The sequence below is a fragment of the Frankia casuarinae genome (assembly GCF_000013345.1).
Lineage (GTDB): Bacteria > Actinomycetota > Actinomycetes > Frankiales > Frankiaceae > Frankia > Frankia casuarinae.
On the sequence record NC_007777.1, the window covers coordinates 1,434,355 to 1,492,025 of the forward strand.

At 70.4% G+C, this 57,671-nt stretch carries 45 protein-coding genes, 3 tRNA genes and 2 pseudogenes (2 of these 50 only partly in view); 37 read left to right on the forward strand and 13 right to left on the reverse strand.

Annotation, left to right across the window (positions count from 1 at the left end; all coding sequences use genetic code 11):
* The 3 genes from FRANCCI3_RS06010 to FRANCCI3_RS06020 form a co-directional block, all read left to right on the forward strand.
* On the forward strand, nt 1–560 hold the 3' portion of the coding sequence (locus FRANCCI3_RS06010; RefSeq protein WP_011435645.1) for a bifunctional DNA primase/polymerase. It extends 328 nt beyond the left edge of the window; the window shows 560 of its 888 coding nt (coding positions 329–888); its start codon lies off the left edge, out of view; its stop codon occupies nt 558–560.
* 215 nt (nt 561–775) lie between these two features.
* Nucleotides 776–991, forward strand: coding sequence for an excisionase family DNA-binding protein (locus tag FRANCCI3_RS06015; protein WP_035959253.1), 216 nt, complete (start codon nt 776–778; stop codon nt 989–991).
* Complete coding sequence (locus FRANCCI3_RS06020; protein ID WP_011435647.1) at nt 991–2,175, forward strand: tyrosine-type recombinase/integrase; 1,185 nt, start codon at nt 991–993, stop codon at nt 2,173–2,175. The genes FRANCCI3_RS06015 and FRANCCI3_RS06020 overlap by 1 nt, the downstream gene beginning before the upstream one ends.
* Nucleotides 2,176–2,265: 90 nt before the next feature.
* On the opposite strand, the gene FRANCCI3_RS06025 is transcribed toward FRANCCI3_RS06020, so the two are convergent.
* Nucleotides 2,266–2,339 (reverse strand) — tRNA-Gly (locus FRANCCI3_RS06025).
* A 47-nt stretch (nt 2,340–2,386) separates the two neighbouring features.
* Here FRANCCI3_RS06025 and FRANCCI3_RS06030 point away from each other — a divergent pair.
* From FRANCCI3_RS06030 to clpX, 5 genes are all read left to right on the forward strand, one after another.
* A tRNA-Pro gene (locus FRANCCI3_RS06030) sits at nt 2,387–2,459 on the forward strand.
* A 57-nt stretch (nt 2,460–2,516) separates the two neighbouring features.
* The gene (gene tig, locus FRANCCI3_RS06035; protein WP_011435648.1) at nt 2,517–3,968 is read left to right on the forward strand and encodes a trigger factor; all 1,452 of its coding nucleotides are present in this window, start codon (nt 2,517–2,519) and stop codon (nt 3,966–3,968) included.
* 335 nt (nt 3,969–4,303) lie between these two features.
* Complete coding sequence (locus FRANCCI3_RS06040) at nt 4,304–4,945, forward strand: ATP-dependent Clp protease proteolytic subunit (RefSeq protein WP_011435649.1); 642 nt, start codon at nt 4,304–4,306, stop codon at nt 4,943–4,945.
* A gap of 83 nt (nt 4,946–5,028) precedes the next feature.
* Entirely contained in the window at nt 5,029–5,682 is a 654-nt protein-coding gene (locus FRANCCI3_RS06045; RefSeq protein ID WP_193359375.1) for an ATP-dependent Clp protease proteolytic subunit, read from the forward strand.
* Between the two features lie 362 nt (nt 5,683–6,044).
* A complete protein-coding gene (gene clpX, locus FRANCCI3_RS06050) occupies nt 6,045–7,331 on the forward strand; it encodes an ATP-dependent Clp protease ATP-binding subunit ClpX (protein ID WP_011435651.1) in 1,287 nt (428 codons plus the stop codon).
* A 66-nt stretch (nt 7,332–7,397) separates the two neighbouring features.
* On the opposite strand, the gene FRANCCI3_RS06055 is transcribed toward clpX, so the two are convergent.
* Nucleotides 7,398–8,717: a bifunctional folylpolyglutamate synthase/dihydrofolate synthase gene (locus FRANCCI3_RS06055; RefSeq protein WP_023840540.1), complete on the reverse strand. Its 1,320-nt coding sequence runs from the start codon at nt 8,715–8,717 to the stop codon at nt 7,398–7,400.
* Between the two features lie 177 nt (nt 8,718–8,894).
* On the opposite strand from FRANCCI3_RS06055, the gene FRANCCI3_RS06060 reads away from it, so the two are divergent.
* The 10 genes from FRANCCI3_RS06060 to FRANCCI3_RS06105 all read left to right on the forward strand — a co-directional run bounded on the left by FRANCCI3_RS06060 (nt 8,895) and on the right by FRANCCI3_RS06105 (nt 24,493).
* Nucleotides 8,895–10,325, forward strand: a complete 1,431-nt coding sequence (locus FRANCCI3_RS06060) for a dihydrofolate synthase (RefSeq protein WP_011435653.1) — start codon at nt 8,895–8,897, stop codon at nt 10,323–10,325.
* A 171-nt stretch (nt 10,326–10,496) separates the two neighbouring features.
* Nucleotides 10,497–10,910: a nucleoside-diphosphate kinase gene (ndk, locus tag FRANCCI3_RS06065; protein ID WP_011435654.1), complete on the forward strand. Its 414-nt coding sequence runs from the start codon at nt 10,497–10,499 to the stop codon at nt 10,908–10,910.
* A 436-nt stretch (nt 10,911–11,346) separates the two neighbouring features.
* Entirely contained in the window at nt 11,347–12,378 is a 1,032-nt protein-coding gene (locus FRANCCI3_RS06070) for a rod shape-determining protein (RefSeq protein ID WP_011435655.1), read from the forward strand.
* 138 nt (nt 12,379–12,516) lie between these two features.
* Entirely contained in the window at nt 12,517–13,500 is a 984-nt protein-coding gene (gene mreC / locus FRANCCI3_RS06075; protein WP_011435656.1) for a rod shape-determining protein MreC, read from the forward strand.
* Between the two features lie 5 nt (nt 13,501–13,505).
* Nucleotides 13,506–14,048 (forward strand): rod shape-determining protein MreD, encoded by a 543-nt coding sequence (gene mreD / locus FRANCCI3_RS06080; protein WP_011435657.1) that lies wholly within the window; start codon nt 13,506–13,508, stop codon nt 14,046–14,048.
* Nucleotides 14,045–16,234, forward strand: a complete 2,190-nt coding sequence (gene mrdA / locus FRANCCI3_RS06085; protein ID WP_011435658.1) for a penicillin-binding protein 2 — start codon at nt 14,045–14,047, stop codon at nt 16,232–16,234. The genes mreD and mrdA overlap by 4 nt, the downstream gene beginning before the upstream one ends.
* Before the next feature lie 116 nt (nt 16,235–16,350).
* Nucleotides 16,351–17,586, forward strand: a complete 1,236-nt coding sequence (rodA, locus tag FRANCCI3_RS06090; RefSeq protein ID WP_011435659.1) for a rod shape-determining protein RodA — start codon at nt 16,351–16,353, stop codon at nt 17,584–17,586.
* A gap of 108 nt (nt 17,587–17,694) precedes the next feature.
* Nucleotides 17,695–19,734 (forward strand): TIGR03960 family B12-binding radical SAM protein, encoded by a 2,040-nt coding sequence (locus FRANCCI3_RS06095; RefSeq protein WP_011435660.1) that lies wholly within the window; start codon nt 17,695–17,697, stop codon nt 19,732–19,734.
* Nucleotides 19,718–20,467 carry a TIGR03936 family radical SAM-associated protein gene (locus FRANCCI3_RS06100; protein WP_011435661.1) on the forward strand — a complete coding sequence of 250 codons (750 nt, stop codon included), beginning with the start codon at nt 19,718–19,720 and terminating at the stop codon, nt 20,465–20,467. Before FRANCCI3_RS06095 ends, FRANCCI3_RS06100 begins: the two co-directional genes overlap by 17 nt.
* Before the next feature lie 441 nt (nt 20,468–20,908).
* On the forward strand, nt 20,909–24,493 hold the full coding sequence (locus FRANCCI3_RS06105) for a ribonuclease E/G (RefSeq protein ID WP_011435662.1): 3,585 nt from the start codon (nt 20,909–20,911) through the stop codon (nt 24,491–24,493).
* A 133-nt stretch (nt 24,494–24,626) separates the two neighbouring features.
* Here the strand turns inward: FRANCCI3_RS06105 and FRANCCI3_RS06110 are convergent, their stop codons facing one another.
* Nucleotides 24,627–25,271 (reverse strand): hypothetical protein, encoded by a 645-nt coding sequence (locus FRANCCI3_RS06110; RefSeq protein WP_011435663.1) that lies wholly within the window; start codon nt 25,269–25,271, stop codon nt 24,627–24,629.
* A gap of 466 nt (nt 25,272–25,737) precedes the next feature.
* On the opposite strand from FRANCCI3_RS06110, the gene rplU reads away from it, so the two are divergent.
* The 5 genes from rplU (at nt 25,738) to FRANCCI3_RS06135 (ending at nt 29,923) form a co-directional block, all read left to right on the forward strand.
* Nucleotides 25,738–26,055 (forward strand): 50S ribosomal protein L21, encoded by a 318-nt coding sequence (rplU, locus tag FRANCCI3_RS06115; RefSeq protein WP_011435664.1) that lies wholly within the window; start codon nt 25,738–25,740, stop codon nt 26,053–26,055.
* 5 nt (nt 26,056–26,060) lie between these two features.
* Nucleotides 26,061–26,327 carry a 50S ribosomal protein L27 gene (rpmA, locus tag FRANCCI3_RS06120; RefSeq protein WP_011435665.1) on the forward strand — a complete coding sequence of 89 codons (267 nt, stop codon included), beginning with the start codon at nt 26,061–26,063 and terminating at the stop codon, nt 26,325–26,327.
* A gap of 173 nt (nt 26,328–26,500) precedes the next feature.
* The gene (gene obgE, locus FRANCCI3_RS06125; RefSeq protein ID WP_011435666.1) at nt 26,501–28,090 is read left to right on the forward strand and encodes a GTPase ObgE; all 1,590 of its coding nucleotides are present in this window, start codon (nt 26,501–26,503) and stop codon (nt 28,088–28,090) included.
* A 4-nt stretch (nt 28,091–28,094) separates the two neighbouring features.
* Nucleotides 28,095–29,210, forward strand: a complete 1,116-nt coding sequence (proB, locus tag FRANCCI3_RS06130) for a glutamate 5-kinase (RefSeq protein WP_011435667.1) — start codon at nt 28,095–28,097, stop codon at nt 29,208–29,210.
* A gap of 368 nt (nt 29,211–29,578) precedes the next feature.
* Nucleotides 29,579–29,923 (forward strand): hypothetical protein, encoded by a 345-nt coding sequence (locus FRANCCI3_RS06135; protein WP_235608845.1) that lies wholly within the window; start codon nt 29,579–29,581, stop codon nt 29,921–29,923.
* A 181-nt stretch (nt 29,924–30,104) separates the two neighbouring features.
* Here the strand turns inward: FRANCCI3_RS06135 and FRANCCI3_RS06140 are convergent, their stop codons facing one another.
* Nucleotides 30,105–33,281 (reverse strand): AAA family ATPase, encoded by a 3,177-nt coding sequence (locus FRANCCI3_RS06140; RefSeq protein WP_011435669.1) that lies wholly within the window; start codon nt 33,279–33,281, stop codon nt 30,105–30,107.
* On the reverse strand, nt 33,281–34,456 hold the full coding sequence (locus FRANCCI3_RS06145) for an exonuclease SbcCD subunit D (protein ID WP_035941345.1): 1,176 nt from the start codon (nt 34,454–34,456) through the stop codon (nt 33,281–33,283). Before FRANCCI3_RS06145 ends, FRANCCI3_RS06140 begins: the two co-directional genes overlap by 1 nt.
* Nucleotides 34,457–34,779: 323 nt before the next feature.
* On the opposite strand from FRANCCI3_RS06145, the gene FRANCCI3_RS06150 reads away from it, so the two are divergent.
* From FRANCCI3_RS06150 to FRANCCI3_RS06165, 4 genes are all read left to right on the forward strand, one after another.
* Nucleotides 34,780–36,039 carry a glutamate-5-semialdehyde dehydrogenase gene (locus tag FRANCCI3_RS06150; RefSeq protein ID WP_011435671.1) on the forward strand — a complete coding sequence of 420 codons (1,260 nt, stop codon included), beginning with the start codon at nt 34,780–34,782 and terminating at the stop codon, nt 36,037–36,039.
* A 99-nt stretch (nt 36,040–36,138) separates the two neighbouring features.
* Entirely contained in the window at nt 36,139–37,764 is a 1,626-nt protein-coding gene (gene aceB, locus FRANCCI3_RS06155) for a malate synthase A (RefSeq protein WP_011435672.1), read from the forward strand.
* Between the two features lie 188 nt (nt 37,765–37,952).
* Nucleotides 37,953–38,840 carry an AAA family ATPase gene (locus tag FRANCCI3_RS06160; protein ID WP_023840545.1) on the forward strand — a complete coding sequence of 296 codons (888 nt, stop codon included), beginning with the start codon at nt 37,953–37,955 and terminating at the stop codon, nt 38,838–38,840.
* A 98-nt stretch (nt 38,841–38,938) separates the two neighbouring features.
* Entirely contained in the window at nt 38,939–40,387 is a 1,449-nt protein-coding gene (locus FRANCCI3_RS06165) for a vWA domain-containing protein (protein ID WP_011435674.1), read from the forward strand.
* 14 nt (nt 40,388–40,401) lie between these two features.
* Here FRANCCI3_RS06165 and pgm read toward each other — a convergent pair whose 3' ends face one another.
* The gene (gene pgm, locus FRANCCI3_RS06170) at nt 40,402–42,102 is read right to left on the reverse strand and encodes a phosphoglucomutase (alpha-D-glucose-1,6-bisphosphate-dependent) (RefSeq protein ID WP_011435675.1); all 1,701 of its coding nucleotides are present in this window, start codon (nt 42,100–42,102) and stop codon (nt 40,402–40,404) included.
* 250 nt (nt 42,103–42,352) lie between these two features.
* Here pgm and nadD point away from each other — a divergent pair, with 250 nt between their 5' ends.
* From nadD to FRANCCI3_RS06190, 4 genes are all read left to right on the forward strand, one after another.
* Nucleotides 42,353–42,940, forward strand: a complete 588-nt coding sequence (nadD, locus tag FRANCCI3_RS06175; RefSeq protein WP_011435676.1) for a nicotinate-nucleotide adenylyltransferase — start codon at nt 42,353–42,355, stop codon at nt 42,938–42,940.
* A gap of 189 nt (nt 42,941–43,129) precedes the next feature.
* Nucleotides 43,130–43,591, forward strand: a complete 462-nt coding sequence (rsfS, locus tag FRANCCI3_RS06180; protein ID WP_035730177.1) for a ribosome silencing factor — start codon at nt 43,130–43,132, stop codon at nt 43,589–43,591.
* On the forward strand, nt 43,588–44,286 hold the full coding sequence (locus FRANCCI3_RS06185; RefSeq protein ID WP_011435678.1) for a histidine phosphatase family protein: 699 nt from the start codon (nt 43,588–43,590) through the stop codon (nt 44,284–44,286). The genes rsfS and FRANCCI3_RS06185 overlap by 4 nt, the downstream gene beginning before the upstream one ends.
* A gap of 78 nt (nt 44,287–44,364) precedes the next feature.
* A tRNA-Ala gene (locus FRANCCI3_RS06190) sits at nt 44,365–44,438 on the forward strand.
* A gap of 170 nt (nt 44,439–44,608) precedes the next feature.
* Here FRANCCI3_RS06190 and FRANCCI3_RS27850 read toward each other — a convergent pair.
* The 3 genes and pseudogenes from FRANCCI3_RS27850 to FRANCCI3_RS06200 form a co-directional block, all read right to left on the reverse strand.
* Nucleotides 44,609–45,016, reverse strand: coding sequence for a hypothetical protein (locus tag FRANCCI3_RS27850; protein WP_035730048.1), 408 nt, complete (start codon nt 45,014–45,016; stop codon nt 44,609–44,611).
* Between the two features lie 370 nt (nt 45,017–45,386).
* Nucleotides 45,387–45,674: pseudogene (locus FRANCCI3_RS28680) on the reverse strand (transposase family protein); the annotation flags it as partial.
* Nucleotides 45,675–46,404: 730 nt separating this feature from the next.
* The gene (locus tag FRANCCI3_RS06200; RefSeq protein ID WP_011435680.1) at nt 46,405–47,076 is read right to left on the reverse strand and encodes a GPR1/FUN34/YaaH family transporter; all 672 of its coding nucleotides are present in this window, start codon (nt 47,074–47,076) and stop codon (nt 46,405–46,407) included.
* A gap of 406 nt (nt 47,077–47,482) precedes the next feature.
* Between FRANCCI3_RS06200 and FRANCCI3_RS06205 the strand changes: the two are divergent.
* A pseudogene (locus FRANCCI3_RS06205) lies at nt 47,483–48,236 on the forward strand (helix-turn-helix domain-containing protein); the annotation flags it as partial.
* 537 nt (nt 48,237–48,773) lie between these two features.
* On the opposite strand, the gene FRANCCI3_RS27860 reads toward FRANCCI3_RS06205, so the two are convergent.
* Entirely contained in the window at nt 48,774–49,034 is a 261-nt protein-coding gene (locus tag FRANCCI3_RS27860; RefSeq protein WP_023840550.1) for a hypothetical protein, read from the reverse strand.
* 234 nt (nt 49,035–49,268) lie between these two features.
* Here FRANCCI3_RS27860 and FRANCCI3_RS06215 point away from each other — a divergent pair, with 234 nt between their 5' ends.
* The 4 genes from FRANCCI3_RS06215 to FRANCCI3_RS28975 all read left to right on the forward strand — a co-directional run bounded on the left by FRANCCI3_RS06215 (nt 49,269) and on the right by FRANCCI3_RS28975 (nt 53,333).
* Complete coding sequence (locus tag FRANCCI3_RS06215; protein ID WP_011435683.1) at nt 49,269–50,048, forward strand: SDR family oxidoreductase; 780 nt, start codon at nt 49,269–49,271, stop codon at nt 50,046–50,048.
* A gap of 215 nt (nt 50,049–50,263) precedes the next feature.
* Entirely contained in the window at nt 50,264–51,328 is a 1,065-nt protein-coding gene (locus FRANCCI3_RS06220) for an alpha/beta hydrolase family esterase (RefSeq protein WP_236701434.1), read from the forward strand.
* Entirely contained in the window at nt 51,325–52,038 is a 714-nt protein-coding gene (locus FRANCCI3_RS06225; RefSeq protein WP_011435685.1) for an MBL fold metallo-hydrolase, read from the forward strand. Before FRANCCI3_RS06220 ends, FRANCCI3_RS06225 begins: the two co-directional genes overlap by 4 nt.
* An 80-nt stretch (nt 52,039–52,118) precedes the next feature.
* The gene (locus FRANCCI3_RS28975) at nt 52,119–53,333 is read left to right on the forward strand and encodes a nitrilase-related carbon-nitrogen hydrolase (RefSeq protein WP_011435686.1); all 1,215 of its coding nucleotides are present in this window, start codon (nt 52,119–52,121) and stop codon (nt 53,331–53,333) included.
* A 3-nt stretch (nt 53,334–53,336) separates the two neighbouring features.
* Here the strand turns inward: FRANCCI3_RS28975 and FRANCCI3_RS06235 are convergent, their stop codons facing one another.
* The gene (locus tag FRANCCI3_RS06235) at nt 53,337–54,026 is read right to left on the reverse strand and encodes a TetR/AcrR family transcriptional regulator (protein ID WP_011435687.1); all 690 of its coding nucleotides are present in this window, start codon (nt 54,024–54,026) and stop codon (nt 53,337–53,339) included.
* A 473-nt stretch (nt 54,027–54,499) separates the two neighbouring features.
* On the opposite strand from FRANCCI3_RS06235, the gene FRANCCI3_RS06240 reads away from it, so the two are divergent.
* Nucleotides 54,500–56,179, forward strand: coding sequence for a DHA2 family efflux MFS transporter permease subunit (locus tag FRANCCI3_RS06240; RefSeq protein ID WP_011435688.1), 1,680 nt, complete (start codon nt 54,500–54,502; stop codon nt 56,177–56,179).
* Here FRANCCI3_RS06240 and FRANCCI3_RS27270 read toward each other — a convergent pair.
* Together FRANCCI3_RS27270 and FRANCCI3_RS06250 are read right to left on the reverse strand one after the other, a co-directional pair.
* The gene (locus FRANCCI3_RS27270) at nt 56,090–56,980 is read right to left on the reverse strand and encodes a hypothetical protein (protein WP_023840553.1); all 891 of its coding nucleotides are present in this window, start codon (nt 56,978–56,980) and stop codon (nt 56,090–56,092) included. The two genes, FRANCCI3_RS06240 and FRANCCI3_RS27270, sit on opposite strands and share 90 nt — an antisense overlap.
* Before the next feature lie 405 nt (nt 56,981–57,385).
* Nucleotides 57,386–57,671, reverse strand: partial view of a proteasome assembly chaperone family protein gene (locus tag FRANCCI3_RS06250; protein ID WP_011435691.1) — the 3' portion only. The gene runs 653 nt beyond the window's last position; 286 of the gene's 939 nt are visible here — the last part of the coding sequence; its start codon lies beyond the right edge, outside the window; it ends in the stop codon at nt 57,386–57,388.

The window sequence follows — 57,671 nt, forward strand, 5'->3', positions numbered from 1 at the left end:
CCACAGCCGCCGTGGCCACCGGCGGAGGCGGATGGCACCTGTACTACCGCCACCCCGGACATCCGGTGCTCTCCCGGCCCCTCACCGGCGCTCCCGGCATCGACATCAAGGCGGACGGCGGGTTGGTGGTCGCGCCGCCGTCACTGCACCCGACCACCGGCCGTCCCTACCAGTGGGCCGGCACCCGGCCGGTAGCCGAGATGCCCCCCGCCCTCATCGCCGCCGTGGCCGCCGATCCGCCCATGACGAAACCCGCCCCGCCACGCAGCTGCACACCGGCCCGCGTCTCGTCACGCGCCGGAGAGGCGGGGGGCATCTCAAACCCCGCCGCGTTGCTCGCCGCACACCTGGCCGCCGTCGCCCGAGCACCCGAAGGACGCCGCCGCACCACCCTCTACGGCGCCGCCCGCGGCATCGCCCGCATGGTCGCCGCCGGCCACCTCACCACCACCGAAGCCTGGGCCGCGCTCACCGACGCCGGACACACCGCCGACCAGACCGACCGCGACATCAACGCCGCCATCACCGGCGGATTCCACGCCGAAGGAGTCCCCACCTGAACCAGCCCACACCACACCTCAACGGCACCCCCGGCGAAGCCGACCAAGCACCCGCCGGGAGCACCCGCCCCCATCCGCTCGAAACGAAGGAAGGCACACCTATCGTGGCTCAATCCCTTACCAGCCCACAGGCGGGCGGTGTGGTCCTCGCGATACCCGCCCGCCACCGAGCGTCGACGCGACCGGCCGCCGGTACGACCTCCCCACCGGCGCCGTTGGGCGACATCCTGACCGTCGAGCAGGCCGCTGCCCGGATGAACATGAGTGTCCGGTACGTGCGCCGCCTGGTTGCGGAACGGCGTATCGCGTTCCACCGCATCGGCCGGTCGATCCGGCTGACCTCCGCCGACGTTGACGCCCATATCGCGGCCGGTCGTGTCGAGTCGCTCACGGTCTCCAAGGTTTGGCGCGACGTACGGAGCGTGATCTGATGGCCGCCCGTCGCCGCTTCGGCAGCATTCGCCGCCGCGAGTCCGGCCGATACCAGGTCCGCTATCCCGGGCCGGACGGACAGCAGCGCACCGCACCCGAGACATTCGCGCGGAAGAGTGAAGCGGAACGGTATTTGACCCTCATCGAGGGTCAAATACTGCGCGGAGAATGGATCGATCCGGAGCGCGGAAAGGTTACCCTGACCGACTACGCCGCCCGCTGGATTGTCGAGCGGCCCAATCTCAGGCCACGCACGATCGGCCTGTATTCGGGGCTCCTCACCCGGCATATCACGCCGTACATCGGGGGTATTCCGATCGGCAAGCTCACGACTCCGATCATCCGCGAGTGGCGGACAAAGCTACTCGAATCGGGCGTGTCGGTGGGTACGACGGCGAAGGCGTACCGGCTGCTGCGCGCCGTGCTCATGACTGCGGTCCGGGAAGACGAGCTGATCAGGACCAACCCGTGCCGTATCCCCGGGGCCGATCAGGAGAACGCTCCCGAGCGTCCGGTCCTGACCGTTTCTCAGGTGTTCGCTCTCGCGGAGAAGCTTGGTGGTCGGTACCGAGCGCTCGTGCTGGTGACCACCTTTGCCTCCCTGCGGTGGGGTGAAGTGGCCGCGCTTCAGCGACGCGACCTCGACACCGACGACGGCATCGTGCACATCAGGCAGTCCCTGGTGGAGATCGGTGGGCAAGGGGTCGTTCTCGGTCCGCCCAAGTCCCGGGCGGGTGTCCGTACCGTGTCTCTCCCAGCGGTGATTCTGCCGTGGCTTCGGATCCACCTTGCCGAATATGTGGCGGACGATCCGGCGGCATTCGTGTTCACAGGACCGAAGGGTGGATTTCTGCGCCGCGGGAACTTCCGGAAGCTCGTGGGATGGTCAGACGCGGTTGCTGCCATCGGCATGCCGAACCTGCACTTTCACGACCTGCGGCACACCGGCAACACGCTGGCGTCTAGGACCGGGGCGAGTCTGCGGGACCTGATGACGCGCATGGGGCACGACTCGCCCCGCGCCGCGCTCATCTACCAGCACGCATCCACCGAGGCTGACGCGGCCATCGCGGACGCCCTCAGCGCCGTCCTGGCCGCGCAGCAGGGGAGCGTGCCACCTCCCGCGCCACGCCCGGACGACACCCCCGAGGACGGGGCCGCGGGGGCTCTCGTGCCGGCCTAGTGGCCCGTGGATGGCCTATGACCCGATGCTGACTGTCTGAACGATCTTCACCCCCTGGCCGGAACATAGCCCTGACCAGGGGGTGAAGAGTGGAGCGGGTGACCGGGATCGAACCGGCATGGCCAGCTTGGAAGGCTGGGGCTCTGCCATTGAGCTACACCCGCGAGGTGATCGATGCGAGCTTACCCCGTAGAATGAGCAGGCGACGCCTCGGGGCGTAGCGTAGTGGCTAGCGCGCCTGCTTTGGGTGCAGGAGATCGGGAGTTCGAGTCTCCCCGCCCCGACCGATACCCTCGGCGTGTCACCCCCTGTCCAACGTCGTACCAGGAGACCGCCGCGCCGTGAAGGCCACCAAGGAGACCCTCAGCCCGACCCGGGTCAAGCTCACTGTCGAGGTGCCCTTCGACGAGCTCAAGCCCTCGCTCGAGGCCACATATCGCAAGCTTGCCCGCCAGGTCCGGGTCTCGGGCTTCCGGCCGGGCAAGGTCCCGCCGCGCATCCTGGACCAGCGGCTAGGCCGGGGTGTCATCCTGGACGAGGCCGTCCAGGAGGCGCTGCCGCAGCTCTACTCCGAGGCCGTGCAGGCCGAGGAGGTCGATGTGCTGTCCCGGCCCGAGGTGGACATCACCGAGTTCGCCGACGGCGGCCAGCTCGTCTTCACCGCCGAGGTGGATGTCCGGCCCGAGGTGACTCTGCCGGAGTTCTCGGAGCTTGAGATCACCGTTGACGCCGTCGAGGTCACCGACGAGCAGGTCGAGGAGCAGCTCGGCGCGCTGCGTGATCGTTTCGCGGTGCTCACGCCGGTGGAGCGGGCCGTGCAGGCGGGTGACTACGTCTCGCTCGACCTGTCCGCCGAGGCGGACGGCACGCCGATCGATGGTGCCGAGGCGACCGGGCTGTCCTACGAGGTCGGTAGCGGCAACCTGGTCGAGGGTCTCGACGACGCGATCATCGGCGCCACGGACGGCGAGACCCGCACCTTCACCACGGAGCTGCTCTCCGGTGAGCAAGCCGGTCAGCCCGCCCAGGTGACGGCGACGGTCCGCGGGGTCAAGGAGAAGGAGCTCCCGGCCCTGGACGACGACTTCGCGACCACCGCCAGCGAGTTCGACACCCTCGACGAGCTGCGCGCGGACATCCGGACGCGCCTGGAGCAGTCGCGCCGCACCGAACAGGTCGGCCAGGCCCGGGAGAAGTTGCTGGAAAGCCTCCTGGAGCGGGTGGAGGTGCCGGTGCCCGGCTCGCTGCTCGCCGGCGAGATCGAGGCCCGTGAGCACCGCCTCTCCCGCGAGCTGGAGTACATCGGCACGGACCGCCCGTCCTACCTGGAGACCCTCGGCCAGACCGAGGAGGAGTTCGACGCGGAGGTCCGCGAGTCCGCCGGCAAGGCGATCCGCTCCCAGTTCATCCTGGACGCGGTGATCGATGCCGAGTCGATCGGGATCGACCAGGGCGAGCTGATGGAGCAGCTCATCCTGCGCGCTCAGCGCTCCGGGGTGCAGCCGGACGTCTACGCTCAGCAGCTTGCGCAGGGCGAGGGTCTCACGGCCCTGATGGCCGACGTCCTGCGGACCAAGGCGCTCTTCCTGTTGCTGGAGAACGCCAAGGTCGTCGACGGTGCGGGGACCCCCGTCGAGCTCGCTTTGCCAGCCCGTTCGCAGCCGGACACCGATGCCGACGCCGATCATGACCGCGATGTCACCGTCGCGGCGGAGGCCGTCGCCCCCGGGGACGGGGACGCCACGGTCGAGCCGGTCGAGCCGGTCGAGGCGGAGACCGACGGCAACGGCTGATCAGCGCCTCGCCGCTGGCGCGGTCGCGTTCCTCCCGAAGCAACCATCGGGTCATAACAGGCGAACCGTGGGGGTTGGTCACCGTTCCCACCTGGAACCGTGGCCGGCCCCGCTGTTCGTCTCATCATCGCCGCCTTCCGTGACCGGACGGCGCCGCGCCGAACCAGCCCGCACCCGGCTGGCCATGAGCGCCCACCGGCCCCGGGCTGGCCGGGCTGGCCCGTCCTCACGCCCAGCGCGAACATCGGGCGGGAAGGGCGGGAACTGGGGCGTGTCACAGATAGTGTCGAGCCGGTCAATCAGCCGTCCCATGTGAGGAAGTCGAGGAGCTGACCGTGAGTAACATCGCAGCCCCGCGCCTGCCGGTTCCGGGTCCGGACCTTCGTGCACCCGGTCAGGGTGGACCCGCGTTCGACGACCAGGTGTTCAACCGTCTGTTGGCCAACCGCATCGTCTTCCTCGGCTCGGTCGTCGAGGACTCGATCGCCAACGCGATCTGCGCGCAACTCCTGCTGCTCAACGCGGAGGATCCGACCCGCGACATTTTCCTCTATATCAACTCGCCGGGTGGGTCGGTGAGCGCCGGTATGGCGATCTACGACACCATGCAGTTCGTCGAGAATGATGTCGCGACCGTCTCGCTCGGTCTCGCCGCGTCGATGGGGCAGTTCCTGCTCTGCGCCGGTGCGTCGGGCAAGCGCTACTCCCTGCCGCACGCGCGGATCATGATGCACCAGCCGTCCGGTGGTATCGGGGGCACCGCCTCCGACATCGCCATCCAGGCGGAGCAGATGCTGTACACCAAGCGGATGATGCAGGAGCGCATCGCCTTCCACACCGGTCAGCCGATCGAGCAGATCGAGCGCGACTCCGACCGGGACCGGTGGTTCACAGCCGAGGAGGCCAAGGACTACGGCTTCGTCGACCACGTCGTCCAGCAGGCCCGCCAGGTTCCCAGCGAAGGCCCGGTGAGCTGAGCGGAGCCCCCGCTCACCGGATCGAACCGTCGTCATCCGTCCCGGAGGCAGCCACCATGTTCCACGACACGCTGTACCAGCAGATGCGGCACGAGCAGGCCCGCCAGGCAGCCGCCCAGCCGCAGGGCCGCTACGTCCTGCCGAACATCATCGAGAAGACCTCCCGCGGCGAGTACGGCATGGATCCGTATTCGAAGCTGCTCAAGGAGCGGATCGTCTTTCTCGGTGTGCAGATCGATGATGTGTCGGCGAACGACGTGATGGCGCAGCTGCTGTTCCTGGAGTCCGAGGATCCCGACCGGGACATCTCGATCTACATCAACTCGCCGGGTGGGTCGTTCACGTCGTTGACGGCGATCTACGACACGATGCAGTTCGTGCGGCCGGACATCTCGACGATCTGCATGGGTCAGGCGGCGTCGGCGGCGGCGGTGCTGCTGGCGGCGGGCACGCCGGGGAAGCGGTTCGCGCTGGAGAACAGCCGGATCCTCATCCACCAGCCGTCGGCGCAGGGCGAGGGCCAGTCGAGCGACATCGAGATCCAGGCGCGGGAGATCCTGCGGATGCGGTCTCTGCTGGAGCGGATGCTCGCCGTCCACACCGGCAAGAAGGAAGAGGACATCCGCAAGGACATCGAGCGTGACAAGATCTTCAGTGCCGACGAGGCCAAGGAGTACGGCCTGATCGACGAGGTCATCAAGACCCGGAAGTCCTCCCGGCTCGCCACCGCTCGCTGAGGTGCCGGGCCGGCGGTCCGAGCCCGCGGTCGGAGCCTCGCGAGGCGTGACGTCTCGTGAGGCCGGCCCGCGGTCGTCGGCCGTCGGCCGCTACCACACCCGACGCGCCGATGCGGTGAAACCCGGTCAGCGGTTCTCGTCCGTGACGCGATGGCCTAATGGGACTGCGTGGACGGGCGAGGGCGGCCAAGGTGACCGTAGGCTGACCGGTATGAGCCGAGCGATTGGGCTCTCACCGGACGGCTCGGCGGGGTACCGTCCCCACGGGGATGGTTGCAGGCAGACACGCGACGACTGGGCGGTGTCAACCGCCCCTGACATGCAGGCGACACCATCGTCTGGACGAAGGGACTGAGTCCTCGGTGGCACGCATCGGTGATGGCGGTGACCTGCTCAAGTGCTCGTTCTGCGGTAAGTCGCAGAAGCAGGTGAAGAAGCTCATCGCCGGCCCTGGCGTCTATATCTGCGACGAGTGCATCGATCTCTGCAACGAGATCATCGAGGAGGAGCTGTCCGAATCCTCCGAGCTCAAATGGGACGAACTGCCCAAGCCGCGCGAGATCTACGAGTTCCTCGACAGTTACGTGGTGGGGCAGGAGACGGCGAAGAAGACCCTCTCCGTCGCGGTCTACAACCACTACAAGCGGGTCCAGGCGGGCGGATCCAGCGGTGACGGGAGCAAGGGCGAGGTCGAGCTCGCGAAGAGCAACATCCTGCTGCTCGGGCCGACGGGCTGCGGCAAGACGCTGCTCGCCCAGACTCTCGCGCGAATGCTCAACGTCCCGTTTGCCATCGCCGACGCCACCGCGCTGACCGAGGCGGGCTACGTCGGGGAAGACGTCGAGAACATTCTGCTCAAACTCATTCAGGCCGCCGACTATGACGTCAAAAAGGCCGAGACCGGGATTATCTACATCGACGAGGTCGACAAGATCGCCCGGAAGTCGGAGAACCCGAGCATCACGCGGGACGTGTCCGGTGAGGGCGTGCAACAGGCCCTGTTGAAGATCCTCGAAGGCACCACGGCCAGCGTGCCGCCACAGGGCGGGCGCAAGCACCCGCATCAGGAGTTCATCCAGATCGACACGACGAACGTGCTGTTCATCGTGGGCGGGGCGTTCGCCGGGCTCGACCGGATCATCGAGTCGAGGATCGGCAAGAAGTCGCTGGGGTTCCGCGCCGTACTGCACGGCAAGGACGACCCGGACGGATCCGATGTCTTCGGCGACATCATGCCCGAGGACCTGCTGAAGTACGGCATGATTCCGGAGTTCATCGGCCGGCTCCCGGTGATCACCAGCGTGTCCAACCTGGATCGTGAGGCGCTGATCCGCATCCTCACCGAGCCGAAGAACGCCCTCGTCCGCCAGTACAAGCGGCTGTTCGAGCTGGACAGCGTCGACCTCGACTTCACCTCGGACGCGCTCGAGGCCATCGCGGACCAGGCGATCCTGCGTGGGACCGGTGCTCGTGGGCTGCGGGCAATCATGGAAGAGGTCCTGCTCTCGGTGATGTACGACATCCCGAGCCGCAAGGATGTGGCCCGGGTCGTCGTCACCCGCGAGGTCGTGCTGGAGCACGTCAATCCGACGCTGGTCCCGCGCGACGTCGTGTCCAAGCGGGCTCCCCGCCAGGAGAAGTCGGCCTGACGGCGCCTACCCGGCGCCCACTCGGCGTGTCCCGTGCGACTCGGCGCGGCCCGCGCGTCGGGTCACTCAGTGCATTCCGTGCGTCGGGTCCAGCGCGGTCAGGGTCCGGCGGGCCTCAGCCAGATGGTAGAAGGACCCGGTCACCAGGATCGCCCCACCCGGCCCCGCCGCGTCCCGCAGGGCGTGGCGGACGGCGCAGCCGACGTCGGATGCGGCGTGGGCCGGCATCGCCCGCGCCCGCGCCGCGCAGACCAGGTGCTCGGCGCGGATGGCCCGCGGTGACGCCGGTTCGCAGGCGATCAGCGAGCTGATCGGTTGGTGGCGCAGTTCCGCGAGAGTCCCCTCGTAGTCGTGACCGCGCAGCGCCCCGTAGACGACGGTCCACTCTCGCCCGGGGAACTCCTCACGCAGGGACCGGGCGAGCGCCGCGCCCGCTGCCGGGTTGTGCGCCCCGTCAAGCACGCACAGCGGCTGTGCGCGCACGATTTCCAGGCGTCCCGGCGCCCGGACGCCCCCGAGACCGGTCCGGACCACGACGTCGGGGAGGGAATGACCGACGAAGGTCTCCACGGCGGCCAGGGCGCACGCCGCGTTGGCATCCTGATAGGAACCGTGCAGGGACAGTCGCACGTCGTCGTAGCGCGCCTGCGGGGTGCGGAAACCGCCCCGTCGACCCGCCGCGTCCGGGTGGCCGGCGACCGCGGCGAAGTCCCGACCCAGCCGCAGGACGTCCGTGGCCGGGGTCCGGGCGAAGATGTCGTCGAAGCGGGGGTCCACCTCGCCGAGCACCAGGTGACTGCCGGGCTTGACGATCCCGGCCTTCTCGCGGGCCACGCCCGCCATACTCCCGGCGTAGTCCAGATGATCAGCGCCGATGCTGGTGACGACCGCGACCCGCCCGTCGGCGATGTTCGTGGCGTCCCAGCGACCGAGCAGGCCCACTTCGACCACGGCGACGTCGACGGCCAGGTCGGCGAACCATCGGAAGGCGGTGGCCGTCAGCAGCTCGAAGAAGGTGGGCCGTCCACTCATCGGGGCGGCCGCGTCCAGGACGGTGCCCACGCAGCGTCCGAACTCCTCGTCGCCGATCGGTCGGCCGTCGACGACCAGACGCTCGTTCACCCGCTCCAGATGCGGACTGGTGTACAGCCCCACCCGCAGCCCCGCCGCGCCCAGCAGCGCCGAGATGATCCGCGCCGTCGAGGTCTTGCCGTTCGTGCCGGTCAGGTGGATCAGCGGAACCGCCCGGTGCGGATCCCCGAGCCGGCCCGCCAGCTCCCGCATCCGGTCAAGGCTCGGCACCGGCCGACCCGCCGGCATCGTCTGCTTTTCGAGATCCACCGTGTTGTTCAGGGCGGCCCACGCCGACTCGTACGTCCACTTCACAGGCTGGTTCCACTTCACCGGCTGGTTTCGCCCTCCTTCGACCTGGGGTCGACAGTAGTCCGCGGACAGGTGCGCCGGACGCGTCCTTTGCGGGGGAGCGCGGGTACCGGCGTGGGCACCTGCGTAGGCGGGAGTGAACCCGGTGGACCCGTCCCATCGGGCCGTACCATCGGGGATGTGACAGGCGCTGCCGGGACCGCCGGAACCACCCATGCTCCTGATCACGAGCGGGAGGGTCCACGCGCGTTCGCGGCCGAGTACTCCCAACGCCGCGACATCCGCGCCCGGCCGGGCTTCGACCGGCTGCGCCGTCTGCTGGATCTGCTCGGCCAGCCGCAGCGGGCCCTTCCGAGCATCGTGGTGACCGGTTCGGTGGGGAAGAGCTCCACGGTGTCCGCGATCACCGCACTGCTGCACTCGTTCGGCATCCGCGCGGGATCGTTGAGTTCGCCGGGCTGGCTCGGGGCCGAGCAGCGGGTGGGGTTGGCCGACGCCACGATCGATTCCGACGTCCTCGGCCGCGCCTACGCCGATATCGCGCCGTACCTGCCGCTGATCGAGGATGACGGCCGGCTGAGCGCCTTCGAGCTGCTTGCCGCCGTGGCCTTCGCCGCCTTCGCCGACGCCCCCGCCGACCTCGCCGTGATCGAGTCCGGCTGGGACGACGCCGGCGAGCTGAGCGCACTGCTCGACGCGCCGGTGTCGGTCGTCACCCCCGTGGCGGTGGGCGAGTGGGAGCCGGCGGCGGGCCTGGACCGGATCACCACGCGGACGGCGGGAGTCATCCGCGCCGACACCCTGGTCGTGCTGGCCCAGCAGGTCCTGCCCGCCGCGCAGGCGCTGCTGCGGCGCGCCGCCGAGACCGGGGCGATGGTCGCCCGGGAGGGGCTGGAGTTCGGTGTACTCGGCCGGCAGGTGGCCGTCGGGGGGCAGATGATCACGCTGAAGGGGCTGGGCGGCACCTACGAGGAGATCTTCCTGCCGCTGCACGGCGCGCATCAGGCCCATAACGCGGCGGTCGCGCTGGCCGCGGTCGAGGCGTTCCTCGGCGGCGGGCGCAACCAACTCGACGTCGATGCGGTCCGCGCCGGTTTTGCCGAGGTGGACTCCCGGGGCCGGCTGGAGGTCGTCCGCCGGTCCCCGACGATCATTCTTGACGTGGCCGGCTCGCCTGTGGCGGCGGGCGCGCTGGCCGCGGCGCTCGACGAGGCGTTCACCTTCGACGTCCTTGTCGGGGTCATCGCCATCGAGCGCGAGGTCGAGAGTGCCGCCGCTCGGGACGGTGGTGGCGAGCGGGACGGTGCCGCCGAGCGGGACGGTGCCGCCGAGCGGGAGGCAGCGGAGCTCCTGGCCGTCCTGGAGCCGGTCCTGAACACGGTGGTGGTCACCGCCGGTGCTGGGCCCGGATGGCTGCCGGTCGACGGTCTCGCCGCGGTCGCCGTGGGTGTCTTCGGCTCCGACCGGGTGGAGGTCGTACCCCGGTTGGACGACGCGCTCGACGCCGGGGTGCGCCTCGCCGAGGAGGACGCCGATCTGGGTGGCGCCGGCGTGGTGGTCACCGGTTCGGCCTCCGTCGTGGGTCGGGCCCGGGCGTTGCTGCGTCCGTGACGTCCTCCTGGGTTTTCCGACATGTTCCCGACGCGTTCCTGATGCGGTTGCGGGGCGTTCCCGGGACGCCGCGGTCCCGTCACGGTGCGGACGTGGGCACCCTGTAAGTTGGCGAGGGATCCTTGGGTCCCTCGTCGAGGACGACGAAGTCGATGATCGAGAAGGAGTACCGTGTCCGTCGAGCGCACCCTCATCCTGGTCAAGCCCGATGGCGTCAGCCGTGGCCTCGTCGGTGAGGTCGTCGGCCGGCTCGAGCGCAAGGGGCTCACTCTGGTGGCGCTCGAACTGCGCACGTTGGAGCGGTCCGTCGCCGAGACGCACTACGGAGAGCATGCCAGCAAGCCGTTCTTCGGTGAACTGGTCGACTTCATCACCTCCGGGCCGCTGGTGGCCCTCGTGGCCGAGGGGCCGCGTGCGGTGGAGGCGTCGCGTGGGCTGATCGGCGCAACCGATCCGGTCAAGGCCGCGCCCGGCTCGCTGCGTGGGGACTACGCGCTGGAGATCGGCCAGAACCTCGTGCACGGCTCGGACTCGCCGGAGTCTGCCAAGCGGGAGATCGACCTCTTCTTCCCGGGCCTGAGCTGACCGCGTAGCCGTTCACACCGACCGGGGCGTTCCCGAGACGCATCGAGACGCCTCCGGTCGGATTTCGGGTGGCCTGGCCTGGCCTGGCCGGGCCGGGACCGTGGGCGTGTCGCCCTCGTGACTCATGGGTGTGCGCAGGGCGGTTCCGGCCCAAGGGTGACACGAAACCGGCCCATCACCGACCGGGGCGGCGAGGGGCCCGGTGTCGGTCTACCCTTCAAGTACTTGCCCGGAGCGTGTCCGGTGGGTCGCGGTAACCGACAGGGTCGTGGTCGGTGGCCGTGGTCGAATTCCCGGTGGGCGCCCGGGTCGTCTTGTCCGATCTACGAACTCTGTACGTGTTCCACGCGCTTCTCCGGCTCCTCGGTAGGCCGTGCCTGTCGGTCGCGCCGGAGGCGGCCAGGACCGCATCCCCCGGGAAGGTCGGTACCCGACGATGTCCAGTTCGCTGTCGTTCCTCGGTCGTGACATGGCCGTCGACCTCGGTACCGCCAACACGCTGGTGTACGTGCGTGGCCGCGGGATCGTCCTCAACGAACCGAGCGTGGTCGCGATCAATACCACCACCTCGGGCATCCTCGCCGTCGGAACCGACGCCAAGCGGATGATCGGCCGGACGCCCGGCAACGTGGTGGCCGTGCGGCCGCTGAAGGACGGCGTCATCGCCGACTTCGAGACGACCGAGCGGATGCTGCGCTACTTCATCCAGAAGGTGCACCGGCGGCGCCATTTCGCCAAGCCCAGGCTGGTCGTATGCGTGCCCTCCGGCATCACGGGCGTGGAACAGCGGGCCGTGAAGGACGCCGGCTATCAGGCCGGCGCCCGCAAGGTCTACATCATTGAGGAGCCGATGGCCGCGGCGATCGGCGCTGGTCTGCCGGTGCACGAGCCGACCGGCAACATGGTCGTGGACATCGGCGGGGGTACCACCGAGGTCGCCGTGATCTCACTGGGCGGCATCGTCACCAGCCAGTCGATCCGTACCGCCGGGGACGAACTCGACGTCGCGATCATCTCCTACGTCAAGAAGGAGTACTCGCTGATGCTCGGCGAACGCACCGCCGAGGAGATCAAGATGGCGATCGGGTCGGCGCACAAGGTTCCCGACGAGCCCAGCGCCGAGATCCGTGGGCGTGACCTGATCACCGGACTGCCGAAGACGATCGTGGTGACCGCGGAGGAGATCCGCAAGGCGATCGAGGATCCGGTCAACGCGGTCATCGACGCGGTGAAGGTGACCCTCGACCGCTGCCCGCCGGAGCTCTCCGGCGACATCATGGACCGCGGCATCGTCCTCACCGGCGGCGGGGCGCTGCTGCGCGGTCTCGACGAGCGGCTGCGGCAGGAGACCGGCATGCCGATCCACATCGCGGAGAATCCACTGCATTCGGTTGCAATGGGGTCGGGCAAGTGTGTGGAGGAGTTCGAGGCCCTACAGCAGGTACTGATCTCCGAGCCGCGGCGCTAGGCGCTTGCGCAGGGCCTTTGCCGATCCCTTCCCATTGGACCGATCCCTTCCCATTGGATATAGCCGGAGCGGTGCCTGGTGCCGCGTGGCCGTCGCCACGCGGCACCGGATCGCGTAAGAGTGTGTTCGGAGGGTGTTGTGGGCCGTGGCACGAGGCGATCTCGCCTGGTGATCGTCGCCCTGCTCATCATCGCCTTCACTCTGATCACCTTGGACTACCGGACCGGGAGATCGGCCACCGGAGCACGTGGGGTTCTGCACTCGATCTTCGGGGGGGTCGAGAACGGCGTCACGACGGTCACCCGCCCGATTGGCCGGACCGCCTCCTCCCTGACGCATCCGAACCGCTATCACGACCGGGCGGATCGACTCGCGGAGGAGAACGCCCGCCTGCGCCGCCAGATCGCCGACGACACCGAGATCGGCCGGATGTCGACCGAACTCGCCGACCTCCGGTTGTTGGCGGACAAGGGCCAGTACACCATCGTGCCGGCGAAGGTGATTGCGGTCGGTGACGTGACGGGGACGGACTGGACCGTCACCATCAACGCCGGCAGGGCCGACGGCATCGTGGTCGACAAGACCGTGCTCAATGCCGACGGGCTGGTCGGCACGGTGTCCGGCGTGACCGAGCACACCGCAATCGTCCGGCTGGCCTGCGACCCGGGTAGTCACATCGGAGCACGGCTCGAACGCACCCAGCTGCTCGGTGCCGTGGCCGGTGGGCAGGGACCGGGCACGTTGACCTTCACGCTGTACGACGCCTCATATCGGGTGCAGAAAGGTGATCGGCTGGTCACCTTCGGCAGTCTCGACTACGTCGCCGGCGTCCCGATCGGTATGGTCACCAAGGTCACTGACGTCGATGGTCTGTCGCGGACCGCCGAGGTCAAACCGTACGCGTCGGTCGGCACCCTGGACCTGGTCGGGGTGGTGGTCGGCAAGCCACCGGCCGACCCCGGCGACCGGGTGCTGACGCCCAGGCCGGTGCCGACCGAGCCGGCCGCGTCCGTTCCGCCGACCGCGTCCGTTCCGCCGGCCCCGCTGTCACCCACCGCTGGGTCGCCGGTGGGGGGATCATTGGCCGGGGCGGCATCCGGCGTCGGGGGCGGAGCGGGTTGAGCGTGATGTGGGGCATCGCCGGCCCTGAGGAGACCCTGCGCGGGCGCGCCGTCGTGGCCGCGGTCGTGCTCCTGACCGTCGCCCTGATCCTCCAGGTCTCCGTGATCGCCCGGCTGGGTCTGCCCGGTGGCCGGCTTGACCTCATGCTCGTTCTGTTGGCAGCGATCGCGCTGATCGAGGGGCCATTGCTCGGCGCGGTCGCCGGCTTCGTGGCGGGATTGCTGGCCGATCTGTCCTCCAGTCATGTCCTCGGTCAGACTGCTCTCGTTTTGTGTCTGATCGGTTACGCTGTCGGACTGGCGATGGATGCGGCGGAGCGGTCGGTGGTGGTTCCCCTGGCGGCGATCGGTGGGGCGAGTGTGCTGGGCACTCTCGGATACGCCGCCACCACCTCGATCCTCGGTGAGGCGGCGTTGACGGGAGGTCAGGCTGTGCTGCGGGCGTTGGTAGCCGGCGTCTACGCCCTCCTGCTCACCCCGTTCCTGTTCCCGTTGCTGCTCGCGGGCTCCCGGCGGCTGGCCGGCGGTCGACGGCGGGAGCCGCGGTGAACGACCGGATGCGGGTCCGCGTCCTGCTGCTGCGCGTGCTGGTCGTCTCCCTGCTCATCACACTCGGCGCGCGGCTGTGGGTGCTCCAGATCCTGGACGGTGACCGTTACCGCCGGGTTGCCGAGACCAACCGGGTCCGCGAGGTGGTGACGCCCGCGACCCGGGGGATGATCCTTGACGACAAGGGGCAGGCCCTCGTCCGAAACCGTACGTCGCTGGTCATCTCGGTGAACCGGTCGACCACGGATCGGCAGGCCGACCAGGGCAGGGCCGTCCTCGCCCGCCTCGCCGCGGTGATCGGCACCCCCGCGGACGAGCTCGCCCGGCGAATCCGGTTCTGTAGCGCCCAGGTGAAGCCGCCCTGCTGGAACGGATCGCCCTACCAGCCGGTACCGGTCGCCAAGGACGTCAGTCCGCGGCAGGCCCTCGCCGTCATCGAACATCCCGACCGCTTCCCCGGTGTCTCCGCCGACCTGCAGGCCGTCCGCGAGTACCCGCATGGCGCGCTGGCCGCGCACGAGCTGGGCTATCTCGCGCCGGTCAGTCAGGACCAGCTCGACAAGCAGGGGGATGAGAAGGGCTACCACCTCAACAGCCTGATCGGCGTCGCCGGTCTGGAGAGCACCTATGACGACGAGCTGCGCGGCACCGACGGGGTGGAACGCCTGGAGGTGGACCGGTTCGGCCGGGTGGCCGGTACCGCGTCGACCATCGCGCCGCTCAGCGGTGACCACCTGGTGCTCAACCTCGACCTCGACGTGCAGCAGGCGGTCGAGCAGGCGCTGACGGAAACGATCAAGAAGCTCGGGGGCGGCCCGCGCACCGCCTCCGCGGTTGTGCTGGACGTGCGCACCGGCGGGGTGATCGCGATGGCGAGCCTGCCGTCCTACGACCCGTCGGTCTTTAGCGGTGGGGTCTCGGAGAGCGATTACCGGGCGCTGTCCGATCCCGCGAACGGCATCCCGCTGCTCTCGCGGGCCTACCAGGGGTCGGGGCCGGCCGGCTCCACCTTCAAGGCCATCTCCACCGCCGTCGCGATGCAGAACCTGGGCGCCAAGGGGAACGACCGCTACGACTGCGCGCCCAGCCTGCAGATCGGTGACCAGGTCTTCCACAATTTCGACGGCGAGTCGGCCGGTCCGATCACCCTGCACCAGGCGCTGGTCATTTCCTGTGACGTCATCTTCGACAAGTTCGCCTACGACGCCTGGCTCGCGGACGGCGGGCTGCGTAACGGCCGTGGGCCCTACTCCCCCCCGAAAGAATACTTCGTCAAGATGGCCCAGGCGATGGGCTTCGGCCGGACCACCGGGCTGGATCTGCCCGGCGAGACGCGGGGCTCCGTCGTCGACCGCGCCGGCGCCAAGGCGATCTGGGCGGAGCTCAAGGACTCCTACTGCCGGCGGGCCAAGAACGGCTACCCGGAGGAACCCGACCCGGCCAAGGCCGAGCGGTACCGCAAGTACGCCGCCGAGGCGTGCGTTGACGGCTACCTGTACAACGCCGGTGCCGCCACCCAGTTCGCGATCGGCCAAGGCCAGTACCTGTCGCTGAGCCCGCTGCAGCTCGCCGTCGCCTACGCGGCCATCGCCAACGGCGGCACCCTGTACAAGCCCACCCTCGCCAAGGCCACCGTGTCTCCGGACGGCAAGGTCGTCAGGACCTTCGCGCCGCGCCGGGCCGGGACGCTGCCGGTCTCACCGGAGAACCTCGCCTACATCCGGGACAGCCTGCGCGGGGTGACGACGGAGGGCGGGGGCACCGCCACCGGCGTCTTCGCGGACTGGCCGAGCGACGTCGTCCCGATCGCGGCGAAGACCGGAACCGCCGAGGTTGAGGGTAAAGGGGACACCTCCTGGTTTGCCTCCTTCGCGCCGGCGAACGACCCCCAGTTCGCCGTCGTGGTCACCATCCCGGACTCCGGGACCGGCGCGGAGTTCGCGGCTCCGGTGGCCAAACAGATCTACCAGGCAATCTACGGTGTCGGCCGGCCGGCGGCGATGCCGGGTGGGAAACCGCCGGCCGGGCTGCCGAAGCTCAACCGGGACGGGACGATCGCGGCGGCGTCACCGCAGCCCGCCCCCGCGACGCTGGCCTCGCCGGCCGGATCGGCGCCGGGCCCGGCCGCCCCCCTGCCCGGCACCAGCGGCGCGGGCGTGACGGCGACGGGCCGGGCGCCGCCCTGACGGCCACCTCGTGCCGTGAGGACGGCGCCTCGGGATGGGGGCGGGGTCTCGGGGGATGGGGTGGGAGCCCAGGACGTGAATGTCGTGTCGGCGTGACGGTGGTGGCGGGAGGCGCAGTGGTAGACGAAGCGGGACCCACCGCACTTCGATCGTCTCCGGTGCCCATCCGGGGGCGGATCGGGCACCTGCGGGAGAGGGCTTCCGGGCCCCACTCGCCGCTGCGCCGGCTCGACTGGCCGCTGCAGCTCTGCGTCATCGCGTTGTCCGTTCTCGGTGCTCTGCTGGTCTGGTCGGCGACCCGCCAGCGGCTCAGCGAGGCGGGCAGTGATCCCAACACCTTCCTCGATCGGCACCTGCTGAACCTGGCCATCGGGCTGGTGCTCGGCGCGGTTGCGACCGTCATCGACTACCGGGCGGTGCGGGCCTACGCGCCCTTCGTCTATCTCGGCTCGCTCGTCGGGCTCGTCGCGGTACTCCTGTTCGGTTCGACGATCAACGGCGCACACTCGTGGATTGTGCTGCCTGCCGGCTTCCAGCTGCAGCCGTCCGAGTTCGCCAAGATGGCGCTCGTGGTCGGCGCGGCGATGATCCTCGGTGAGAAACACGAGGACCGGCACACGGGAGTCCGGCGCGGCGCCCCTGGCCACGGTGACGTGCTGCTCGTGCTCGGGCTCGCCGTGGTCCCGATCGGCTTGATCATGTTGCAGCCGGACTTCGGTACCGTCATGGTTCTGGTCTTCACCACCCTCGGCATGCTGGCGGTCAGCGGCGCGCCGCGCCGATGGGTGCTGGGGCTGATCCTCTGCGGTGTGCTGTTCGGCGGCGCGATCCTCCAGTTCCATCTTCTGAAGCCGTACCAGGAGGCCCGGCTGACCTCGTTCGTCTCCGAGAACAAGGCATCGTCCGGCACGGGCTACAACGTCGACCAGGCGATGATCGCGATCGCCAACGGCGGAATCTCCGGACGGGGCCTGCTGCACGGCCAGCAGACCCAGGGCCAGTTCGTCCCGGAACAGCAGACGGACTTCGTGTTCAGTGTCGCGGGGGAGGAGTTGGGATATCTCGGGGGTGGCGGAATCATCGTGTTGCTCGGCGTGGTTCTGTGGCGGGCCCTGTCGATCGGCTTCGGCTCGCAGGACTCCTTCGGCGCGCTCGTCGCCACCGGGGTCGTCTCCTGGTTCACCTTCCAGGCGTTCGTCAACATCGGCATGTGCCTGGGCATCATGCCGGTCACCGGCCTGCCGTTGCCTTTTCTCTCCTACGGCGGTTCGTCGATGTTCGCAAACATGATTGCTGTCGGACTCCTGCAGAACGTGCGGCTGCGATCCCGATCGGACCCGTATGCCTCCTGAGCTCGCTCGGCGGCGCTTCCCGGGTCGGCGGCGCTTCCCGGGTCGGCCGCGCTTCCCGGGTCGGCCGAGCGTCGAGGTGGACCTGGCGCGTGCCGTAGGCTCGCATGCATGTCCGGACAGTCGCTGTTCGCTCGCCTGGAGCCGCTGCTCCCGCGGGTGCGAAGGCCCGTGCAGTACGTCGGAGGCGAAGGCAACTCCACGGTCAAACCCTGGGACTCCGCGGCCGTCCGCTGGTGCCTGATGTATCCGGACGCCTACGAGATCGGCCTGCCCAACCAGGGACTACAGATTCTGTACGAGATCCTCAACGAGCAGCCGGATGTGCTCGCCGAGCGCACCTACTCGGTGTGGCCGGACCTGGAAGCGTTGCTGCGCGAGCACGGGCTGCCGCAGTTCACGGTGGACGCCCACCGCGCGGTGGGCGATTTCGACCTGTTGGGCGTCAGCTTCGCCACCGAACTCGGGTATACCAACCTGCTGACGGCACTCGATCTTGCCGGGATCTCGTTGCACGCGGCCGAGCGCACCGACGCCGATCCGCTGGTCGTCGCGGGGGGGCATGCCGCCTTCAATCCCGAGCCGATCGCCACGTTCGTCGACGCCGTCGTGCTCGGCGACGGCGAGCAGGCCGTGCTGGGCATCACCGACGTGGTTCGCGCCTGGAAGGCGGCCGGGAGTCCCGGTGGCCGGGGCGAGCTGTTGCACCGGCTGGCCTGCCGGCGCCTGGTGTACGTGCCGGCGTTCTACGACGTCTCCTACCGGCCCGACGGCCGTATCCGGTCGGTCACCCGCAACCGGGACGACGTGCCGGCCCGGCCGAGCAAGCACACGCTGTCCGATCTCGACTCCTGGCCGTATCCGAAGGCTCCGCTGGTCCCGCTCGCCGAGACGGTGCACGAGCGGATGAGCGTGGAGATCTTCCGCGGCTGCACCCGGGGCTGCCGGTTCTGCCAGGCCGGGATGATCACCCGTCCGGTGCGTGAGCGCAACATCGCCACCATCGGTGCGATGGTCGACGCGGGGCTGCGCGCGACGGGCTTCTCCGAGGTCGGCCTGCTGTCGTTGTCGAGCGCGGACCACACCGAGATCGGCGAGATCGCCACCGGTCTCGCCGACCGGTACGAGGGCGCCAACGTCTCGTTGAGTCTGCCGTCCACTCGGGTGGACGCCTTCAACGTCACGCTCGCGAACGAATTCTCCCGTAACGGCCGGCGTAGCGGGCTGACCTTCGCCCCCGAGGGCGGCTCCGAGCGGCTGCGTCGGGTCATCAACAAGATGGTCAGTGCCGAGGACCTGGTCCGCACCGTTAGCACCGCTTACGCTCACGGCTGGCGGCAGGTGAAGCTCTATTTCATGTGCGGCCTGCCGACCGAGACCGACGAAGACGTGCTGGAGATCGCCGACCTCGCCAGGGAGGTCATCCGGGCCGGTCGGCGGGTCAGCGGGCAGCGCGACATCCGCTGCACCGTGTCGATCGGCGGGTTCGTGCCCAAGCCGCACACCCCGTTTCAGTGGGTGGGGCAGGCGCCGCACGAGGTGACCGACGCCCGGCTGAAGCTGCTCCGTGATGCCGTGCGCGCCGATCGTGAGGTGGGTCGGGCGATCGGTTTCCGTTACCACGACGGTCGGCCTGGCATCATCGAGGGCCTGCTGGCCCGCGGTGACCGCCGGGTGGCTGCGGTGATCGAACGGGTCTGGCGAGACGGCGGCCGCTTCGACGGCTGGAACGAGTACTTCTCGTTCGAACGCTGGGAGTCCGCGTGCGCGGCGGAGCTCGAACCGCTGGGGGTGTCGCTGGACTGGTTCACCACCCGCGAGCGTGACGAACGCGAGGTGCTGGCCTGGGATCACCTCGACGCGGGCCTCGACCGGGACTGGCTGTGGGCTGATTGGCAGGATGCGCTGAGCGGGAATGAGCTCGATGACTGTCGCTGGACACCCTGCTACGACTGCGGGGTCTGTCCAACGATGGGCACCGACACCCAGATCGGCCCGACCGGACGTCGGCTGCTCCCCGTGCTTGCGGTGTCGAACCTCCAGGGCCCCGGGTCCGGGCAGGCCGAGCGACCGCAGCCGGCCATTCAACCCGATCCCGCGACCACGCCGCGGCTCGCCCCGGCTCCGGTGGGCAGTGGCGCGGCGACCTGAGGGGCCGCCGCCTCCGCCGGTGGTCGAACGGGTGCGACTTCGTTTCGCGAAGCGGGGCCGGCTGAGATTCCTCTCACATCGGGACGTGGCGCGAACGTTCGAGCGCGCATTGCGCCGCGCCGGGGTCCCGATGGCCTATTCGGCGGGATTCAGTCCGCATCCGCGGATCTCGTGGCTGGGTGCCGCGCCGACCGGGGCAGCCAGTGAGGCCGAATACGTCGAGCTGGCCCTGGCAGCCTCGGTCGATCCGGAGGCGCTGCGGGTCGGCCTGGACGCCGTTCTTCCGCCGGGGCTGGACGTGCTCGCGTGCCACCGGGCGGAAGGCGGCAGCCTCGCCGAGCGGATCGACGCCTCGCGGTGGTCGGTACGGTTGCCGGGTGCCTCCGGTCCGGAGGTCTCCGCCGCCGTGCGGGAGCTGTTGCGCCGCGACGTGGTCGAAGTTGAGCGGGCGACGAAGGACGGCAGGCGACGGTTCGATGTGCGCGCGGCAGTGGTCTCCGCCGTTTGCCGCGCAGAGAACGACACGTGTGCGATACTGGAGATGGTCGTGCGGCACACGACGCCCGCTGTACGACCAGACGACGTGCTGACCGCCCTAGGCGTGGTAGCCGGCCTGCGCTCGTCGGCGCCGCCCGAGTCCACCCGGCTCGAACAGGGCCGACTGTGTGAGGACGGCACTGTGGCGGACCCGCTGGCGCAGGACCGCAACGGCGCTGGCCGGCTGGTGGGTTGAACCTCAGCGTGTTGCAGGGCGTCGCAGGATTCCCCGGCGGTACCCGCGCCGGACCGAGACAGTGGCTTCTGCGCGGTCGCGACTGCATGAGCAGCGCGCCCGGGAGCCCGAGAGGCTTCTTAACCCGTGCCCGACGACGATCTGACCATCCAGACTGAATCCGAGCCCACCCGACCGGCGGCGCGTAGGCGCAGGGCCGCGGGACGAGCGGCAGGCCCACCCGCCGACGACCATGCCACCGCCGGGCCGAACGTGACCGATGTGGCGCCAGCCGGGAATCCGGTTCCGGACGACCCGGCCGTCGCACAGGTCCCGGGCGGGCCCCTTCGAGACGAGACCTCCGGCGACGCACCCTCGGCGCCGGCCGAGGGCCGGCGCCGTCGCCGGGACGCCGGTTCGACCACCCGCGCCCGGATGACCCGCGGCTCCGCCAGGGCCAGGATGGAACCGGCGGATACCACCGAAGCCGACGCTCCCTCGACCACCCCGGTCGGCGAACCAGGTCCGGTCGATAAACCCGCCACCGTCGAATCCGTCACTGTCGTCCCGGCCCGGGACGACACGGCCCGGGACGACACGGTGGAGGCCACCGAACCGGTGCCGGCGCGGCGCACCCGGGCGGCACGCAGCCGCCGCGCGGTGCGTGAGGTGACCGAGGTGCCGGTTGCCCCTCCCGCCGAGGACGCCCCTCCCGCCGAGGACGCCCCTCCCGCCGAGGACGCCCCTCCCACCGAGGACGCGCCGCGGGACGTCGTATCGCCGGACGTCGCTGCGAAGCCGAAACGGACCAGGGCCCGTCGTGCCATCTCCGGACTGATGACGCCCGCTGCCGCGGTGCCGGACCCGGCCGGGTCCGGCACCGCGGCGGCCGGGCCGGTCGCCGCCGGGCCTGGCGATGCGACCATCCTCGGTCCGGCGATGCCGGATGTCGGTGCGACCGGGTCCGTCGGTGTACCCGCGGGTTCGACCGCCGCCGTGGCGTCGGCTCCCGACACGCCCGGGCCTACGGACACATCCGGGCCTACGGACACGCCTGGGCCCACGGAACCGGAGTCCGCGCAGCCCGGGACCGACGAGCCCGGCGTCGCCGAGCCGGCGGCCCGGGAGTCGACCGCTGAGTCGAGATCTGCCGAGCCGAGCTCTGCCGAGCCGAGCTCTGCCGAGCCCGAGGCCGGCAGCACCCGGAGCGCGGCGACAAGGGCCAGGCGGGCGACCGCTCCGACCTGGGCCGGGATCCATAACGAGCCGGTCGTCGAGACGATGATCCGTCCCGTGCTCCGGCGACCGGCCGCCATGGTGACCTTCCAGGCTCCCGAACCGGCGGTCGTGGAGGCTCGCTGGCGGCGTGCCGCCGAACTCGGATCCGCCGCCACCGCGGTGGATGCCGTGGCGGGCACGGCGTTCCCGTCCGCCGAGCGGCGGCATGCCGAGGCACCGGCTCACCCCCGGGACGAGGCGGACGTGGCCACCGATCCCGACACGACCGATCCCGACACGATGGGCGACCTCACGGGCGGCGAGGAGGACAGCGAATTCGACGACGACCCGGATGGGGGCGGCTCGGCCTCCACCCGCCGTCGGCGCCGTGGTCGCCGTGGTCGTGGTCGGGCCCGGGGCGACGAGGACGGCGTGGAGTCCGGCCCGGAGGACGGCGCCGCGGCCGCGGACGACACGGGTCGCGAGGGTGTGGCACAGGACACGGACGGTGTGGACGGCTCGTCCGTGGCCGGGCAGGGAACCGGGTCGGTGCCCGCCGTCGCGTCGGATGAGGGCGCCGAGACGACCCCCGGCGCGGCGGAGGAAAGTGCCGAGCGTGACGGTGAGGACGAGGACGACCGGCTGGGAGGGGCCCGCCGTCGGCGGCGGCGGCGCCGTCGCGCCGGCGGCGACGAGCCGGCGCTCGCCGACGACCCGCCGAACACGGTCGTCCACGTCCGGGAGACCCGCAAGGACGAGGACCTGGTCCGGGGGCTGAGCGGGTCCACCCGTCTGGAGGCCAAGCGTCAGCGGCGCCGGGAGGGCCGCGACAGTGGTCGGCGTCGGCCACCGATCGTCACCGAGGCGGAGTTCCTGGCCCGGCGGGAGTCGGTCGAACGCCGGATGGTCGTCCGCCACGCGGGGGAGCGCACCCAGATCGCCGTGCTGGAGGACGGGGTACTCGTCGAGCACTTCGTGACCCGGGCGAGCTCGTCGTCCTATGCGGGCAACGTCTACCTCGGCCGAGTACAGAACGTGCTGGCCAGCATGGAGGCGGCCTTCGTCGACATCGGTAAGGGACGCAATGCCGTCCTCTACGCCGGCGAGGTCAACTACGACGCATCCGGGCTGGACGGTCGGCCTCGCAAGATCGAGCAGGTGCTCAAGTCCGGTCAGTCGGTCCTGGTCCAGGTGTCCAAGGATCCGATCGGGCACAAGGGCGCGCGGCTCACCAGCCAGATCAGTCTGCCGGGGCGGTACCTGGTGTTCGTCCCGGACGGACAGAACGCCGGGATCAGCCGCAAGTTGCCGGACACCGAACGAGCTCGGCTCAAGAGCATCCTGAAGAAAATCACGCCCGAGGACGGTGGGGTCATCGTGCGCACCGCAGCCGAGGGTGCCAGCGAGGCCGAGCTGGAACGCGACATCGAGCGGCTCGCCGCCCAATGGGAGGACATCGAGCGCAAGGCGAAGAAGGCGTCGGCGCCCTCGCTGCTCTACGGCGAGCCGGACCTGGTCGTCCGGGTGATCCGGGACATCTTCAACGAGGACTTCACCGAGCTGGTCGTCCAGGGCTCGGGTGAGGCCATCACGATCGAGGAGTACATCGACACAGTGGCTCCCGACCTGCGGTCGCGGATCCGCCGCTACACCGGAACCGGTGACGTCTTCGCCGAGTACCGGGTAGACGAGCAGCTCGCCAAGGCCCTCGACCGCAAGGTCTGGCTGCCCTCGGGTGGATCGCTCGTCATCGACCGGACCGAGGCGATGACGGTCATCGACGTCAACACGGGCAAGTTCACCGGCAAGGGCGGCAACCTCGAGGAGACGGTCACCAAGAACAACCTGGAAGCCGCCGAGGAGATCGTCCGTCAGCTGCGGCTGCGGGATATCGGTGGCATCATTGTCATCGACTTCATCGACATGGTTCTGGAGAGCAACCGAGAACTGGTCCTGCGCCGGCTCACCGAGTGCCTTGGCCGGGACCGTACCCGGCACCAGGTCGCCGAGGTGACCAGCCTCGGGCTGGTCCAGATGACCCGCAAGCGGGTGGGGCAGGGCCTGCTGGAGGCGTACAGCGAGCCGTGCGTGCACTGCAACGGCCGCGGGGTGGTCATCCACCTCGACGGCGGCAGCGGTGCACACGCCGCAGCCGGCGTGCCGAGCGGGACCATTGTGTCCGGTGCCGGTCAGCCGACTCCGGTGGCGGTGCCCGCGCCGGCGGAGGGGTCCGGGTCCGGTCGTCGGGTCCGCTCCTCGTCCGCGAGTGCCGTGTCCGCGAGTGCCGTGTCCACGAGTGCCGTCGACGGCCCCGCGATCATCGCCGCCGCGTCGGCCGAGCCTACGTCCGCATCCGAATCCGAGGCGTCCGGCGGACCTGGCGAACCCATCGGATCCGCCGCATCATCGACGCCCGACGCCGCGGAGAACGTCGCCGTGACGGCCGGCGAGGGTGCGATAGCCACCGCGGGCGTCACCGCCGCGGATACGGTGCCCGCGCCCGAGCCCGCGCATGCGGCCGACAGTGCGGCGGGGCCGGCGGGCGGGGCCGCAGCTGCCGCCGCCCCGGGACTCGGGGCAGCCGGTTCCCCAGCCGGGTCGAACGGGCATGTGCCCGCTGGCGGTGGCTCCGGCGCGGGCGGCCTCGAGGAGGCCCTGCCGCCGGTGTACGCCAACTCCGATGATCCCGACAGCCTCGCGACCGCGGACAACGCCTTGTCCACTGTGGGCAAACCGGCCCGGGGCCGACGACGGCGGGCCTCCCGGCCGGTGTCCAAGCCGGCCGAGTCGCTGGAGTCCGTGCCCTCGGCGGAACCCCCGAGCGCCTGACCCGCCAGAGATCCGGTGCCGCTGGTCCGTCAGCTTGTCTCTGGAGCGGAAGGACCCCGCGGCGTCCGGCGTGGGATGCTCGTCGTGGGCGCCCCCAGCTGATCGAGGCTTGGCGGAGAGCCGGACCGGCCGTTCAGGCGGCGGTCGGCCCGGCCCGACTCGGCCCGGCCCGACTCGGCCCGGCGGCCGGGCCCGGGCGCACGAGCCCGCGGCCGGCATTCTCCCGCAGTAGCAGGTCGAGGGTGGCCCGGGAACGGGACAAGGCTACCTCGATCGCCTGACGGGCCCGTCCTGGGTCGCCCATCTGCAGGGCATAGGAGGCGATGGTCAGCGACTGCACCAGATCGTCCTGATCGGCGAGGTTCGGGATCATCCGACCGCGTAGGACCGGCTCATCGGCCGCGTAGGCGGGATCGGCCGCCTCTCCCGGGTCTCCCGCCTCTCCCGCCTCTCCCGCCTCGAGACCACCGGACGGCCGGCCCTTCATCCCGGAATCGGGCAATCCCCACGCGGATGGACCCCGCCGGCGCAGCGCGATCCATCCGGCCGTGGCCGCGGTGCCCAGCGTCCAACAGGCGCCTGCCCAGGGCGGTAGGCCGGCGAAGGCCGTGAGGGTGAGACCGACGACGACCAGCACGGTCAGCGCGCCCGTCGCGGCGGGGACCGTGCCGGGAACCGAGCCGTAACGACGGGCGGCGGTGGCCGCCGGGCGGCAGACGACAGCCAGAGCGACGGCGGTACCGGCTCCCGCGGCCCAGATCACCAGCTGCCAGTACATCCTCGTCACCCCCGACGCGATCTCATTCCCGGCGCCGAAGCCTCACGATCCATCGTGGAACTCCGCCATGTGGACGATCCATGCTTCTCTCTCCTCAGTGGCCTACACCATGGCCCGTCCGGGTCATCCCTGGATATGACCCGGACGAGCGGGGCGAGGACCCGCGATGAGATCCGCCCGGCGGGCCCGTCGGGTGCGGGACACGCGACCGCCGTGCGGGGGATGCGCGGGACGGAATGCGCGGTATGCGGCGGGCGCTCCTTCGCTCCGCTCCCGATGACCTGTAAGGTGGAGTCCGCATGCTCATCCGGATGGGGCGATGCTCGCTAGCGGGCAATGCTCGCTGGATGACCGCTGATCGTCCGCGTTCCGGTCGATCGCGGCCCATGCGCACCCAAAGCTCCGCGGGGAACGCCGTTTCGGGTTCCGTGCGGTCACAGCGGCATAACAACAGCAGGGAGATCTGGTGTACGCGGTCGTTGCCAGCGGCGGCAAGCAGCACAGGGTCGCCGTCGGCGATGTCGTCGACGTCGAGCTCCTTTCCGGAGAGCCGGGCGCGGCCGTGAACCTTCCGGCGCTCCTGCTCGTCGATGGCGAGTCGGTCACCCACGACGCCGACGCTCTCGCGTCCGTCGCGGTCACCGCCGAGGTCGTCGGCGTCGTCAAGGGTCCGAAGATCCGGATCCACAAGTTCAAGAACAAGACCGGCTACCACAAGCGCCAGGGTCACCGCCAGAAGCTGACGCGTCTCAAGGTGACTGGCATCGAGACCGGGAAGGCCTGAGCGGGATGGCGCACAAGAAGGGCGCGAGTTCCTCGCGCAACGGGCGGGATTCGAACGCGCAGCGGCTGGGCGTGAAGCGCTTCGGCGGCCAGTACGTGAAGGCCGGCGAGATCATCGTCCGTCAGCGCGGGACCCATTTCCACCCGGGTGATCTGGTCGGGCGCGGCAAGGACGACACGCTGTTCGCGCTCTCGCCCGGGCACGTGCGGTTCGGCCATCGGCGGGGCCGTCGGGTCGTGAACGTGGTGGCCGAGGCGGCGGTACCCGCTTAATCTGATCGTCAAGGCCACGCCGTCGGTTCGACGGCGTGGCCTTGGTTGCCGTCAGATGGCGATCATCGGCGATCACTGGTGAGCCAGCAGCCGCGCGTACCACCGCCCTTCCGGGCGTGGTTGCGCGGCTTTGGCGCCTCTCTCGCGGGGAGGGATGTAGAGAGGAGGCGGTGATGCCGACGTTCGTCGACCGGGTGGTGCTGCACGCGACGGCCGGGGACGGCGGTCACGGCTGTGCCTCCATCCACCGGGAGAAGTTCAAGCCGCTGGGCGGGCCGGACGGCGGTGACGGCGGCCGGGGTGGTGACGTCCGCCTCGTGGTGGACCCGAGCGTGACCACCCTGCTCGACTTCCACTTCCATCCGCATCAGCGCGCCTCTCGGGGACGCCCCGGCCAGGGGTCGAACCGGCACGGAGCGGACGGTGCGGACCTCGTCCTCCCGGTGCCGGACGGAACCGTCGTGCTGACAGAGGACGGCGAGCAGATCATCGACCTGGTCGGACCGGGCAGCGCGTTCGTACTGGCCCGCGGCGGCCGTGGGGGGCGGGGCAACGCGGCGCTCGCGTCGGCCCGCCGCAAGGCCCCCGGGTTCGCCGAACTCGGCGAGCCCGGCGAGCAGCTCGACGCCGTGCTGGAACTCAAGACCGTGGCCGACGTCGCGCTCGTCGGTTTTCCCAGCGCCGGCAAGTCCTCCCTGGTGTCGGTGCTCAGCGCGGCCAAGCCGAAGATCGCCGACTATCCCTTCACGACGCTGGTGCCCAATCTCGGCGTGGCGCAGGCGGGTGATCGTCCTCCTTACACGGTCGCGGACGTCCCCGGCCTGATTCCGGGCGCCAGCGAGGGACGCGGGCTGGGCTTGGAGTTCCTCCGGCACATCGAACGCTGCTCGGTGATCGTGCATGTGCTGGACTGCGCCACCCTGGAACCGGGTCGTGATCCGATGACCGACCTCGACGTCATCGAGGCCGAGCTCGCCGCCTACTCCGCCGATCTGTCCGACCGTCCCCGGCTGGTCGTCCTCAACAAGATCGACGTTCCGGACGCCGCGGAGCTCGCGGAGCTCGTCGCTCCCGAGCTGCGAGCCCGTGACCTCGCGGTCTTCGCGGTGAGTACCGCGACCCGACGTGGCGTGCACGCGCTGTCCCTGGCCTTGGCCGACCTCGTCGCCCAGCACCGGGCGGCCGCGCCGGCCCGGGCGGCGACCCGCATCGTGCTGCGTCCCCGCGCGGTGAACGAGCCCGACTTCACGGTGCGCCCCCTCGGCGACGGTTTCCTGATCACCGGGTCGAAGCCCGAGCGCTGGGTGCGGCAGACCGACTTCACCAACGACGAGGCGATCGGCTTTCTCGCCGACCGGCTCGCCCGCCTCGGCGTGGAGAAGGAGCTCGCTCGCCTCGGCGCCACCGCGGGAGCGGAGGTGACCATCGGCGAGGTCACGTTCGACTGGGAGCCGACGCTGAGCGGCGGCGGGCTGGGGAACGGTGGGCTGGGTGTTGATGATCATCCGGGTGGCGACGGGCTCGCCGAGACCGGTCCGGGTGGCCGCGGGCCGGCCGGCACCGCGGCCTCCGGTGCGGCACCGTCACCCGGCCGAGGTGGGGACACGGGTTCCTCGGTGTCCCTCGGACCGCGCGGGACCGACGACCGGTTGCGGGCCTCGGTGCGGTTGACCCGGGCCGAACGGATGGCTCGCCGCGCCGCCGCCGTCGTCGACCCGGCGGTACGAGGAGAACCGGCGGGTCGAGGAGAAGAAGAAGGATGAAGGCGTGCGTCCGTTCGTGACCGACGCGCGCCGGGTCGTCGTCAAGGTCGGTTCGTCCTCGCTGACGACGGCCGCCGGCGGTCTGGACGTCGACCGGCTTGAGGCGCTGGTGGCCGCGGTGCTGCCCCGGGCCGGACAACAACTGGTGCTGGTGTCCTCCGGGGCCATCGCCGCGGGTCTCGCCCCGCTCGGCCTGGCCCGGCGGCCGCGTGACCTCGCCACCCAGCAGGCGGCGGCGAGCGTCGGCCAGAGCTCGCTCGTACACAGCTACGCGGCGGCGTTCGGACGGGCCGGTCACCAGGTCGGCCAGGTGCTGCTGACGGCGACCGATGTGATCCGCCGCACCCACTACCGTAACGCCCGGACCGCGCTCGACCGGCTGCTTGAGCTCGACGTCATCCCGATCATCAACGAGAACGACGCGGTGGCCACCCAGGAGATCCGGGTCGGCGACAACGACCGGCTCGCCGCGATTGTCGCCCATCTCGTGTCGGCGGATCTGCTGGTGCTTCTGTCCGACGTGGACGGCCTGTACGACGCCAACCCCAGGCTGGGCCCGGCGACCATGGTGCGCGAGGTGCGTTCGGATACCGACCTGGACGGGCTGACCGCCCGGGGCACGGGCACCGCCGGTGTCGGGGTCGGCGGGATGGCTACCAAGATCGAGGCGGCCCGGATGGCGGCTTCCGGCGGCGTCACGGCGATCATCACCTCGGCCGCGAACGCCGCACCGGTGCTGCGGGGGGAGGAGGTCGGCACCGTCTTCCACCCCACCGGGTCGCGTCGGGCCTCCCGCCTGCTCTGGCTGGCGCACGCGACCGCACCCGAGGGCCGGCTGCACTTGGACTCCGGGGCGGTGGCCGCGGTGGTACGGCGGCGGGCGTCGCTGCTGCCCGCCGGGATAACCGGCGTGGAGGGGGACTTCGCCGCCGGGGACCCGGTGGACCTGGTCGACCCCGACGGGCGGTCCGTGGCGCGGGGGCTCGTCGCCTTCGACGCGGCGGAGCTGCCCGTGATGCTCGGGCGTTCGACGGCCGACCTCGCCATGGAACTCGGACCGTCGTACGAACGTGAGATCGTCCACCGCGACGACCTCGTGCTGCTGCTGCCGGCCCGCTGACCCGGCCGGCTACTCACCCGACCCGGGCTGAGGTGACAGCCAGGCGCGCCGGCCCGGGACAAGACCGTCCAGATAGCTATCCATATAATTAGACATATCGGATTGGGGATGGCTTTGACGACGATATTCCAGTGGAAACCGGCGTCTATCGCGCCTCGTGGCCCGGAATTCGAGAGAGCCCGTCAACAGTTCTTTCCCGGCATTTCACCCCGGCTACCCGGAAAGCCGCCGATAAAACTGAAGGGGTCTCGGCGCAAAAAATAGCGACGGCGGCGAATAGCGCTTCCGGAGTCGGGTAACCTTCCCTCGGCGGGCAAGAGGTCGAATCTGTTGAGAGAGGTTATTTCGTCATGAGAATGCGTAGGACCGTGGGTCTCCTCGCCTCGGCCGGAGCCGCCGGCGCGCTGACGCTGGCATCGGCCCTTCCCGCGAGCGCGGATTTGAACAGTTCGAATGTCTTGATCGGCGGCGTCGCCAGGTGCCCGGCCAGCGCCGCGGCGGGCGTGGCGGTCCGCACGACGGCCGGCGAGTTCGACTCGTCCGGCGTCGGCGCCGGCGGCTTCTACAGCCTGAGCCTCCAGCAGGTTCCGGTGGCCGGCACGAGCGCCACCTTCAGCGTCCAGTGTTCCGACAGCTCTGACAACTACAGCCGTACCTTCCCCCTCCAGAGACCGTTCAGTGGAAAGTCGGTCACCATAAACTTGTTCTCGTAACCGGACATCTCCGTTGAAGACTCGATGAAATGATCTGATCCCTGGTCCGCTCGGCAATGCCGAAATGGCCGCCACCGGAATCCGGTGGCGGCCATTTCCGATCCCGGGTCCTGGCCTGGGGGCGGTTTTCCCGGCTAGGCCAGCCGAGTAGTGGTGTGCCCGGGTCAGTGGTGCGTCCGGGTCAGGACGTGGTCTCGACCCGGCTGCCGCCGACCCCTTTGACGACCCGGATTTGGTTCGGGATGCGCTGGCGCAGCTCGGTGACATGGCTGACGACGCCGACGAGCCGGCCGCCGGAACGCAGTTCGTCGAGAACGGTCATCACCTCGTCGAGGCTGTCCGGGTCGAGCGTGCCGAAACCCTCGTCGATGAACAGCGCGTCCATCCGCCGGCCTCCCGCCTCGGCCGTCACGACGTCGGCGAGCCCGAGGGCCAGTGACAGCGCCGCCTGGAAGGTCTCCCCGCCGGACAGGGTGGCGGTGTCGCGCCGCCGGCCGGTCCAGGCGTCGTCGACCAGCAGCCCGAGGCCGGCGCGCCGACGCTTGTCGCGGCTTTCCCCCGCGTCGTGCACCAGGGTGAACCGACCGCTGCTCATCGCCGCGAGCCGATGGCTGGCGGCGGCGGCCACCTCTTCCAACCGAGCCGCCAGCACGAAGCTGGACAGCGGCATGCGCTCGGTGTTGGCACCCCGCCCGGCGGCCAGATCGGCGAGGCCCCGCAGCTCGTCCGCCGCCTCCCGCAGCGGATCCAGGGTAGTGAGCTTCTCGGTGAACTCCGTGACCAGCGAGGCCAGCCGTTCGGCCCGTTCCCGGGCGCGTGCGGCCGTGGCGAGCGCGCTCTCGTGGACCTCGCGGGCGTCGGTCACGGCCGTCTCGTGGTCGGCCAGCGGGACCTCGGTGTCCGGATCGACGGCGAGATCCTCGCCCGCCAGCCTGGCCCCGACGGCGACGAGCTCGTCCCGATGGGCCCGGGCCTCGTCCGCGGCGCGGCGCATCCAGTCGGAGTCCCGCACGGCCTCGGCGGCGTCGTCCAGGTCGGAGAACCCCGCCTGCCGCGCCTGGTCGAGGGCGGCCGTCCCGGCGCGGATGTGTTCGGCCCGGGCCTGCTCGGCAGCCAGGGCCGCGGCCTGCGCGGCCTCGTGATCGGCGGCGAGGGCGGTGACGGCACGGCGGCGCGCGGCCAGGGCGTCGGGGTCGCATAGCTCCGCCGGAACGCCGGCGAGCCGTCGGGCGGCGCGGTCCCGGGCGTCCGCCGCGCGTTCCCGGGCCGCCTGCGCCGCGGTCCGTGCGGCGGAATGGCGGGCCGCGGTCTCCTTCTCGTTCTCGTGGACCTCGCGCAACGCGGCCTCCGCCGCGGCGAGCTTCTTCGCCGTCCGGGTCCGGGCGCGGACCGCGTGGGTCAGCACGGCGGCGAGTTCATCGAGCCGATCCGCGACCGGCGCCCCGGAGCCGCCCAGCAGCGTCGCGACCGGAAGCGCGCGGATCTCGGCGAAGGCCGCCTCGACGCGGTCGTCCGGGTTCGCGCTGTGGTCCGGGTTCGCGCTGTGGTCCGGGTTCGCGCTGTGGTCCGGGTTCGCGCTGTGGTCCGGGTCCGTTGGGCCGACCAGGTCGGCGTGCAGCGCCCGGACCCGGGACTCCCAGTGGGCCACCGCCCGGCTCGCCCTCGTCGCGGCGTCGGCGAGCCGGTCCGCCTCCTGCCCGGCCGCGGTCTCGGCGTCCTTGCTCACATGGTCGGCCCGGGTCTCGGCCGGGTCGGGATGCTCCAGGGCCCCGCAGACCGGACAGGGCGTGTCATGGACAAGCGCGGCGGCGAGTTCGGCGGTGATGGCGTCGAATCGCTGCTGCCGGAGGTCGGATGCGTGGGTCCGGGCCGCGGATGCGTCTCGTTCGGCCTCGTCGGCCACGGTCCGCACCTGCCGCCCCTCCCGGACGGCGGAGGCCAGCTCCTTGGCCCACCGGGCCCGTTCGACCAGGCCGGGCAGAGCGGCGCCGGCCCGCCGGGCGACCTCCACCCGGGCCTCGGCCGCGACGCGGGCGCGGGGCAGCGTGACGCTGATCGCCTCGGCGAGTTCGGCGGCGGACCGGGTGTAGGCGGCCGTATCCTGGTCGGCCCCGGCGGCCTCCTCGGCGTCCCGCTCGGCGGCGGCGAGGGTGTCGGCCAACGTTCCCAGTCGCCCGGTCTCGGTGTGGGCGAGGCGGGCCAGGCGGGCGAGTTCCTCGGCAGGTGCTTCGGCAGGTGCCTCGGCAGGCCTCCCGGTGCCCTCCTCGGGCAGCGGTCCCGAGGGGGCGGGTTCCCCGGGAAGGAGCCCGGATGGATGGCGTCCGAGCCGGTCCCGGGCGTCGCGTTCGGCGGCCTCGGCCCGGTGGACCTCGGCGGCGCGGCGGTGGACCTCGCCCAGGGCGGGTGCGACGACGGCGGCCCGGCGGGCCGCGTCCAGCTCGGTGGCGAGCAGCTCGATCCGGGGCGCCTGTGCCGCGAGCTCCTCCTGCCGGGCGGCCAGTACCCGGCGCTGCCCGACGCGTCGGGCGAGGTCGCGTGCCTGGTCCAAGGCCTCCTCGGCCGCGGTGCGCCGCGCTGCCGCCGCGCCGGCCGCCTCGTCGGCCGAGATGGCCGCCGCCGCGGCGGTCCTGGCGAGGTCCGAGGCCCAGCCGGCGTCAGCCGTCGGATCCTCCGGCTCGTCGACGGCCGCCACCTGCGAGACCCGGGCGGTCACCCGGTCGAGCTCGGCGCGGGCCAGCGCCAGCCGTTCGGCGGCGATCTTTGCCTGGTCCAGCAGCCACTGCTCGGCGTATTCGAAGCGGTTGACGTGGAACAGCCGCTTCAGGAGCTTCTCGCGCGCACCGTGGTCGGCTTGGAGGAAGTCGGCGAAGCGTCCCTGCGGGAGCATGATGACCTGGAAGAACTGCTTGTCGCTCATGCCGACGAGCAGGTCGATCTCATGGCCGACGTCCTCCATGCGGGTGGCGACCGTCTCCCAGCCGCCGGCGCCGTCGAACCGTTCCAGCCGCGCCGTCGGATGGGCGCGGGTCGTCCCGCCGCCGCGTTTCGGCTTGTCCCAGGCGGGGCCGCGGGTGATCCGGAAACGTCCCGCCGCCACAGTGAACTCCAGCGTCACCTCCGGCCGTAGGGATGCCGCGGCGTGGTGCGAGCGCAGGTCCGGCGGCCCGGAGACCTCCCCGCGCATCCCCGGCACCCGGCCGAACAGCGCGAACCCGACCGCGTCGAGCAGCGTCGTCTTGCCGCCCCCGGTCTCCCCGCAGAGCAGGAGCAGGCCGCCGCTGCCGAGGACGTCGAAATCGATCTCGACGGTGCCGGGGAAGGCGCCGAACGCCGCCAGGGTCAGGTGGTGGGGACGCATCAGGCGACTTCCTCCTCGGCCCGGCGGGCGGCGCCGAGGGCTTCGGCGAGCAGAGCACGTTCCCGAGCCGAGGGAGCGCTGCGTACATGGGCGACGAAGGCCTCGGCGATCTCCAGCTCCGAGCGTCCCCGGGTCCGCCGGCCGAAGCTGAGTATCTCGTCTGGTTCCGTCTCCGGTTCGTGCGCGAGTCGTAGGGCGAAGGGGAACCGGTGCTGCAACCGGGCCATGGCGTCCATGGGGCGGACGGGGTCGGTCAGCACGGCGGAGACGAAGTCGGCCTCGTGCGGGGCATGGGCGGGGTCGGTGAGGAGGTCGGCAAGACTGCCGCGCAGCAGGGTCATCCGCCGCCGGGCGGGAACGCCGATGCGGGTCACGTTCCCCAGCCCGGTCGGACCGATCTCGACGAGCAGCGACGCTTTCGCGTCGCCGGACTCCGAGAAGGAGTAGGCCAGTGGCGATCCGCTGTAGCGGACGGACGGGGCGATCGCCTGTGGCCGGTGCAGATGGCCGAGCGCGGTATAGGTGATCCCCTCGAACAACCGGGCCGGCACATTGCCCACCCCGCCGACGCTGATGTCGCGTTCGCTCTCGCTCGCCGCCCCGCCGGTGACCCAGGCGTGCGCCACCACGACGGACCGGGCATCCGGATACCGTGCGAGGTCGGCCCGCACCGCGTGCATCGCCCGGTGCATCGTCGCGGCGGGGATCCCGGCGGCCGGGACGTCCGAGCCAGATGGCGCCTGCGCCGGTTCGGGAAGCTGGGAGTTCGCCGCCGACGGCTCCAGGTAGGGGATCGCGTACACCCGGACCGCCCCGGCGGGATCCTCGACGACGACCGGATCCCCGACCGCGGCCGGATCCGTCCGGATGCGGACGCGGGGGTCGAGCAGGCCGGCCTTGTCGCCGAGCCGGCGGGCCGCGTCGTGGTTGCCACTGATCACCACGACCCGGGCGCCGGCATCGCGCAGTCGGGAGAGCGCCTCGTCGAAGAGCTCCAGCGCGCCCACCGGCGGGATCGCCCGATCGTGCACGTCGCCGGCGATGAGCACGACGTCAACGCCCTCGGAACGGACGACGTCGACGAGATGATCGACGAAGGCCGCCTGGGCCGGCATCAGGTCGTGACCGTACAGGCCACGCCCGAGATGCCAGTCGGACGTGTGCAGCGCACGCATGCGAGCACGGTAGGCAATCCCGTCGAGATGATCGTCATGGGGGTCCGAACTGCGCGCCTTTCTGGCTGTTCCGGTTATCACCGTTCCGGGTCCCTGCCTGTCGCGGACCTGGCGGATCGCGGATCTGGATAACGGGATAAGGAGATGAGCTGGATAACGGGATAAGGAGATGAGTAGGTCGCGGATGCAGGGATGAGCAGGTGACGGATGCGGGTGTAGGTGACGGATGCGGGTGAGGAGCGATGAACGGCACGACCGCCGAGCCACCGGTAGCCTCGTAGCGGCGGGCAGCGCCGCGGCGCCCGCCTAACGGAGGACCCGAGATGAGCACCTCTGCGGAGGATGTCCGAGGCAGCGCCGTCCGTGCCAAGGCGGCGGCGGCCCTGCTGGCGCCGCGCAGCCGCGCCGAGAAGGACCGCGCGCTGCTCGCCATGGCCGACGCGTTGATCGCCCGTTCCGCTGAGATTCTCGCCGCGAACGCCGAGGACCTCGCCGCCGCGCGGGCGGCGGGCACCGCCGGGGCGATGGTCGATCGGCTCACCCTCACCCCGGCCCGGCTCGCCGGCATGGCCGACGGCCTGCGTCAGGTCGCGGCGTTGGAGGACCCGGTCGGCGAGGTCGTGCGCGGCCGGGTGTTGCCGAACGGGATGGAGCTGCGCCAGATCCGGGTCCCCCTCGGTGTCGTCGGGATCATCTATGAGGCCCGGCCGAACGTCACGGTGGACGCCGCGGGCCTGTGTCTCAAGAGCGGCAACGCCGCGTTGCTGCGCGGGAGCGCCTCCGCGGTACGTTCCAACACCGCGCTGGTGGCGGTGCTGCGCGGCGCCGCCGTCGCGAGCGGCCTGCCGGCGGACGCGGTGCAGCTCGTCCCCGGGATGGACCACGATGCGGTCAAGCACCTGATGCGGCTGCGCGGGCTCGTCGACGTGCTCATCCCGCGGGGTGGCGCGGGTCTGATCCGGGCGGTCGTCGAGGAGTCGACGGTGCCCGTCATCGAGACCGGGGTCGGCAACTGCCACGTGTATGTGGACGCCGAGGCCGACCTCGACCAGGCGCTCGCGATCACCGTCAACGCGAAGACCCAGCGGGTCTCGGTGTGCAACTCGGCGGAGACCCTGCTCGTGCACGCCGGCGTGGCCGGGGAGTTCCTGCCCCGGGTGCTGGCCGCTCTGCACGATGCCGGGGTCACCGTGCACGGCGACGAGACGGTGTGCGCCGTCGATCCTCGGGTGCTGCCCGCCACCGACGACGACTGGGCGGCCGAGTACCTGTCGTTGGATATGGCCGTCGCCGTCGTCGACTCCCTCGACGACGCGGTCGCGCACATCCGGCGCTGGGGCAGCGGGCACACCGAGGCGATCGTCACGCGGTCCCTGCCGGCGTCGCGGCGGTTCATCACGACCTGCGACAGCGCGGCCGTCATGGTGAACGCCTCGACCCGTTTCACCGACGGGGAGCGGTTCGGGATGGGCGCCGAGATCGGCATCTCGACCCAGAAGCTGCACGCCCGCGGCCCGATGGGGCTGCCCGAGCTGACCTCGACGACGTGGGTCGGCGTCGGCGACGGGCATCTGGTCACCTGAGGCCCGGGTCACCTGAGGCCCGGGTCACCTGAGGCCCGGGTCACCGGGCCCGCCGGATCGGGCCGTCCGGGACGCAACGGAACCGGGAAGGGAATAGGTATGGGCTCGTTGGACGGGGTGACGGTGCACGGGGTGTCCGCGGTGCGGACCGTGCCGGGGCTCACCGCGGAGCAGGTCGACGCGGTGCTCTCCGACAACGCGCTGGCCTTCGTCGCCGGGTTGCACCGCACGTTCGCCGGCCGGCGTGCCGAACTGCTCGCCGCCCGGGCCGCCCGCCGCGCCGCGATCGCAGCCGGGGCCACCCTGGATTTCCTGCCGCAGACCGCCGACATCCGGGCCGGGAACTGGCGGGTCGCGTCGCCGGCGCCGGGGCTGGTCGACCGTCGGGCCGAGATCACCGGCCCGACCGACGCCAAGATGCTCATCAACGCGCTCAACAGCGGTGCCCGGGTCTTCATGGCGGACCTCGAGGACGCCAACGTGCCGACCTGGTCGAACATGGTCGTCGGACAGCACAACCTGAGTGAGGCCGTCGCCGGCACGCTCGCCTTCACCTCGCCCGACGGCCGTCGTTACGAGCTCGACGAGTCCACGGCGACGCTCGTGGTGCGCCCGCGCGGCTGGCACCTGCCGGAGCGGCACGTCACCGTCGACGGGGAGCCGATCGTCGCCGCGCTCTTCGACGCCGGAATGTACCTGGTCCGCAACGCGCACGCCCTGCGGGCTACGGGCGTGGCGCCGTACTTCTACCTGCCGAAGCTGGAGAGTCATCTCGAGGCCCGGCTGTGGAACGACGTGTTCACCGCGGCGCAGGCCGAGCTCGGCCTGCCCGTCGGCACCATCCGGGCGACCGTTCTCATCGAGACGCTGCCCGCCGCCTTCGAGATGGAGGAGATCCTCTACGAGCTGCGGGAGCATTCCGCCGGACTCAACGCTGGCCGCTGGGACTACATGTTCTCCACCATCAAGACGTTCGCGTCCCGGCCGACTGAGTTCCTGCTGCCCGACCGCAACGGCGTGACGATGACGGTGCCGTTTCTGCGCGCCTACACCGAGCTGCTGGTCTCCACCTGTCATCGCCGCGGCGCGCACGCGATCGGCGGGATGGCGGCGTTCATCCCGTCGCGGCGCGACCCCGAGATCAACGCCGCGGCCCTGGCGAAGGTGCGCGCCGACAAGGAGCGGGAGTCCGCGGACGGGTTCGACGGGAGCTGGGTGGCGCACCCTGACCTGGTGCCGGTGTGCACCGAGGTCTTCGATGCGGTGCTCGGCGACGAGCCGAACCAGCTCACCCGGTTGCGTGACGACGTCAAGGTCGGCGCCGGCGACCTGCTGGCGGTGCGCGACACTCCGGGTTCCGTCACCGCGGCCGGGGTCCGCGGGAACATCAGCGTCGGGGTGCGCTACCTGGAGAGCTGGCTGCGCGGGATCGGGGCGGTCGGCATCGACAACCTGATGGAGGACGCCGCCACCGCTGAGATCTCCCGTAGTCAGATTTTCCAGTGGATAGCCGCCGGGGTCGTGCTCGACGACGGCCGTCCGGTCACGGCCGATCTGGTCCGGACCGCTCTGGCGGAGGTGCTGGACCAGATCCGGCTCTCCATCGGCGCCGCCGCCTTCGACAACGGTCGCTGGAAGGACGCGGCGGCGGTGTTCGAGGAGACGGCGCTCGGCGAGACCTTCGTCGAGTTCCTTACTCTTCCCGCCTACGAGCGGATCGACTGAACCGGCGAACACCTGGGCGAACACCTCGGGAGAATCCTCGGGTGAACCGGCGGCGAACAGGTCGATGAGCAGCCCGTGGATATCCACCCGGCGGACGGTGGCGCGCAAGGCGTAGTCACTCGTCTGCGGCGCCAGCCTGGCAGTATGGACGTGGCGATGCCTGACACGGGGACGGACGGAAGGTGGCCATGTCGCTGCAGGAACACGCTTTCGCCGACGTCGCTGATGTGCGGGAACGGCTTCGCGTGACCGGATACCTCGCGGACGAGGCGATTGCCACCACGGTCTTCCTCGCGGATCGGCTGCGTAAACCGCTGCTTGTGGAGGGGCCCGCGGGTGTCGGTAAAACCGAGCTCGCGAAGGCGCTGGCGACCGCGGTTGGCGCCGAGCTCATTCGGCTGCAGTGCTACGAAGGGCTTGATGAAGCTCGCGCACTGTACGAATGGAACTACAAGAAGCAACTGCTGCGCATTCAGGCCGGATCGGGAGACGGCGGCGCCGAGGGTTGGCAGCAGGCCCACGACGACATCTTCAGCGAGGAGTTCCTGCTCTCCCGGCCGCTGCTGACGGCGATCCGCCGCCAGCAGCCGACGGTGCTGCTCGTCGACGAGACCGACAAGGCCGACGTCGAGGTGGAAGGCCTGCTGCTGGAGGTGCTGTCCGACTTCCAGGTGACGATTCCGGAGCTCGGTACCATCAGCGCCACCCGCCGTCCCTTCGTCATCCTGACCTCCAACGCGACGCGGGAGCTGTCCGAGGCGCTCAAGCGGCGCTGCCTCTACCTCAACCTGGACTATCCCTCGGCCGAGCGGGAGAAGGAGATCGTGCTCTCCCGGGTGCCCGATCTCCCGGAGAGGCACGCCGAATCGTTGGTCCGGATCGTCCGCGCGTTGCGGGCGATGGAACTGAAGAAGGCGCCCTCCATCGCCGAGACCATCGACTGGGGTCAGACCGTGCTCGCGCTCGGATTCGACACGTTCGACGAGGCCGCCGTCGCCTCGACCCTCGGCGTCGTCCTCAAGCACGCCAGCGACCAGGCCCGAGCCATCAGTCACCTCAAGCTCGGCGCGAACTGAACAGCCCGAGCCGAACCCATCGAACTGATCGAATTCATCGAACCGATTGCCAGCTGACGGCCGTCGCCACGGCCGCACGTCCACGAGGGGGCGCCGGCATGAATCTGCTGGACCGCACCGTCGATTTCACCGCGGCGTTGCGCCGGGCCGGTGTCCCGGTGAGCAGCGCTGAGACCGTGGATGCCGCCAGGGCCGTCGGCGCGCTGGGCTGGGCCGAGCGGGACGCCGTCCGGGCGGCATTCGCGGCGACCCTGTGCAAGCGGCCACTGTACCGGCCGGCTTTCGACACTCTGTTCGACCTGTACTTCCCGCCCCGGATCGGGGACGGGGTGTCGCTGGACGACCTGGACGACCTGGACGACCTGGACGGCGACCCGGCCGGGGCGGCGAACGGCGCGGCGGCGAACGCCGGCGTCGACCCCGGCGAGCTGTCGCCCGAGCAGCTGGAGGAGCTGCGTCAGGCGCTGCGCGACCAGTTGCTCGACGCGCTGCGCGACGGCAACGACGAGGCGCTGCGCGCGCTCGCCCGGCAGGCGGTGAGCGCGTTCGGGTCGGCGCGCGGCAGCTCCGCCCGCTCGTGGTTCATCTACCGGGTGCTGCGGATGATGTCGGCGGAGACCCTCATCGTCGATCTGCTCGCGGCGATGCTGGCAGATTCCGAACGTGGCGGACTCGCCGAACGGGCCGCCCGGCAGACCATCACCGACCGGATCCGCGAGTTCGAGGAGATGGTGTCCACCGAGGTGCGGCGGCGGATGGCCGAGGAACGCGGCCTCGATGCGGTCGAGCGCACCGCGGTGAAGCCGCTCAGCGACCAGGTCGAGTTCCTGCGAGCCTCCCAGCGGGACCTGGTGGAGCTGCGCAGGCAGGTCTACCCGCTCGCCCGGCGGCTGGCGACCCGGCTGACCGCGCGGCGCCGGTTCGGCCGCATCGGCCGGCTGGACTTCCGGCGCACGGTGCGGGCATCGCTGGCCACCGGCGGCGTACCGGTGGAGACCAGGCACCGCCCGCACAAGCCGCACAAACCCGAGCTGGTCGTGCTGTGCGACGTCTCCGGCTCGGTGGCCTCGTTCGCGCATTTCACCCTGATGCTGACCCATGCGCTGCGCGAGCAGTTCGCCAAGGTCCGGGCGTTCGCCTTTATCGACACGACCGACGAGGTCACCAGGTACCTGCGTGGCCTCGACCTCGGCGACATGATGGCCCGCATCTCCGGAGAGGCGGACCTCGTCTGGTTCGACGGGCACAGCGACTACGGGCATGCCATCGAGGTCTTCGCCGAGAAGTACCCCGAGGCGGTCGGTCCCAAGACGTCGTTGCTGATCCTCGGCGACGCCCGGAACAACTACCGACCGACCTCGGCGACCATCTTCAGGCGACTGTGCTCGCGGGCCCGGCACTCCTACTGGCTCAACCCGGAGCCGCGCAGCTACTGGGGCTCGGGCGACTCGGCGACAAACGTGTACGCCGAGCTCGTTGACGAGATGGTGGAGTGCCGCAACATCGAGCAGCTCCAGGCGTTCATCGGGCGGCTTCTTCCGTCCTGACGGGTCCGGCAGGATCAGCCGCGGGCGAGGGCGGCGTCAACGATCGACTGTGCCTCCGTGATGACCTCGTCGAGATGTCCGGGGCCCCGGAAGCTCTCCGCGTAGACCTTGTAGACGTCCTCGGTGCCGGAGGGCCGGGCGGCGAACCAGGCGTCGTCAGTGACGACCTTCACCCCGCCGATCGCCGCGCCGTTGCCCGGCGCGTGCGACAGCGCGGCGGTCACCGGCGAACCGGCGAGCGTCGTCGCGCTGAGGCTCTCCGGGGTGAGCGCGGCCAGGATCTTCTTCTGCGCTGGGGTGGCCGGCGCGTCGACCCGCCGGTAGGCCGGGGCACCGTGGACATTGGTGAGCTCCCGGTACAACTGCCCGGGGTCCCGGCCGGTGACCGCCGTCATCTCGGCGGCGAGCAGGCAGGCGATGATCCCGTCCTTGTCGGTCGTCCACACCGCGCCGTCGCGGCGCAGGAACGACGCGCCCGCGCTCTCCTCGCCGCCGAAGCCCAGGTTCCCGTCGGTCAGGCCGGCCACGAACCACTTGAAGCCCACCGGCACCTCGACCACGTCGCGGCCGAGGCCCACTCCGACCCTGTTGATCATGCTGGAGCTGACCAGCGTCTTGCCGATCGCCGTCCCGGTCGGCCAGCCCGGGCGGTGGCCGAACAGGTAGGCGATGGCCGCGGAGAGGTAGTGGTTCGGGTTTAACAGCCCGGCCGTGCCGGTGACGATGCCGTGCCGGTCGGCGTCGGCGTCGTTGGCGAGGGCGACGTCGAACGAGCCGGCCAGCCGCACCAGGGAGGCCATCGCGTACGGCGACGACGGATCCATCCGGATCCTGCCGTCCCAGTCGGTCGTCATGAAGGCGAAGGTCGGGTCGATCGTGGTGTTCACCACGTCGAGGTCCAGCTTGTACCGCTCGGCGACGGCCTGCCAGTACACGAGGCTCGCCCCACCGAGCGGGTCGACGCCGATGCGCACCCCGGCGCCGCGGATCGCGTCGAGATCGATGACGTCGCCGAGGTCCGCGACATAGGCGCCGACGTAGTCGTGGACCACGGCGGCGGCGCGCGCCTGCGGGTACGGCACCCGGGCCACGCCCGCGAGGCCACCGTCGAGCAGGGCGTTCGCGCGATCCTGGATGACCTTGGTGACGCCGGTGTCCGCCGGACCGCCGTGCGTCGGGTTGTACTTGAACCCGCCGTCGGCGGGCGGATTGTGCGACGGCGTGACGACGATGCCGTCGGCGAGGCCGCGCGCCGGGCCGGTCGCGCCGGTGGCGCCGGTGGTGTCCGTCCTGCCCGTCCTGTTGCTTGGCGTGCGCTCGCGGTTGTGGCGCAGGATCGCGTGCGAGATCACCGGGGTCGGGGTGGCCTCGCCGTCCGGGGCGATGCATACCGTGACGCCGTTCGCGGCGAGGACCTCCAGGGCGCTCGCGAGCGCGGGCGCCGACAGTGCGTGCGTGTCGATCCCGACGAACAGCGGTCCGTCGACGCCTGCCTCCTTCCGGTAGTCGCAGATCGCCTGGGTGGTGGCCAGGATGTGGTCGGCGTTGAAGGAGCCGCGCAGCGCCGAGCCACGATGACCGGACGTGCCGAACGACACCCGCTGGGTCGGATCGGCGGGATCGGGATGGATCTCGTGGTAGGCGGCGAGCAGGCCGTCAACGTCAACGAGATCCTCGGGGGCGGCGGGTTGCCCCGCACGCGGACTGGTCGGCATGGGCGGGGCCTCCTCGCGGGGGGACGGGGCCGGCCTGCGGCCTGTGGTCAGCCTAGCCGGGTGGGCCGTTCCGGGACTGGCCCGCTTGCGGCGGGCACGGCGGTGGGCGTGAGACCGATGAGCGTGAGGCGCCGGTGGGTGTGAGGCGCCGGTGGGTGTGAGGCGCCGGTGGGTGTGAGGCTTTGTGGCACATCTCCCGCCGGGCTGCGCCAGACGGGCACGTGCGGTGATGCGGGGTTAGTGTCCGGTCGTGCGCCTCGGTGTCATGGGTGGGACCTTCGACCCCGTCCACAACGGGCACCTCGTCGCAGCCAGTGAGGTGGCCGCCCTGTTCGATCTGGACGAGGTGGTCTTCGTGCCGAGCGGGCAACCCTGGCAGAAGATCCATCGCAAAGTCTCCGCCGCCGAGGACCGCTATCTGATGACCTTCCTCGCGACGGCGGGGAACCCGCAGTTCACGGTCAGCCGGATCGAGATCGACCGGGGTGGCGCCACCTACACCATCGACACCCTGCGAGACCTGCGTGCGGCGCGACCGGACGACGAGCTGTTCTTCATCACGGGGGCGGACGCGCTCGCGCAGATCTTCACCTGGCGTGACCACCGCGAGCTGTTCGAACTGGCCCACTTCGTCGGCGTGAACCGGCCCGGTTACCACCTCGCGCTGGACGCCGGCCTCCCGACCGGCGCCGTCAGCCTGCTGGAGGTCCCGGCGCTGGCGATCTCCTCGTCCGACATCCGGGAACGGGTTGGCCGCCGGGCGCCGATCTGGTACCTCACCCCAGACGGGGTCGTGCGCTACATCGCCAAGCGGCGTCTCTACCAGGGTGCTTCCTGACCCGCCGAGCCGTCCGGACGGGCCACCGGGCCAGGCGATATCTCGATTTTTCGGCCCGTCATGGACGCGAGGAGTGCCCTGCCCGCGCGTCGATGTGTCACGCTGGATGCAGCCGTCCGGCCCCGGACGGTGCGCGAGGTAGCCGAAGACGGATGCCTCCCGCCCGTCACCACCCTGGAGAACCCGAGCGTGACCGCTTCCCCGCGAGCCGTCGAACTCGCCCTCGCCGCCGCGCAGGCAGCCGCCGACAAGCTCGGCCATGACCTGCTCATCCTCGACGTGAGCGATCGGCTGGCCATCACCGACTGCTTCGTGCTCGCATCCGCGGGCAACGAGCGGCAGGTCAAGGGTATCGTCGACGAGATCGAGGAGCACCTGCGCCGGCTGGGAGCCAAGCCCGTCCGGCGGGAGGGAGAGCGGGAGGGCCGCTGGGTCCTGCTCGACTTCGTCGACGTGGTGGTGCACGTGCAGCGGGACGAGGAGCGGGTCTACTATGCCCTCGAACGGCTCTGGAAGGACTGCCCGGTGATCCCGTTCGTCGACGCGGCGGTCGGGGTCGCGGTCGGGGCCGGTGTCTCCTCGGGGTCCACCGCGGCGAGCGGCGGCTCGGGCTCGGGGGTGGCCGGGCCCGGTACGGCGACCCCACGGTGAGGCTGCTGCTCTGGCGGCACGGCAGGACCACCTGGAACGACGTCGGCCGCTTCCAGGGGCACGCGGATCCGCCCCTCGACGCCACCGGGCGTGCCCAGGTCGCCGCGGTGGCCCCGGTCATCCAGGCGATGCGCCCGGAACTCGTCGTGTCGTCCGACCTGCAACGTTGCCGGGACACCGCGGCGGCGCTCGGCGTGCCCTTCCGCTCCGACGCGCGGCTGCGCGAGATCGATCTCGGCGCGTGGTCCGGGCTGACCGCTGCCGAGGCGGCCCAACGCTTCCCCGCGGAGGATCGGGCCTGGCGGCGCGGGGATGACGTGCCCCGTGGCGGTGGCGAAACCTACCGGCAGGTGGCGGAGCGGGCCGGCACGGTCTTCGACGAGGTCCGGGCCGAGGGGTTTCCGGCCGAATGGGACGGTCTCGTCGTGTTTGTCCTGCACGGCGGTACTGCCCGGTCACTGATCGGTCATGTGCTCGGCCTTCCACCGGAGTTCTGGTGGCACTTCGGACCGCTCGCCAACTGCCGGTGGTCCGTCCTGCGGCTCGTCGAGGGTGGGTTCCGCCTGGTCGAGCACAACGCGGGGCCGCTGGCTGGTAAGGTCGGGACCGCCGGATCGGGGCTAACCGAGACGCTCCTGCCGAGCCAGGGGGCGCCGACAGCAGCCGACACGGAGCCTGTACACTTGCCGAAGTAGTCCATCAGGACAGGTTTGGTGCCCGGGTGGGGTACAAGACCGGATTTGCTCGGGTCTGATATAAAATGAATAGCAGTTGGGGCTGTGGCGCAGTCTGGTAGCGCATCACACTGGCAGTGTGAGGGTCAGGGGTTCGAATCCCCTCAGCTCCACCCTAGAGTTGTTGTTAGAACCCTTGCCCCAATGCCACTGACGCTAAGTCGATCGAGCTGCGGGTTCAGCGGGTTGGTGAACCTGATCGTGGGTGGCGCATTGTGCTGGGTGCCGCGTTGGCCGGGTGATGTCGGCGGCGAGTGGCCGCAGCACACGGTGATGCTGGTCATCAGGGGGGAAAAACCGGGTCGGTGACGACCCGGTCGCGGATGATCATTACGGTGCGCGGGAACTTGATCCGGTCGGGGTCGATCCCGGCGGCGGTTGCGGCCCGACACCTCAGGGCGCTGATCGCGTGGTGGGTGAGCAGGTAGCCCCAGATTTCCTGGTAGACGGTGTCGGGGTGCTTGGAGCGCAGGACCTTCCCTGGGCCGCGTAGGTAGGTCTTGGGCTGCTTGTTGCCGGTTTCGATGTGCCAGTGGCCGCGAGCAGCGCGGCCCCGGCCTGGGCGAAGCTGAGGCTGGTGAGGGCATAGACGCTCTCCCGGGAAGCCGGCCGTCCTTTCTCCCGGCGCCAGCGGTGCGGACGGATCGCCTGGACCGCGTGTCGAGATTCGCGCGGACCGTGTGCAGAGCATCGGCCGTGACCAGCACGTTCGTCAGGTCCAGCGGCCGCAGTAACCGACGGAACACCGCGGTCTCGTTGGTCTTGGCCTCGACCTCGACCTGGGCGAGTAGCCGTCCGTCGCCGTGGCTGGCCACGCCGACAAGGTGCACCTTGGACCCGTCAGCGCGCTTCGCGTGCCGGCTCGTCTTCCCGTCGAGGGCGACCGCCGACTCCACCGGCTGGCAGCCGTGGCCCGGATCCACCGGGGCAGCGGACGGTTCGGTTCGCTGGTCGGTATCGTCCCCCTGCTCGGCGGGCGGGTCCGGGTCCAACGGCGGATCGAGCAGAGCCACGGCGAGCTCACCGTCGTCCACGGCCTGAAGGAAGCAGTGGATCGTCGCCGTGCTCGGCAGCCGCCATCCGGCGAACGGGTCCCAGGGCAGCCGCAGCCGCGCACGTTCGGCGCCGCTGGTCCGCGCCAGCCACGCCCGGACCGCCGACACCCGGTGGTGCCCCGCAGCCGTCAGCGAGCACAGCCACACCGCGGCCAGGCACAGCCACGAATACACCCGCCCCCGCGTCGACCGTGGATCGGTCACCCGATCCAACCGCTCCCAGATTCCCTCACGCGACACCTCGCCAGCACCCGGCACACCGGCGGCATCGCGCGACAATGCGCCCACAGGCACGCCGCACTCCAGACCACGAGGACTTCAGACATCCCAGTGATCTACAAGCGGCGTGCCTGCTTCTTCGCCTACGACACGTGGCCCAGCCGTGCCCACAGCCCAGCGCAAAACCCCTCTACCGTCACCGATCACCCGAAACGGAAGGAACGCCTATTCCCGTCAAACCGCGTTCGTGCAAGAGTCCTGAACCGGACCCACGCCACCACCCGCTCACAAGGCGAACGAGGATTCGCGGTCCTCAAGAACTGGCACATATTCGACCGTTTCCGCGGCTGCCCACGCCGCGTCGGCACCTTCGCCCAGGCCGTCCTCGTCCTCGCTAGCGAGGGCCATTAGAACAACCAACTTTGAAAAGGCTCAATGACTCTGTCATGTCGGTTTCCACACGGTGGCGCCCGCAGCTGCGAGAACCCGAGCAGGCTCGGTGTCGATGCCGCGGGCGCCACCAGTGGCCAGCGCTGCCTGGCCGTTCAGACGAAATTGATCTTTGTCGCTTGTTCTTTGTTCTTTTTGGTGTTATGGCGTTATGGCCGTTGGCTCGGGGATGGAATCATCGGTGAACGTGCCACCATTTTCGACGTTGATGACGATTCCCATCGGCCTCTCCATTTACCTGCTCGGTGAACCGGATCGCAATCACCAATGTCGATTATGAATCTGATGGCAGGTGCAAGAAATTTTCATCAGTACGCGTCGGCCCGGCTATCTATGGCAATCGTATCGCGGCATGCTATCCGGAGATGACCGGCTTGCCGAGCGGCAGGCCCTTCCCGCCGGTCTCGGTGAACATGAGGTCGAGGTACAGGTAGACCGCGACCGCGATGAAGGCGAACACGACGTAGCCGCCGGCGTGGGTGAGGGCGGTGCTGGTGTTGATGGTGCCGAGTAGCAGCAGCACCAGCGCGACGTCAACGAGCCCGAGCAGCAGAGTGTAGCTGCTGGGCAGGCGCAGGGTGGCCACGGTGAACAGGACGATGGTGACCAGCCAGCTGATGAGCCACAGCTCGGTGCTCCTGGTGGCCTGATCGGCGGGGATGTTGTACCAGTTGTGGCCGAGACCGAGGACGAACGCGGCGTAGCTGCCGTAGAACCCGAAGAACACTGCGAACAGGCTGGCCGCGGCGTTCTGCCCGAGCGCCGCCGCCCAGATCGCGGAGATCAGGAGACCGACGGTGGTGGCGGTCATGATAACGGGTATGGCTGCGCCGGCCGCGGCGGGCGGAAGCCACCCGGTGTCGACCAGCCCGAGGCCGACGGCCCCGGCGATGAAGGTGGGGATACCGATCACGCCCGGGTTGCCGCGCAGCGGGCTGAGGGGCGGCGGAGTGGGTAACGCCTCGGCTTCGTTTGGTAACGGCTGTGAGTGGGTGGCGACGGTGGCGCTGTCAGTGCTGGTGGTCATCGGGATCATCCTCCTGAAGGGGCCGTTTCCGAGGCGGCCCGCCGTGTGTACTGCGGGTGCAGGGGGTGGAGGAGGGCCGGACGTGCCGTGGGGGACTACGCCGTCCCCGTCCTATGTCGGTGAGGCAGTGTCCGGCCTTCCCAGTTTTGCTGGGGTTGCTTGCCGTCGTGTCACGCAGCGGGCTACGCGAAACGAACGCGGGGTTTAATAATGCCTTCCTCCTTGGTTTCCTTCAACCTGAAGGCGCATTCGACTTCGTCAAACCCGACATCTGGGTCGTCATCGCCAGTGTGATGTCCATAAACGTTTGCTGGGTCGGGAGGCGCCGGGTGGGGCTGGCGCTGCCCGGGGGCGGGATGTGCACTGTCGGTACCGACGTGTGTGACCGGTGCCGGGAGGTGGGCGTATGGCACAGCGTGTGCGGGCGCGGCGGCTGACCGGGGAGGAAAGCCGCCAGGTGCAGGCGATCGTGCGGCGGGGGACGCACTCCTCGGTCCGGGCCCGCCGGGCGACGATCATCATGGCATCGGCCGGCGGGACGACGGTGCCGGCGATCGCCCGGCTGGTTGCCGCTGACGAGGGCACGGTCCGGGATGTGATCCACCGGTTCAACGAGATCGGTCTGGCCTGCCTGGACCCTCGGTGGGCCGGAGGCCGTCCCCGCCGGATCAGCTGTGAAGACGAGGCGTTCATCATCGCGGTGGCCCGGACCCGTCCCACGAAACTGGGGCGGCCGTTCACGCACTGGAGCCTGCGTAAACTCGCCGACTACCTGGGCGACAACCCCGACCGGGTCGTCACCGTCGGCCGGGAACGGCTGCGTCAGCTCTTGGGCCACCACCGGATCTCCTTCCAACGGACGAGAACCTGGAAGGAGTTCACCGATCCGGACAAGGAGGGAAACTCGACCGGATCGAGTACCTGACCGCCACCTGCCCGAACCGCTGCTTCGCCTTCGACCAGTTCGGCCCGGTGCGCACCGTCGTCATCGCCAGCTCCGACCACCCCAACCACACCGTGCTCGCCCGCGAACCGCAGGCCTACCCGCGCGGGCGCAACGCCGACGGCCCGCTACCCCGCCCGTCTTGGCCGCGCAACGCCGCGAACGCGCCCGCGTCCGCTCTGAACGCCAGCAACGCTGGGGACGCCCCGCACCCAAGCCGCCTAACCCAACCCAGCGAACATTTATGGACACCGCGCTAACGGTCGGCGTGTGCTTGGTGCTCGTGGCGCCCCGGCCACAGTGGTCGGCGGGACATCTCTGAACGTATGGAGGAGATCCTTGCCAGCGAGGCGGCATCCATCAGAAACTCCCGAGGGGACTGACGCCTTCAGACGTCAGGGGAACTGGAGGACGCGCTGCGTACCCATTTCGCGCTCTGATGTCGTGACGCCGCCAAGGTGTGTCCGACAGGACGCGGCGGCACCCCGGACACCCCGGTCGACACCCCGACCACCGCGGCGAGCTCGTCGGCGGTCTCCGCACCATCGGCGATCACCTGGCTGCCGACGCCGTCGGCGAAGCGGACGAGGGCGTCGACTCGTTAGGCATGGTACCCTCTCGGACCCGTATGTCCGTCTACAGAGAGTAGAAACGATATTTCTCGGAGTTGTCTCGGTGATGTCGATGGCCGCTCCGCGGGCGGGTGGCGGGCCGCCGGGCTGATCCGGGTCGGCTGGAGCGCATCCGGTCCGGATCAGCCCGGATGCGTGCCGACGGTGTCGCGGAGCTCGGCACCGAGGCGGCCGTCCGAAACCCGGGCACAGTGGGCGCAGCAGAAGAACCGCCCGGATACCTCGACGCCGTGCCCGATAATGCGGCAGTCGCAATGTTCGCAGCGGGGGGCAAGTTTTGCCACAGCGCATTCAAAGCAGTCAAAGGTGTATTTCTCGCCACTTATAACCTGCACCTCGAACGACATCCAGTAGTCGTTACCGCAGGTGTCGCACCTGGCCATCGTCCCGCCCCCTCTCGCCGGTCCCGACGTTAGACCGGGTGGATGCTGATCGCATCTTCCGCCCTCGGTATGTTCATCATGTCGATCGATGGGAACGGCGGGCCGATCACCCGGTAGCTGCCCAGGTCGTCAGGACCGGTGGCGCCCGTCGCGGATGGTCGGGCGGTCTGCCGGCCGGCCGCGGCTGGCCTGCCTCATCGAAAACTGCGACCGGAGCGAGGCGACAGGAGCGGGATGGATCTTCAGCTGGCGGGCAAGGTGGTGCTGGTGACCGGCGGCTCGAACGGGCTGGGAGCCGCCCTGGTGCGGACGCTGGCCGCCGAGGGGGCGCGGGTGGCCTTCTGCGGGCGCGACGAGACGCGGCTGCGGGAGGTCGCCGGGCAGGCGCAGGCCGGCGGTGGCGAGGTTCTCGCCGTACCTGCCGATGTGACCAGCATCACTGACCTCGAACGTTTCGTCGCCACCGCCGTCGACCGCTGGAACGCCGTCGACGCCCTGGTGAACAACGCCGGCGCCAGCGCGGGCGGTACGTTCGAGAACCAGACCGACGAGGTCTGGAACGCCGATCTGGAGCTGAAGCTGCACGCGGCGATCCGGGCCTCCCGGCTGGTGTTGCCGTACCTGCGGCGCGCGGGCGGTGGCGGCATCGTGAACTCACTGTCCGTGGCGGCCAGAGCCCCCAGCGCCGGTTCCACCCCGACCTCCGTCACCCGGGCCGCGGGCCTCGCGCTCACCAAGGCCCTGTCCAAGGAGCTCGGCCCGGACCGGATCCGGGTCAACGCGGTGCTGATCGGCCTGGTGGAGAGCGGGCAGTGGGATCGGGCGGCGGCCCGAGAGAACATCACGGTCGACGAGCTGTACGAACGGATGGGGCGGACCTCCGGAATCCCGCTCGGTCGGGTGGGCCGGGCCCAGGAGTTCGCCGATCTGGTCGCGTTCCTGCTCTCCGCGCGGGCCGCCTACATCACGGGTGCGACGATCAACCTCGATGGCGGCCTCAGCCCGGTAGCCTGACGGCAGACGGCCGGCCGATCAACCGGCGCGCGGGGTTTCGACCGGGTCCACCGCCGGGTCCGCCGCCGGTGTGGTTGCCGGTGTGGTTGCCGTCCCGACATCGGGAATCGACGGTGTCGCGCAGGCGTCGCGGCGATGTATTCCTTCGGCCTGGTCTGGTCCGTACCGTGGGTGCGGTGTCCCGGAAACCGCCGCCAGCACGTTGGCATCTCGCCGTGCCGGGTGTCGTCGCGCTGACACTGGTCATTGTCGTCCAGCTGGTGCACGGTTTCGCGGGCTCGTCCGGCGTCTCCGGCAGCGTCTCTGACAAGGCAGTGCCGCGACGTTTCGCTGCCGGCTCGGGAATATCGACCGCGGGCTCCTCCTGCGTCTCACCGCGGCCGGCGGTCCCGCTGCTCTCGGGGGCACATTCCCTGGTTCTGGGTGGAGTCCGTCGCTACTACCGGTTGACACTGCCGGTGGGTCACGACGGGCGTCACGCCTATCCGTTGATCTTCGACTTCCACGGTTTCAAGGCCGATAAGGAGTTGGAAGAGCAGCGTTCCCGCATGGGCGCCCTGGGCAGCGACCGCGGTTTCATCGTGGTGACCCCGGACGCGTTGGGGACACCACGACGCTGGAACACCCTCGGGGAGCCGGGTAAGGCGGATGACTTTGGTTTCGTGAATGCTCTGCTGGATGATCTGGATGCGCGGTTCTGCCTGGACGACCGTGCTGTCTACGCCGCCGGGCATTCCAACGGTGCCGAGTTCGCCGCCGCGCTGGTGTGCAGATCCGGTCGATTCGCGGCCGTGGCGATGGTCTCCTCGACGTTCGAGGTCCGCTGCCCGCCCGGACGTACCCCGGCGACCATGGCCGTGCACGGCACCGCCGATCCGTCCGTGCCCTATGCGGGTGGCGCGGTGGCGGGCGGACCCGCGCACATCTCGCCGGCTCCGGCGGTGATCCGCGCATACGCCGACCGTTACGGCTGCAATCCGACGCCGGTGCTGACCGAGCCCAGAGGCGAAGTGATCATCCTGCGGTACGTCGACTGCCTCGGGGGTGCCGAGGTTCGGCTCGACACGGTGACCGGGGGCACGCATCTGTGGCCGGCCAGCCCGGAGGCCCGCCGGGACCGGTCCGACTCGGCCGCCGGCCGGTCCTTCGACGCCACCGGCGCGATCCTGGACTTCTTCACCGTGCACCACATGGATCATTCACCCGTCATGCCGCCGCGGGTAGCCCTGGTGAGCAACTCGCCCCGCCGTGGGCCGGACCTTCGTAGGCTGGCGGGGTGACCGATCGCCTGTACTTCCGTCAACTGTTGTCCGGCCGCGACTTCGCCGTCGGCGATCCGGTCGGTACCCAGATGGTCAACTTCGTCTACCTCGTGGGTGACCGCGAGACCGGCGAGGCCTTGGTCGTCGATCCCGCCTACAAGGTCGACGACCTGCTCAACCTGCTGGCCGCCGACGGTATGCGGCTCACCGGCGCGCTCGTCACCCATTACCACGCCGATCACATCGGCGGAAACGCGTTCGGCCTGGAGATCGAGGGTGTCCGCCAGTTGCTCGGCCGGCAGAACGTCCCGATTCACGTGAACCGGGCCGAGGCGGAGTGGGTACGGCGGGCGACCGAGGTCTCCGCGGCCGATCTGGTCGAGCATGACGACGACGATGTGGTGACGGTCGGGGAGATCCCCGTGCGGCTGCTGCACACCCCCGGCCACACCCCCGGCAGCCAGTGTTTCCTCGTCGACGATCGGCTCGTTGCCGGAGACACCCTGTTCCTCGAGGGCTGCGGCCGGATGGACCTGCCCGGCGGCGACGCGGGACTGATGTACGACAGCCTGCGTCGGTTGGCCGCGTTGCCGGACACCACCACCGTCTTCCCCGGCCACCAGTACTCTCCGCAGGCGTCGGAGGACCTTGCGGTGGTCAAGCGGATGAACCACGTCTTCCGGCCGACGAGCGCCCAGCAGTGGAAGGCGATGCTGGGCCTGTCCTGAATCCCGCGGTCGACCGGGTCGCCGCCGGGAAGACCCTCGTGTTTGCGGAACCGCATGGTCGACAAGGCGAGGAGCCCCGTATGACAGCCCCGGTCCGTGCCGCCGTCCTGCAGCTCGGCTGTCCCGACGAGGAGAACGCGGCGGACCGGGTGCGCAGGGTGCTGGGGGAGATCCGGCAGACCCAGGCGGACCTGGTCGTCCTCCCCGAACTATGGGTCACCGGCTATTTTCACTTCGATCGGTACGAGGCGGAGGCGGAGGCGTTGACCGGGCCGACGGTCACCGCCCTGCGGGAGGCCGCCCGGGAACGCGGATGCCACCTGGTGGCCGGCAGCATCGTGGAACGGTCCGCCGACGGACGGCTTTTCAACACGACCGTGTTGATCGGTCCGGACGGGATGATCCGGCATGCGTACCGCAAGGTGCACCTGTTCGGCTACGGCTCCGCGGAGGCCCGGTTGCTGACGCCGGGTGCCACGGTCGGAACCGTCCCCACCGAACTCGGCATCGTCGGGCTGGCGACCTGTTACGACCTCCGGTTTCCCGAGCTGTTCCGGCTGCTGGCCGAGGGCGGTGCCGAGATCGTGGTGGTGGTATCGGCCTGGCCGTTGGCCAGGCTGGACCACTGGCGCGTGCTCACCCGGACCCGGGCCATCGAGAACCAGGTGTATCTCGTCGCCTGCAACGCCGCGGGCCGCCAGGCGGGCCGGGAGATGGCCGGGGCGAGCGTCGTCGTCGATCCGTGGGGAGAGGTGCTCGCCGAGGCCGGCCCGCGGCCCACCACGGTGCGCGCGGAGCTGGACCCGTCCCGACCGGCCGCCGTTCGTGCCGAGTTCCCGGTGCTCACGCATCGCCGGCTCGGGGTCGACCACCAGAACCGGCTTGACCCCGCGCATCTGCTCGACCTGGCCGGGCGTGGCAAGGCCTTTCTTGACTTCTGGCGAGAGCGGCACCTGTGCAGCCTGACCACCGTCCGGCCGGATGGCAGCCCGCACGTGGTCGCCGTCGGCGCGACACTTGATCCGGCGGCGGGCATCGCCCGGGTGATCACATCGGCCCGGTCCCGCAAGGCCCGTCTGATCGCGGCGGGACCGGCCCACGGCACCCCCGTCGGGCTCTGCCAGATCGACGGCCGACGCTGGTCGACGCTGGAGGGACTGGCCGTGCTCCGGGATGATCCGGCGAGTGTGGCCGACGCCGAGTTCCGCTATGCGCAGCGTTACCGCGCGCCGCGGGCCAATCCCCGGCGTGTCGTCGTGGAGGTGCGGATCACCCGCGTGCTCGGCAGCGTCTGACCCTCAGGACTCGATCGCCGCGGTGATGCCGACCAGCAGCCATTCCAGCCCGTCGGCGAAGTCCTCCTGCGCGTCGTCACCCATGATCGTCATGTTGCCCGGACCCAACTGCGCGAGGAAGGGATAGTCGCCGGTGGCGATCAGGCCGCGGAGGTAGGTGGTCAGCTCGACCTTGTCGACGTCGGTCCGGGAGTGGAGGTCCCGCGCCCGCAGTTCGGCGAGAACGTGCCCGATCGTGTACGTGTCGACCGCGCGCAGAATCGCGATCTTCCGGCGAGGTGGCACGGGCAGCCTGGCGACCGCTGCGGCCGACTGCTCGGCGTGGCGCAGCGCGTTCGGTCCGTAGTGCGGCCGTCCGGCGAACGTGGTCAGCATCCAGGGATGGCGCAGGCAGCTGGCCCGGGTCTGATGGGAGATGGCACGCAGGGCGTCGCGCCAGTCGGCGGGCAGCGGGTCGGGGACGAGGATCTCGGCAGCGATCCGGTCGCTCATCAGATCGAGAAGATCGTCTTTGCGGGCGATGTGGGAGTACAGGCTCATCGGCCGGACGCCGAGAACTGCCGCGACCCGGCGGATAGAGACGGCGTCGAGTCCTTCCGTGTCGGCCAGGGTGATCGCCGCGTCGACGATGGCCTCCCGGCTCAGCCGGGGCTTCTGGCGCGCTACGGGCCGGGTCCACAACAGGCCCTTCATCGGGCTGTCGCATTCCTCGACGTGCGGCGGCGCCGTCGGGGGAGCGGTCGGTAGCGCCGTCGGGGGAGCGGCCGGGCGGGCGGGAGACGGGGCGAAGCCGGTCGCAGCCGCGGGCTTCAGGCGACGTTGGGGCGTGTGCGGCCCGCCCGGGTCGCCCGACCCGGCGGTTGTGACGGGCCCGTCCGGGTCGGTGCGGGAGATCAACTCCGGGGCGGGCGCGGCGGGTGGGCCGGCCGGAGTCGACGGGACGTTCCATGCTCCCCTCGATCCGCACATACAGCGAGGTTACGTGGTCAGCGAGATTACACGGTCGGGTCCGGCGGCTACACCGTACGGACAAAGGTACGGCGTAGCGAAAGCGATACGGTGTATCGTCGGCGGGGTGCGGCTCGACCAGGACTATTCCCGGGCGCCTGGTCCGACTCGCCCCAGTTCGCGGCGGATGATCCTGCTCGGGTCGTACGGAGGTTGTGATGGCAGCGCAGACCCAGGCGCCCGCCGCGGCGGGCGGGGGCATGACGGGCGGTAGCGGAGATCGGCTCGATCCGGCGCTGATCCGTCTCGCCGGGATCGTCCTCGTCGGTGCGGTCGTGGTGCAGCTCGATGCGACGATCACCTCCGTGGCGATCAACACCCTCGCCCGATCCTTCAACGTCGGAATCTCGACAATCCAGTGGGTGAGTACCGGTTACCTGCTCGCGCTCGCCATGGTGATCCCGGTGACCGGCTGGTCAGCCGAGCGGTTCGGCGCCAAGCGGATGTGGCTGCTGTCGCTGGTCCTGTTCCTCGTCGGCTCGGCGCTGTGTGGGGCGGCATGGTCGGCCGGCAGTCTCATCGCCTTCCGGATCGTGCAGGGCCTCGGCGGCGGCCTGCTTCTGCCTCTGATGCAGACGATCATCGCGCAGGCGGCCGGGCCGGAACGGCTGGGCCGCCTGATGGCGGCGGTGGGGGTGCCCGCGCTGGTCACTCCCGTGCTCGGGCCGGTCATCGGCGGGCTGATCGTCGACGATCTCGACTGGCGTTGGATCTTTTTCATCAACGTGCCGGTCTGCCTGATCGGGCTGGTCCTGGCCTGGCTGGGGATGCCGGATGTGCGGACTCCCGGGCGGCATCGCTTCGACGCTCTCGGGTTCGCGTTGCTGTCCCCGGGGCTGGCCGCGATCGTCTACGGCTTCTCCGTGGCCGGCCGGCAGGGTGACTTCACGGGTGTGCGGGTGATCGTGCCGCTGGCCCTCGGCGCGGCCCTGCTCGTTCTGTTCACGGTGCATGCCCTGCGGACCGCCGTCGAACCGATCATCGACCTGCGGCTGTTCCGGTCCCGGGCCTTCGCCGGTTCATCGGGGATGATGTTCCTGTTCGGGATCTCGCTGTTCGGGGCGATGTTCCTGCTGCCCCTGTACGAGCAGCAGGCCCGTGGCCGCAGCGCCGCCGCCGCCGGCCTGCTCCTCGCCCCGCAGGGGTTGGGGATGATGATCGCCCTGATTGTGCTGGGCCGGGTGGCGGACCGGCGCAGCCCGCGGTTGTTCGTTCTGGTCGGCCTTCTGCTCAGCGCGCTGGGATCGGTTGCGTATACACAGGTCGCCGCCGACACCAGCGAGGTGCTGCTCGGGGTCTCCCTGACGGTCCGCGGCATCGGGCTGGCCATGGCGCTCATCCCGGTGATGTCCTCTGCCTACCACGGGCTGCGCCGGGAGGAGATTCCGCGCGCCACCTCCGCGGGGCGGATCTTCCAGCAGATCGGCGGCTCACTCGGGACGGCCATCCTCGCCGTGGTGCTGTCCCACCAGATCACCGGCCGACCCGCCGGGACCGGACCCGCCGATCCGGTGGCGCTGGCCGGCGCCTTCGGTACGGCGTTCTGGTGGACCCTCGGGTCCACGGTCCTCGCCGCACCGTTCGCCTTTCTGCTGCCGGGACGGCCAGCCGGCGCGGAGCAGCCCGCCCCGTCAGGCCCGCCGGTCGAGCTCCCGCGGCCGGCCGGGGCCGTCCCCACCCGTCGCCGGTCGGGCGACCACGGGGAGCTGAAGAGCCATGAAACTTCTCCCGGCCGCCGCGCCGCCGTCTCAGGGGCCGAGGGGAACCGCCACGATGGTCGGGAGTACCGGGTCCCCGCTCCCCGTGGCGGCCGAGGCGGTGGCCAGTGGCGCGGATGACGCCGGCAGGCCCGGCCGCGTGGACAGGGGAGCCGCCCCGGCGCGGCGCATCGCTCGCCGGCCCCGAGGAGTCTTTCCCCAAGGCTTCGCGATGGACAGCACCGTCGCCGTGATGAACAGGACGTTCATCACACTGGCGCCGAGGATGATCGCGACGGTCGGAGCCGCGTAGGCGACCTCCCCCCCATCCGTCGCATGTCCGGCCCGCACGACCAACGGGCGCATCATGGAGCTGCCGAGTATCACGGCAACGACGGTGATGACGAGTTTTGTCGCCACCCACCAGTGCCGCAGCAGTCCCCACCTCGTCTTTACCGAGATCACCACCCCGGTGGTCAGGGCGAGTAGAGCGAGCGGGATATTGAGGACCCGGTCAACGACGTGCATGAGCTCATATGCGGAGTGCCGAAGACCGGCATCGGCCGCTGCGGTCGAAGCCAGGACGAGCTGCGCGAACGCCACGCCATTCCAGCCGACACTCACCAGCACATGCACTGCCAACAGGGCGGTGCGCATTGGTTTACGCAGGTAGCGGTACCGCTCGCGCATGGTGGGTCCGGCCGCCGAGGCGCCGGCCGTCGGGGCCACGGCAGGTACGGGATTCCCGGAATCGGCTGTCTGCGCAGGATCGACCGTCGGCTCCGGATCGCGCGGTGACGCCGGGTTTGCCGGTGCCGCCGGACCGGCAGGCGTCGCGCTGGCGGCCGGGTCGGTGCCGGCAGCTGGGTCCGTGCTGTCCGCGGTCTCGAGCGGCGTCGAACCGGCCGCGGTGGGCACCGGTCCGGCGGGGGATGCGGTCATGCGGACGTCTCGGGCAGATTCATCGTCCGATTCTCTCCGTCACTGGATCATCAAGTGAGACGATTGTCAGGCGTCCTGGGCTGGCTCTCCGAGTAGCGGATCGAAATAGTACAGCCAATCGGTTGGCCCGGTCTGGCATAGGTGACCAGAAGCTACTTCCACAATTTAAATGCAACCACACCCGGACCGCGTTCGGATCATGGTATAGAAAGATTGATCATCGGCGGTGTGGGCTTCCCTGCGCCGCCACCTTCACGTCTGGTCGATCGACGGCTCGACCCGTGCGCAATCCACACGCACGGGACCGGTCCACTCCACGGCGGCCCGCGGAGGGCGGGCTGCGGCAGGTGACCTCGGTGGGGAGCGGGCCGGTCAGGCTGGTGGGATCCGAATCCCTGACCCGGGTCAGGGATTCGGGGTGGGACCGTCCGGTTCGGTCTGCTCGGCGAGGAAACGCTCCAAGGCATCGCCGAGTTCGTCGGCGGTCGGCAGCGGCTGGACGTCGTCCGCGGCCGGCAGGCTCGGCCCGCGCCGTCCGCGCTGGTAGGCGTCGTACTGCTCTTCCAGGGCGCTGACCAGCGCGGCGGCCTCACCGCCCCTGGCGATCTGGCTGTCGACCTCGTCCTGGATGGCAACCGCGGCGGAGCGCAGCCCGTCCAGCGGGAGCAGGAGCCCGGTCGCCTTCGACACC

Coding starts and splice junctions, on each gene's coding strand:
- FRANCCI3_RS06020 (WP_011435647.1), top strand. CDS start 991: ATGGCCGCCCGTCGCCGCTTCGGCAGCATTCGCCGCCGCGAGTCCGGC.
- FRANCCI3_RS06045 (WP_193359375.1), top strand. CDS start 5,029: ATGCGGCACGAGCAGGCCCGCCAGGCAGCCGCCCAGCCGCAGGGCCGC.
- FRANCCI3_RS06070 (WP_011435655.1), top strand. CDS start 11,347: ATGTCCAGTTCGCTGTCGTTCCTCGGTCGTGACATGGCCGTCGACCTC.
- mreD (WP_011435657.1), top strand. CDS start 13,506: ATGTGGGGCATCGCCGGCCCTGAGGAGACCCTGCGCGGGCGCGCCGTC.
- FRANCCI3_RS06095 (WP_011435660.1), top strand. CDS start 17,695: ATGTCCGGACAGTCGCTGTTCGCTCGCCTGGAGCCGCTGCTCCCGCGG.
- FRANCCI3_RS06105 (WP_011435662.1), top strand. CDS start 20,909: ATGGAACCGGCGGATACCACCGAAGCCGACGCTCCCTCGACCACCCCG.
- FRANCCI3_RS06110 (WP_011435663.1), bottom strand. CDS start 25,271: ATGTACTGGCAGCTGGTGATCTGGGCCGCGGGAGCCGGTACCGCCGTC.
- rpmA (WP_011435665.1), top strand. CDS start 26,061: ATGGCGCACAAGAAGGGCGCGAGTTCCTCGCGCAACGGGCGGGATTCG.
- obgE (WP_011435666.1), top strand. CDS start 26,501: ATGCCGACGTTCGTCGACCGGGTGGTGCTGCACGCGACGGCCGGGGAC.
- FRANCCI3_RS06140 (WP_011435669.1), bottom strand. CDS start 33,281: ATGCGTCCCCACCACCTGACCCTGGCGGCGTTCGGCGCCTTCCCCGGC.
- FRANCCI3_RS06145 (WP_035941345.1), bottom strand. CDS start 34,456: ATGCGTGCGCTGCACACGTCCGACTGGCATCTCGGGCGTGGCCTGTAC.
- FRANCCI3_RS06150 (WP_011435671.1), top strand. CDS start 34,780: ATGAGCACCTCTGCGGAGGATGTCCGAGGCAGCGCCGTCCGTGCCAAG.
- aceB (WP_011435672.1), top strand. CDS start 36,139: ATGGGCTCGTTGGACGGGGTGACGGTGCACGGGGTGTCCGCGGTGCGG.
- FRANCCI3_RS06160 (WP_023840545.1), top strand. CDS start 37,953: ATGTCGCTGCAGGAACACGCTTTCGCCGACGTCGCTGATGTGCGGGAA.
- FRANCCI3_RS06165 (WP_011435674.1), top strand. CDS start 38,939: ATGAATCTGCTGGACCGCACCGTCGATTTCACCGCGGCGTTGCGCCGG.
- pgm (WP_011435675.1), bottom strand. CDS start 42,102: ATGCCGACCAGTCCGCGTGCGGGGCAACCCGCCGCCCCCGAGGATCTC.
- FRANCCI3_RS27850 (WP_035730048.1), bottom strand. CDS start 45,016: ATGCTCTGCACACGGTCCGCGCGAATCTCGACACGCGGTCCAGGCGAT.
- FRANCCI3_RS06200 (WP_011435680.1), bottom strand. CDS start 47,076: ATGACCACCAGCACTGACAGCGCCACCGTCGCCACCCACTCACAGCCG.
- FRANCCI3_RS27860 (WP_023840550.1), bottom strand. CDS start 49,034: ATGGCCAGGTGCGACACCTGCGGTAACGACTACTGGATGTCGTTCGAG.
- FRANCCI3_RS06215 (WP_011435683.1), top strand. CDS start 49,269: ATGGATCTTCAGCTGGCGGGCAAGGTGGTGCTGGTGACCGGCGGCTCG.
- FRANCCI3_RS28975 (WP_011435686.1), top strand. CDS start 52,119: ATGACAGCCCCGGTCCGTGCCGCCGTCCTGCAGCTCGGCTGTCCCGAC.
- FRANCCI3_RS06235 (WP_011435687.1), bottom strand. CDS start 54,026: ATGAAGGGCCTGTTGTGGACCCGGCCCGTAGCGCGCCAGAAGCCCCGG.
- FRANCCI3_RS06240 (WP_011435688.1), top strand. CDS start 54,500: ATGGCAGCGCAGACCCAGGCGCCCGCCGCGGCGGGCGGGGGCATGACG.
- FRANCCI3_RS27270 (WP_023840553.1), bottom strand. CDS start 56,980: ATGACCGCATCCCCCGCCGGACCGGTGCCCACCGCGGCCGGTTCGACG.